Source organism: Pseudomonas sp. WS 5051, assembly GCF_012985715.1.
Classification (GTDB): Bacteria; Pseudomonadota; Gammaproteobacteria; order Pseudomonadales; family Pseudomonadaceae; genus Aquipseudomonas; species Aquipseudomonas bubulae.
Window position 1 is genome coordinate 1 of sequence record NZ_JAAQWV010000026.1, and the last position, 42537, is coordinate 42537.

Annotated in this window: 40 protein-coding genes and 2 pseudogenes; 15 read left to right on the top strand and 27 right to left on the bottom strand. The window is 56.5% G+C overall.

The genetic code is table 11. The features are described 5' to 3' along the window. From HBN79_RS23385 to HBN79_RS23410, 6 genes and pseudogenes are all read right to left on the bottom strand, one after another. Positions 1–328, bottom strand: a pseudogene (locus tag HBN79_RS23385) (alanine racemase); the annotation flags it as partial. A gap of 36 nt (positions 329–364) precedes the next feature. Continuing rightward, positions 365–1792, bottom strand: coding sequence for a cytosine permease (locus HBN79_RS23390; RefSeq protein ID WP_169917289.1), 1428 nt, complete (start codon positions 1790–1792; stop codon positions 365–367). A gap of 77 nt (positions 1793–1869) precedes the next feature. Continuing rightward, on the bottom strand, positions 1870–3012 hold the full coding sequence (locus HBN79_RS23395; RefSeq protein WP_169917290.1) for an acyl-CoA dehydrogenase family protein: 1143 nt from the start codon (positions 3010–3012) through the stop codon (positions 1870–1872). Further along, complete coding sequence (locus HBN79_RS23400; protein ID WP_095018698.1) at positions 3009–4169, bottom strand: CaiB/BaiF CoA-transferase family protein; 1161 nt, start codon at positions 4167–4169, stop codon at positions 3009–3011. Before HBN79_RS23400 ends, HBN79_RS23395 begins: the two co-directional genes overlap by 4 nt. A gap of 292 nt (positions 4170–4461) precedes the next feature. After that, the gene (hutC, locus tag HBN79_RS23405; RefSeq protein WP_095018697.1) at positions 4462–5214 is read right to left on the bottom strand and encodes a histidine utilization repressor; all 753 of its coding nucleotides are present in this window, start codon (positions 5212–5214) and stop codon (positions 4462–4464) included. An 80-nt stretch (positions 5215–5294) separates the two neighbouring features. Beyond that, a complete protein-coding gene (locus HBN79_RS23410) occupies positions 5295–5999 on the bottom strand; it encodes a YoaK family protein (protein ID WP_095003339.1) in 705 nt (234 codons plus the stop codon). Between the two features lie 260 nt (positions 6000–6259). Between HBN79_RS23410 and HBN79_RS23415 the strand changes: the two genes are divergently transcribed. After that, positions 6260–6934, top strand: coding sequence for a histidine phosphatase family protein (locus HBN79_RS23415; protein WP_095003338.1), 675 nt, complete (start codon positions 6260–6262; stop codon positions 6932–6934). A gap of 188 nt (positions 6935–7122) precedes the next feature. Beyond that, entirely contained in the window at positions 7123–7344 is a 222-nt protein-coding gene (locus HBN79_RS23420) for a YgdI/YgdR family lipoprotein (protein WP_095003337.1), read from the top strand. A 44-nt stretch (positions 7345–7388) separates the two neighbouring features. On the opposite strand, the gene HBN79_RS23425 is transcribed toward HBN79_RS23420, so the two are convergent. From HBN79_RS23425 to HBN79_RS23435, 3 genes are read right to left on the bottom strand one after another with little or no spacing between them, the layout of a single operon-like run. Beyond that, entirely contained in the window at positions 7389–8681 is a 1293-nt protein-coding gene (locus HBN79_RS23425) for an FAD-dependent oxidoreductase (RefSeq protein WP_169917292.1), read from the bottom strand. Further along, positions 8678–9334 (bottom strand): amino acid ABC transporter permease, encoded by a 657-nt coding sequence (locus HBN79_RS23430; RefSeq protein WP_095003335.1) that lies wholly within the window; start codon positions 9332–9334, stop codon positions 8678–8680. The genes HBN79_RS23425 and HBN79_RS23430 overlap by 4 nt, the downstream gene beginning before the upstream one ends. 59 nt (positions 9335–9393) lie before the next feature. Beyond that, positions 9394–10155: an ABC transporter substrate-binding protein gene (locus HBN79_RS23435; RefSeq protein ID WP_095018695.1), complete on the bottom strand. Its 762-nt coding sequence runs from the start codon at positions 10153–10155 to the stop codon at positions 9394–9396. A gap of 171 nt (positions 10156–10326) precedes the next feature. Here HBN79_RS23435 and HBN79_RS23440 point away from each other — a divergent pair, with 171 nt between their 5' ends. Next, positions 10327–11103, top strand: a complete 777-nt coding sequence (locus tag HBN79_RS23440; RefSeq protein WP_095003333.1) for an IclR family transcriptional regulator — start codon at positions 10327–10329, stop codon at positions 11101–11103. Positions 11104–11236: 133 nt separating this feature from the next. Here the strand turns inward: HBN79_RS23440 and HBN79_RS23445 are convergent, their stop codons facing one another. From HBN79_RS23445 to punC, 8 genes are all read right to left on the bottom strand, one after another. Next, positions 11237–12250, bottom strand: a complete 1014-nt coding sequence (locus HBN79_RS23445) for an AraC family transcriptional regulator (RefSeq protein ID WP_095020699.1) — start codon at positions 12248–12250, stop codon at positions 11237–11239. A gap of 127 nt (positions 12251–12377) precedes the next feature. Continuing rightward, positions 12378–13415 carry a Rieske 2Fe-2S domain-containing protein gene (locus HBN79_RS23450; RefSeq protein ID WP_095003331.1) on the bottom strand — a complete coding sequence of 346 codons (1038 nt, stop codon included), beginning with the start codon at positions 13413–13415 and terminating at the stop codon, positions 12378–12380. A 208-nt stretch (positions 13416–13623) separates the two neighbouring features. Next, positions 13624–14457: an SDR family oxidoreductase gene (locus HBN79_RS23455; protein ID WP_095003330.1), complete on the bottom strand. Its 834-nt coding sequence runs from the start codon at positions 14455–14457 to the stop codon at positions 13624–13626. 16 nt (positions 14458–14473) lie between these two features. Further along, positions 14474–15241 carry an SDR family oxidoreductase gene (locus HBN79_RS23460; RefSeq protein ID WP_095020701.1) on the bottom strand — a complete coding sequence of 256 codons (768 nt, stop codon included), beginning with the start codon at positions 15239–15241 and terminating at the stop codon, positions 14474–14476. Positions 15242–15330: 89 nt separating this feature from the next. Continuing rightward, a complete protein-coding gene (locus HBN79_RS23465; RefSeq protein ID WP_095003328.1) occupies positions 15331–16605 on the bottom strand; it encodes a helix-turn-helix transcriptional regulator in 1275 nt (424 codons plus the stop codon). A gap of 125 nt (positions 16606–16730) precedes the next feature. Further along, the gene (locus tag HBN79_RS23470) at positions 16731–19157 is read right to left on the bottom strand and encodes an MMPL family transporter (RefSeq protein ID WP_095003327.1); all 2427 of its coding nucleotides are present in this window, start codon (positions 19155–19157) and stop codon (positions 16731–16733) included. Next, the gene (locus HBN79_RS23475; RefSeq protein WP_169917293.1) at positions 19154–20131 is read right to left on the bottom strand and encodes a YCF48-related protein; all 978 of its coding nucleotides are present in this window, start codon (positions 20129–20131) and stop codon (positions 19154–19156) included. The genes HBN79_RS23470 and HBN79_RS23475 overlap by 4 nt, the downstream gene beginning before the upstream one ends. Before the next feature lie 261 nt (positions 20132–20392). Further along, positions 20393–21574, bottom strand: a complete 1182-nt coding sequence (gene punC / locus HBN79_RS23480; RefSeq protein ID WP_169917294.1) for a purine nucleoside transporter PunC — start codon at positions 21572–21574, stop codon at positions 20393–20395. Between the two features lie 119 nt (positions 21575–21693). Here punC and punR point away from each other — a divergent pair, with 119 nt between their 5' ends. Beyond that, positions 21694–22653, top strand: coding sequence for a DNA-binding transcriptional activator PunR (gene punR, locus HBN79_RS23485; protein ID WP_095003325.1), 960 nt, complete (start codon positions 21694–21696; stop codon positions 22651–22653). On the opposite strand, the gene HBN79_RS23490 is transcribed toward punR, so the two are convergent. Both HBN79_RS23490 and HBN79_RS23495 read right to left on the bottom strand, forming a co-directional pair. Further along, the gene (locus HBN79_RS23490; RefSeq protein ID WP_095003324.1) at positions 22589–23200 is read right to left on the bottom strand and encodes a LysE family translocator; all 612 of its coding nucleotides are present in this window, start codon (positions 23198–23200) and stop codon (positions 22589–22591) included. The two genes, punR and HBN79_RS23490, sit on opposite strands and share 65 nt — an antisense overlap. A 227-nt stretch (positions 23201–23427) precedes the next feature. Continuing rightward, positions 23428–23964: a DUF4174 domain-containing protein gene (locus HBN79_RS23495; RefSeq protein WP_095003323.1), complete on the bottom strand. Its 537-nt coding sequence runs from the start codon at positions 23962–23964 to the stop codon at positions 23428–23430. A gap of 226 nt (positions 23965–24190) precedes the next feature. On the opposite strand from HBN79_RS23495, the gene HBN79_RS23500 reads away from it, so the two are divergent. From HBN79_RS23500 to HBN79_RS23510, 3 genes are all read left to right on the top strand, one after another. Beyond that, positions 24191–24730, top strand: coding sequence for a DUF3455 domain-containing protein (locus HBN79_RS23500; protein ID WP_169917296.1), 540 nt, complete (start codon positions 24191–24193; stop codon positions 24728–24730). Positions 24731–24807: 77 nt separating this feature from the next. Further along, positions 24808–25374 (top strand): sigma-70 family RNA polymerase sigma factor, encoded by a 567-nt coding sequence (locus HBN79_RS23505; protein ID WP_095018709.1) that lies wholly within the window; start codon positions 24808–24810, stop codon positions 25372–25374. Then, on the top strand, positions 25371–26093 hold the full coding sequence (locus HBN79_RS23510; protein WP_169917298.1) for an anti-sigma factor: 723 nt from the start codon (positions 25371–25373) through the stop codon (positions 26091–26093). Before HBN79_RS23505 ends, HBN79_RS23510 begins: the two co-directional genes overlap by 4 nt. Here HBN79_RS23510 and HBN79_RS23515 read toward each other — a convergent pair. The 6 genes from HBN79_RS23515 to HBN79_RS23540 all read right to left on the bottom strand — a co-directional run bounded on the left by HBN79_RS23515 (position 26080) and on the right by HBN79_RS23540 (position 30649). Next, the gene (locus HBN79_RS23515; RefSeq protein WP_095023738.1) at positions 26080–26664 is read right to left on the bottom strand and encodes a DedA family protein; all 585 of its coding nucleotides are present in this window, start codon (positions 26662–26664) and stop codon (positions 26080–26082) included. The genes HBN79_RS23510 and HBN79_RS23515 overlap by 14 nt on opposite strands. Before the next feature lie 46 nt (positions 26665–26710). Next, a complete protein-coding gene (locus tag HBN79_RS23520) occupies positions 26711–27757 on the bottom strand; it encodes a DMT family transporter (RefSeq protein ID WP_095020707.1) in 1047 nt (348 codons plus the stop codon). 721 nt (positions 27758–28478) lie between these two features. Beyond that, a complete protein-coding gene (locus HBN79_RS23525; RefSeq protein ID WP_169917299.1) occupies positions 28479–28682 on the bottom strand; it encodes a helix-turn-helix domain-containing protein in 204 nt (67 codons plus the stop codon). A 253-nt stretch (positions 28683–28935) separates the two neighbouring features. After that, positions 28936–29136 (bottom strand): SDR family oxidoreductase, encoded by a 201-nt coding sequence (locus HBN79_RS23530; protein WP_169917301.1) that lies wholly within the window; start codon positions 29134–29136, stop codon positions 28936–28938. A gap of 40 nt (positions 29137–29176) precedes the next feature. After that, positions 29177–29926 carry an SDR family NAD(P)-dependent oxidoreductase gene (locus HBN79_RS23535; RefSeq protein ID WP_169917302.1) on the bottom strand — a complete coding sequence of 250 codons (750 nt, stop codon included), beginning with the start codon at positions 29924–29926 and terminating at the stop codon, positions 29177–29179. Between the two features lie 42 nt (positions 29927–29968). After that, a complete protein-coding gene (locus HBN79_RS23540) occupies positions 29969–30649 on the bottom strand; it encodes a quinone oxidoreductase (RefSeq protein ID WP_169917303.1) in 681 nt (226 codons plus the stop codon). A gap of 483 nt (positions 30650–31132) precedes the next feature. On the opposite strand from HBN79_RS23540, the gene HBN79_RS23545 reads away from it, so the two are divergent. After that, entirely contained in the window at positions 31133–31768 is a 636-nt protein-coding gene (locus HBN79_RS23545; protein ID WP_169917304.1) for a hypothetical protein, read from the top strand. Between the two features lie 130 nt (positions 31769–31898). Here the strand turns inward: HBN79_RS23545 and HBN79_RS23550 are convergent, their stop codons facing one another. Further along, the gene (locus tag HBN79_RS23550; RefSeq protein WP_169917305.1) at positions 31899–32375 is read right to left on the bottom strand and encodes a hypothetical protein; all 477 of its coding nucleotides are present in this window, start codon (positions 32373–32375) and stop codon (positions 31899–31901) included. Positions 32376–33235: 860 nt separating this feature from the next. Between HBN79_RS23550 and HBN79_RS23555 the strand changes: the two genes are divergently transcribed. The 4 genes and pseudogenes from HBN79_RS23555 to HBN79_RS23570 form a co-directional block, all read left to right on the top strand. Beyond that, a complete protein-coding gene (locus HBN79_RS23555) occupies positions 33236–33625 on the top strand; it encodes a DUF2946 domain-containing protein (RefSeq protein WP_169917306.1) in 390 nt (129 codons plus the stop codon). Between the two features lie 108 nt (positions 33626–33733). Further along, positions 33734–35815 carry a TonB-dependent receptor gene (locus HBN79_RS23560; RefSeq protein ID WP_169917307.1) on the top strand — a complete coding sequence of 694 codons (2082 nt, stop codon included), beginning with the start codon at positions 33734–33736 and terminating at the stop codon, positions 35813–35815. Positions 35816–36396: 581 nt separating this feature from the next. Then, positions 36397–37434, top strand: a complete 1038-nt coding sequence (locus tag HBN79_RS23565; protein ID WP_262372769.1) for a helix-turn-helix domain-containing protein — start codon at positions 36397–36399, stop codon at positions 37432–37434. 113 nt (positions 37435–37547) lie between these two features. Next, positions 37548–38443, top strand: a pseudogene (locus HBN79_RS23570) (FAD-binding oxidoreductase); the annotation flags it as partial. Between the two features lie 265 nt (positions 38444–38708). Here HBN79_RS23570 and HBN79_RS23575 read toward each other — a convergent pair. After that, positions 38709–39695, bottom strand: a complete 987-nt coding sequence (locus HBN79_RS23575) for a helix-turn-helix domain-containing protein (RefSeq protein ID WP_169917308.1) — start codon at positions 39693–39695, stop codon at positions 38709–38711. A gap of 115 nt (positions 39696–39810) precedes the next feature. On the opposite strand from HBN79_RS23575, the gene HBN79_RS23580 reads away from it, so the two are divergent. The 3 genes from HBN79_RS23580 (at position 39811) to HBN79_RS23590 (ending at position 42451) form a co-directional block, all read left to right on the top strand. Then, positions 39811–40701 carry an MBL fold metallo-hydrolase gene (locus tag HBN79_RS23580; RefSeq protein ID WP_169917309.1) on the top strand — a complete coding sequence of 297 codons (891 nt, stop codon included), beginning with the start codon at positions 39811–39813 and terminating at the stop codon, positions 40699–40701. Positions 40702–40802: 101 nt separating this feature from the next. Continuing rightward, positions 40803–41348: a cysteine hydrolase family protein gene (locus HBN79_RS23585; RefSeq protein ID WP_169917310.1), complete on the top strand. Its 546-nt coding sequence runs from the start codon at positions 40803–40805 to the stop codon at positions 41346–41348. 260 nt (positions 41349–41608) lie between these two features. After that, positions 41609–42451 (top strand): DMT family transporter, encoded by an 843-nt coding sequence (locus HBN79_RS23590; protein WP_346010152.1) that lies wholly within the window; start codon positions 41609–41611, stop codon positions 42449–42451. The last annotated feature ends 86 nt before the right edge of the window (positions 42452–42537 follow it).

Below are 42537 nucleotides of genomic sequence, written 5' to 3' on the forward strand. Positions count from 1 at the left end.
GCTGTTCCTTGTCGACAACGGCCTTGAGCAGCTTGGCCACGGCCAGCGAGGTCAGGTCTTCGGCGGACTCGACCAGAATGGCGCGATCAGCACCCAGCGCCAGCGCGGTACGCAGCTGTTCCTGAGCGGTGGTCGGGCCGATGGAGACGACGACGATTTCAGTCGCAACGCCTTTCTCTTTCAGGCGTACGGCTTCTTCCACGGCGATTTCGCAGAAGGGGTTCATCGACATCTTGACGTTGGCGAGGTCAACGCCGGAGTTGTCCGCTTTGACGCGCACTTTAACGTTGTAATCGACCACTCGTTTGATACAGGCCAGCACCTTCATTGTTGCTCCCTCTATGGCTACTTGATTGGAAACCTCTTAAACCGTCGCGGGCTCAACAGGCAAAATCAGTTGATCCGGCACCGACTGCCCCGAGTTGCGTGCCACGAAGTAGTACACCAGCGCTGGCAGCGTCAGGCCGATGATCCAGGAAATATCAGTCCCCCCCAGGTGTTCCACCAGAGGCCCGGTGTAAAAGCTGGTGGCGATAAACGGCAACTGCACCACCACCCCGAAGGCGTAGACCAGAATACCGCGCAGGTTCCAGCGCCCGTATCGGCCATTCGGGTTAGACAGCGCCGGTACGTCATAGCGCTCTTTACTGATGAGGTAAAAGTCCACCAGGTTGATCGCGCTCCACGGCGTAAAAAAAGCCAGTAAAAACAGAATAAACGCCGAAAAATCCTTGAGGAACGAATGCTGCCCAAGCAAGGCCAGAGCAGTGGCAAAACCTACCATCAGCAGGATGTAAAACAGGCGTAAGGTCTTGGAGATTTCATGGTTGCCGCGAAAGCCGCTGACGATGGTGGCCAGGGACATGAAACTGCCGTAGGCATTGAGCGTAGTGATGGTCACCTTGCCGAACACCACGCAAAAATACAGCAGCGCCGCCATCGCCCCGCTCGCCCCCATGCCGACGATGTAGGCCACCTCATGCCCGGCAAACTGGCTACCGGCCAGGGCAGCCACAAACACACCGAAAACCATCGATATTTGCGAGCCGACGACAGAGCCCAGCCCCACTGCCAGAAAAGTTTTCAGCGACGAGGTATTGGCTGGCAAGTAGCGTGAATAGTCCGCCACATAAGGCCCGAACGCGATCTGCCAGGAGGCTGACAACGATATCGCCAACAGAAAACTGCTCAGGGAAAAGTGTTTATTGCTCAGCAACAGGCCAATGTCATTCTGAGCAATCAGGGTGTAGAACAGGTAGAAAAACGCCAGCACGCCGACCACGCTCGCCACACGGCCGATCATGTGAATGGTGCGATAGCCCAGAATGGTCAGCAGCACGATCAGGGTAGCAAAAATCAGGATGCCCCACGAGTCACTCACCCCCACCAGTTGCCCCACCGCCTGCCCGGCCAGCACCGAGCCGCTGGCCGAGAAACCGACATACATCAGGCACACCAGCACAATCGGGATCACGGCGCCGTAGACGCCGAATTGCACCCGGCTGGAGATCATCTGCGGCAGACCCAGCTTGGGTCCCTGCGCCGCATGCAACGCCATGATGGTGCCGCCCAGCACTTGCCCGATCAGCAGGCCGATCAGCGACCAGAACACATCCCCTCCCAGCACCACGGCCAGGGCTCCGGTGACAATCGCAGTGACTTGCAGGTTGGCCCCGAACCACAAGGTGAACTGGCTGAACAGGCGCCCATGGCGCTCTGACTCAGGGATGTAATCGATAGAGCGCTGTTCGACCAGCGAGGCCCGCGGTGAATCTTGGTTGAGCGTGGACATAAGCAGTTCCTTCAGGCTGGCACCCGGGGTGCGCCGTGTTGTTTTGGGAAAGACTTTTCCAATCCTTGGCCGGCGGATTATCTGGCTGCGTCGAGCAGGGCACGGGAGATAATGATTTTTTGTACCTCGGAGGTGCCTTCAAAAATCCGCAAGATCCGTGCATCACGAACATAGCGCTCCAGCGGCAAATCCCGGCTGTAGCCATAGCCACCGTGCAGTTGCAGTGCAGCATCGGTGATAAACCCGGCGCATTCGGCAGCGACCAGTTTGGCGGTGGCCGAGTCGAGGCTGAAACGCTCGCCGCTGTCACGCCGGGCAGCAGCTTTCATGGTCAGCATGCGCGCGCTTTCGAGCTGCGCATACATATCAGCCAGGCGCCATTGCGTGCCCTGATAAGCGGCCAGCGGTTTGGGCCCGATCTGCCGTTCACGCACCCAGCTCAGGCTGGCTTGCAGGGCGGCATTGGCAATCCCCAGCGACATGGCTGCCACTTCCACCCGCCCACGGTCCAGCACCGCCATGGCCGTGTTGAACCCCTGGCCTTCTACGCCGAGCAGTGCCGACTCGGGCAGCCAGCAGTCCAGCGCCAGTTCATAGATGGTACTGCCACGCAGGCCCATGGTTTTTTCCGGACTGGAGAAGCTGATGCCCGCCGTGCCCCGGGGCACCATAAAGGCACTGATGCCCTTGTGACCTGCATCTGCGTCGGTCTTGACGTAGAGCACAATAAAATCGGCCTCCCTGGCATTGGTGATGTAGTGCTTGTTGCCGCGCACCCGCCAACCACCTTCTTCACGTACGGCGCGGCTGCGCATATCCGCCGGGTTGGAGCCCGCCGCAGGCTCGGTCAGGGCAAAGGCACCGAGTAATTCGCCGCTGGCTGCCCGTGGCAGCCACTCATGTTTCTGTTCCTCGGTGCCGCCCAGCAGGATCGAGTCCGTGGCCAGAAAATGCGCAGTCATGGCCGAAGCGGTAGAGGCACAGGCACCCGCTACTGCTTCCACCACGCGGCTCATCGCCAGGCTACCAATGCCCAGGCCGCCATATTGTTCTGGCAGGTTGACGCCCATGCAACCCAGATCGCTCAACGCCCGGATGCTGGCCAGGCAAAAAGTTTCGGTTTCATCGTAGTGCTGGGCCAGCGGCTGAATTACCTCACGCGCCACTTGCTCGGCACTTTCAACTACGGCCATTTCCTCTGCGCTCATTTCAAAGCTCATGCTTTCTCTCCTGCTTTGTTCAAGCCAAATGCGGCGTTGTCTGCGCCCAATCGCGGGGCAATGGTGATGGCGTGGGGTTTACGGCCATTGAAGAACACCGGTTGCGGCACCAGCGGCAATACGCTGCCCTCGGGCTGGAACTGCAACTGGCGTACACGGGCATGTTCACTGCCCGCAGCCTGGGCCAGATCCCACACCGGTGAAGACGGCACTCCGGCATCGAGCAGGCCGTCGCATAACTGTTCAACCTTGTGCTGTGTGGTCCAGGCCTCGATAACAGCGCGTAACGCCGGCTCATTCAGGGTGCGCTGGGTATCGTTGACAAAGCGCGCATCGGTGGCCAGCTCCGGCTGGCCCATGCATTGGCACAGGCGCTCGAACAAGCGATTGCTGGCCACTGCAATCACCACCTGACCGTCTGCCGCGCGATAGCTATCAAACGGCGTCGATACCGGATGCCGGTTACCCACCAGCCCCGGCGCCACACCGTTTGCATACAGGTTGGACAGACCGGTCATCTGCAGGCTGAACAACACGTCGAACATGGCCACATCGATGTACTGGGCCCCCGGGGCATGCCGCTCGCGGGCAAACAGCGCCGAGCTGATTGCCCAGGCTGCATACACCCCGGCACACAGATCGCCGATGGCCTCGCCGCTGCGGGTCGGCCCGGTAGCGGCGAAACCGGTAACGCTCATCAGCCCGGACATGGCCTGCGCGACGATGTCATAAGCCGGGCGACTGGACAGCGGGCCTTGCTGGCCGAAACCGGAGATGCTGGCGTAGATCAGCCGCGGGTTGTGCTGCTTGAGGCTGTCGAAATCGATGCCCAGGCGTTGAGTGACACCGGGGCGGAAGTTCTCGACCACGACATCGGCATCGGCCACCAGTTCGTAGAAACGCTGGCGGTCGGCCGGGTTTTTAAAATCGATTTCAACGCTGCGTTTGCCGCGATTGATCAGCCCGAAGTAGACACTTTCACCGTCCAGAAACGGGCCCAGATGGCGGGCGTCATCGCCTTCCTCGGGCACTTCGAACTTGATGACGTCGGCCCCCAGATCAGCCAGCATCGCGGTGCAATGCGGCCCGGCCAGCACGCGGCTGACATCCAGCACACGCACACCTTGCAGTTGTCGGGTAAACGGACTGTCGTTCATTTTCACATCCTCAAATGCTCAAGCGGCACAAAGGTGCACACTTATACCAACCTGTATGTACAAGTGAATGCAAGTGAAGGGCCAACACCTGAACGAGATCAACCAGGAACGTACAAAACCAAGATAAATAGCTATTTAAATCAGATAGTTAAAAATTAAGAACTTTTTAATACGGAATATGAGCGCACAGAAAAAATGCAAAAAACTGCCGCAACTTTGGGCATAAACAGGCGGGAAGGTAACAAAAACGCACCAAAAGTAACGCGAGTAACACGGGGCCACCCGCGAGTACTCAGTTACCGCACTGCCCTTGCAGGCGATAGCGCGAACCCGGATAGACCAGCCGGGCACACCCCACCAACCCCTGTGCAGCCCAGGTCCGGCGGCGAATCAGCAGGCATGGCTCGTTGCGCTTTACGTTCAACAGGCGGCATTGCGCGGAAGTAGCATGAATCGCCTCCACCTCATGTTCGCCGCCGGTCAGTGGCGCCAGGTTCATCAGGTAGGCATAGGCTGTGGTGCGGGTGAAGTCCTGTTGCAGGTACTCAGGGGCGATCTCGGCATTGATATAGCGCTCCTCGATCTGCACCGGCACCTCGTTTTCGTAGTGCACCATCAGAGAGTGGAATAAGCGTTTGACCCCGTCCAGGGCAAAGGGCAACACCGGCGTGGTCTTGGCCGGGACCTCTTCGAGCACAATCACTTCGCAGCGGTGCACATGGCCACGATCAGCGATTTCCTGGGCGATATTGCGAATCTCGAACAACGCCGCACTGCCCTTGGGCACGGCGACGAAGGTGCCCACCCCTTGCATGCGCACCAGCAGCCCTTCGATGGTCAGCTCACGCAATGCGCGATTGATGGTCATGCGACTCACCCCCAGCTGGGCAAGCAGTTCACTCTCAGACGGCAACTTGGCATTGGGCAGCCAGGCCCCTGAACGGATTTTTTGCGTTATGGCCTGTTTGACCCGGGCATATAGCGGTGCCGGGCTTTCGATGGAAAATGGCGCAAGGGATGAATTGTCATCGACTGACTTGGACACAACGACTCCTGTTCGTAGGGCTGGGCATGCAGCCGGGCTGCGCCAGTTTACGCGCAGCCCGGGTCAAGCAAAACGAGGGATTAACGCGGCATGTAATCCCGTTGCCAACGACGAGGTATGCGCAACGACAACACGCCCAAAACAGCCGCAAAACCGGCGCTGAACAGCAGGGCCTGGAGGCCGAACTGCGCCTCCAGCAAGGCACCCAGCACTGCACCCAGCAACATCCCGGTCCAGGGCACCAGTTGCACGCGCCAGCCACTGCGCCGCTCACCCAGCAGCCAGCGGCCCAGCCCGCGACCAAAACGCGACAATGCCCCGGTCACGTAGGTCAGGCCCACCGGCAGGCCATTGACCTGCTCCACCGCAGCATTGAGCATGCCCATTGCCACGATGGCTGCCAGCAACGCCGGCACCTGGCTGGCAAACGGCAGCAAAGCTGCTGCACACAACAACCCCGCAATCACCAGCATCAAGGGTAAGGCGCGCCGTCCGCCCCAGCGCCCCAGCAATACCCCCAGGGCGTTACCGACAATAAACGCCAGTACCGCAAGCAGCAGGCGCAACGCCATCTGCAGGTCACCGTCACCGACGGCCACCGCCAGACGCGTGGTATTGCCGCTCATAAATGAGACAAAATCACCGGTGGCCAAAAAGCCGATGGCGTCCGTCATGCCCGCCAGCACCGACAGGCTCGCCACCATGGCCAGCCCTACCCGGCCGCGCCAGGCACGTACTCGAAGATGCACGGGATTGCTCGGTTTTCGCAGTGGCGCTGGAAGCATGGCGCAAGCCTCTGTAGGAATACCAGACTAAAGAGTGAACGATTTTGTCATACAAAAAAGCCACCATAGCATTCACCCTGCAGGACAATTACCGATCTAGCGCAGGTAAAATCGAACCAATTGTGAAAAAGGCATCTAATAAACGCTTCTGCCAAGGATAAGAGGCTCAGGTTTGCAGTAATGACAAGGATCAACACAGGGGCTGCCATGCCCACTGTGCCAGGCCAGTCAGCCTTAACAGATGTATGCAGAAGAATCCCATGACCCAGTCTGTTTGGATTAAACCTCGACTCAAGCCCTATGCATTGGCGGCTATCCCGCTGTTACTGATTGCCGGCGCTGTTGCGCTGGCGGTACATGCGGATGACGTCTTTGCCCAGCCGGTAGACGGTGTGCAAACCCTGGTGTTTTTGCGCCATGCGGAAAAACCCGCCGATGGCCTCGGCCAGCTCACCTGCCAGGGACTGAACCGCGCGATTGACCTGGCCACCCTGTTGCCACAGCGCTATGGCAAGGCTGACTACGTGTTTGCAGCCAACCCTTCGCGCCAGGTTGAAGAAGGCGCCAATGATGATGCCTACAGCTACGTACGGCCGTTGATGACCATCAACCCGAGCGCCATCAAACTGGGCTTGCCGATCAATCTGGAGTATTCGGCCAACGATACCCGCCAACTGGCCAAAGAGCTGACCGACGACCAGTATCACAGCTCAACGATCTACACCGCCTGGTCCCATGGCTACTTGCCGGAACTGATCAATAGCGTCGCCAGTCAGGCGCTGGGCAAGAAGACCTCGTTGACCGAAGACTGGTCCGGTGGCGACTTTGACTCGTTGTATGTGTTGACCCTGACCTGGAAAGACGGCAAGGCCAGCCTGCTCAGTCGCGTCGACAAACAGGACCTCAATAATGGCTCCAGGGCGTGCCCGACCTGATCTGATCCACCCGCACCGGGATCACTGCGCGGTGGCGGCGCGGTTGAATTTTTCAGCACAAATGCCGATCATCCGGCGCACTCTCGGCAAAAAACGCTGTCAGATGCCACACTGACTTTTCAGCGCTGGCTGCTCGAACAACCTCGGCGCGACCCATCTCCAACTTGCGAACAGCTCAAGGTACATGCATGAAGATCAAGGTTACCGGTTTACCCCTGCTGATAGTGGCCTTGCTGGGCCTGGCAGGCTGCGCGACCCCGAGCGTTGTGACCCTGCAAAACGGCACGCAATACCTGACCAAGGACCTGCCCACTACCACCAACAAGGATGGCTTCTATGAGTTCGTCGATATAGCAGGCAAGCACATAAAGGTCAGGGCCGAGGATGTATCAACGATCAAGGCGGATTGAAGATCAGCGGCAAGCGCCAAGGCTGTTGACGCTTGCCCCTGCTTTTACCCGTTCAGGGCATCCAGCAACCGGTAGTAACTGATACCCGCCGCCACATACAGGCGCTGCAAGCTGTGGAAGGGAATTCTGCGCATCGGCGTGACAGGGAACGGGAAGTCATTGCTGGCCCCCGAAACTCGCGCCGCCAGATGCTTGCCCAAGGTTGTCGCCATCGCAATACCGCGGCCGTTGTAGCCCATCAGGATCGACAGGCCTGGCTGCGGCTCATGCAACTGTGGCAACACACTATGATTGAGCGCCACACGCCCGCTCCAGCGGTATTCGATCGCCACGCCTGCCAACTGCGGAAACACGCTGATCAATGAGCGCTCAAGGTGTGCCCAGTCTTCGGCACGCCGCGGTTCGGCAAACGGCCCACGCCCACCCAGCAGCACACGCCCCTGGGCATCTTGCTTGAAGTACAGCAGCAGGCGCCGCGCATCGGAGCACACTTCCCCGCCCGGCAAAATGGTTTTGCGCAGCTCCGGCGACAGTGGTCGGGTGGCAATCAGGAAACTGTTGGCCGCCAGCACGGTTTGCCGCAGCCCTGGCCACAAGCCATCGGTATAGCCATTGGTAGCCAGCACCACACGCTCGGCCGTCACGCTATGACCTTGTGCGGTGGTCAGTTGCCACTGCGTGCCGATGCGGCGCAAGTCCGTCACCTGGCTATCGCTGTGAATCATCACGCCACGCCCCAGTGCCGACCTGGCCAGGCCGCGAGCATAGTTAAGCGGATGCAAACTGCCAGCCCGCGGGTCAACCCAGCCACCCACGTAATTGTGCGTACCGATGCGCTGGCATACGGTGTTACTGTCCAGCAACTCGGCGGCTACACCGCGCTGTTGCCACTGGCGGGCACGACCCTCCAGAGTCTTCATCGTCGCGCTGGAAAAGGCCGGCTGAATCCAGCCCTTGCGCGTGGCATCACACGCAATGCCGTATTCGCGAATCAGCGAAAACACTTCATCTGCGGCACCGCCGCAGGCTTCGATAATTTTCTCGCCACGCTCAGCGCCAAAACGCTCAAGCAACTGATCGGGGTCGTATTTGAGGCCGGGGATGACCTGCCCGCCGTTGCGCCCCGAAGCGCCCCAACCCGGCTCACCCGCATCCAGCACACAGACACTGACACCCGACTCTGCCAGGCGCAGTGCAGTCACCAGCCCCGTGTACCCGGCACCGACAATCGCCACGTCCACCCGCTTGTTTTCCGCCAGTGCCTGGGTCAGAGCCGGGGGGCGCGCCGTAGCGGACCAGAGGGAAGGTGGCAAGATCAATTTCGAGGGTGCTTTCATGTACGCCTCCGCAGCGCAAAGCGGCCTTCCAGACGACGCAAGCCATAGGACAGCGGCAAGCTCATCGACAGATAGAGCAACGCAACCAGGGTGTAGACCGTCATGTTTTCAAAGGTCGAAGACGCAATCAGTTGCCCTTGGCGGGTCATTTCCGCCACGGTGATGGTCGACACCAGCGAGGAGTCCTTGAGCATCATCACCAGCGTGTTGCCATAGGGCGGCAAGGCAATGCGAAATGCCTGGGGCAGCACAATCCGGCGCATGATCAGCAGACCGCGCATGCCAAACGACTCGGCGGCTTCGATCTGGCCCAGGTCGATGGCCTGGATCCCCGCCCGAAAGTTCTCGGCCTGATAGGCTGAATAGGCAATGCCCAAACCGATCACGCCCGCCTGCATGGCGCTGAGCTGGATACCGAAGTCGGGCAACACAAAATAGATATAAAACAGCTGCACGATGATCGGCAGCCCGCGAATCACATTGACCACGCCGATGGCGAACAAGGCGATGGCGCGAATCTTGGAAACCATCATCAGCGCAAACAGCAAGCCAATCACTGAACTGAGCAGGAACGAACCTGCAGTGACCTGCACAGTGACTACTGCGCCTTTGAGCAGAATTGGAAGAAAGTCCAACGCGTCCTGGAGAAACATAAACTACCTGCGCACCGCTACAAGAAGTGACCCGCCGCAACACGGGGGCCACAGGATCATCAGTTCAGTTGCCACTTCTCGATGATGCGTTGCAGCGAGCCGTCGGCCTTGATGGCGGCAATGCCCTTGTTGACCTGCGCCAGCTTCTCGGCATCGCCCTGGCGCATCACCAGGCATACGTCGCCCATCACCACCGGCACATAGGTGCTCGACAGTTTTACGTCCGGGTTTTTACCCTGGGCCAACTGGTAGGCGATGATCGGGCGATCACCGAATGCCGCCTTGATACGGCCCAGCTTGAGGTCCCGCATCAGGTCAGGAATGGAGTCGTAGCTGCGCACTTCCTTGAAGCCGCCGTGTTTGTTCAGCGCATCGAGAAAGACCGTACCAACCTGGGCGCCGACCACTTCACCGGCCAGGTCATCCATGGTTTTGTATTCTTTAGGGTCGTCAGATTTGACGATCAGGCCTTCGCCGTAGCTGAAAATCGGATCGGAATACTGCACAACCTTTTCACGCTCTGGGGTTTTGAGCATGGCGGCGGAAATCAGGTCGATCTTGTTGGTGGTCAACGAAGGGATCAGAGCCGCAAAGGTGGTTTGCTGGATCTCGGTGTCGAACCCGCCAGCCTTGCCCACCGCCTCGGCCGCATCGACCATCATGCCCTGGATTTTCCCGCTCTTGATATCGAGGAAGGTGAACGGGATGCCCGTTGCTGTCGCCCCGACCTTATAGACAGGCTCTGCAACAGCGCTGGCTGATCCAATCAACCCGGCAGCCATTGCGCATACCAGCGTCAGCACTTGAAAAGGTTTGTGCATAGCGAATCTCCCTGTGGTCGCTTTTATTGTTGCGATACGGCACTCAACAACCCCTGCAGCCTCTGGTGCAAAATGCCGCCATCGACTATAACCAATTTACTTAAATCGTAAAGAGATTTATAAGTATCGCATATCGATACTTATAGGCCTGAAACAAGCCAAGGATGCGCCATGAGCGATAACAACAACCCTCTTTTCAACCAGTCACTGGAAAAGGGCCTGGCCGTACTTCGCGGTTTCGGCGCGGCGCGGCGCACCATGACCCTGGCAGATATAGCGTTGGTGGCAGGCATCAGCAAAAGCTCGGCCCAACGCATGGTGCATACCCTTGAAGAACTCGGGTATGTACGCAAACACCCGCAAAGCCGGCGCTTCCAGTTAACGCCCAAAGTTATGGAGATCGGCTACAACTATCTGGCCGCCGATATATTGGTAGATGTGGCAAACCCCTACTTGGCCGAGCTCAACCAGATCACCGGCGAGACGGTCAACCTGACCGAGCCCGACGGACTGGACATGGTTTACGTGTCACGTTTCGTCGCACCGAAATTTATCCCGATCCATATGCCTATCGGCAGCCGTATCCCGATGTACTGCACAGGTGGCGGGCGTGCTTACCTGAGTGGCCTGGCAGATGATGAAATCCGTGGTGTGCTGCAAGACAGCCAGCTGATCGAACTGACACGCCATACAATTACCGATGCCGACGCCATATTTGAACGGGTGCAGATCAGCCGCAAACAGGGTTATGCCACCAACAAGGAAGAAATGTTTCTGGGTGACATGACCATTGCCGCGCCGATTTTCAACAGTAACGGCCTGCCGGTTGCGGCGGTGCATGTGGTGGTGCCCAGCAGCCGCTGGAGCATGGAAGAAGCCGAAGAAAAACTGGCCTCTACAGTGATTCAGTGCGCCCGCGGGATCAGCAACTCGATCAGGACGCTGTAGCCCGTATATACGACGACTGTGGGAGCGAGCCTGCTCGCGAAGGTCGTTCGCGAGCAGGCTCGTTCCCACAAAAAGGCTTGATCGGCAACAGAGTCTCTTCAGGGGACAGAAGAGTCAGAGGCGCCAATGGTTTTCAAACCGCGCCCAAAATTAACCCGCGGTAATGCCCGGGGTTGGTCCCCGACCATTTGCGAAAGGCCTTGTAGAATGAGCTGGTATCGGCAAAGCCCAGGCGCTGGGCAATGTCGGCATAGCTGTGCTCAGGCTCGGCCAGCCAGCCGATTGCCAGCTCCTTGCGCACACTGTCCTTGAGCCCCTGAAAGGTTTGCCCTTCGTCCGCCAGGCGACGGCGAAACGTCGATGCCGACATGCACAGACCCTGCGCCATGCCCTGGGTCTCGGGCCACTGCACGGCCGGCAACTGGCGCAGATTCTGTTTTATCTGACTGGCCAGGCTTTGCGGGTCGCGGTACTTGACCAGAATATTGGCCGGTGCTTCAGCCAAAAACCGTTTCAACTCCGGATCGGTGCGCTTGATCGGTGCATCCAGGCAATCAGCGGCAAAAATCATCCGCGTGCGTGGCCGCTCAAAACGCAGGTTCTCGGAGAACATCACTTCGTAGTCTTCGCAGTAATCGGGCGCAGCACAACGCAGCTCAATGGCCAGAATCGGAATCCTGCGCCCGGCCAGCCAGCAGGCCACACCGTGCACGATCATCCAGTAGGCAAAGTAGGTAAAACCACGGCTGGCCTGTTGCTCAGGCTCGTGCAGGACAATCTCGGCCACGCTTTGCTGACGCACCAGGCGTGCAGGCAAACGCTCCAGCATCAACGACAGAAACCCCAGTACCACCTCCAGCCCCCGGGCCAGGGTTGGCTGCGCCATGGCCGAGCGGCACATGAACTCCAGGCTGCCGGCCCGCAACTTGCGCGGGTCCATGCCAAAAAATTCGTCGTCCAGGCGCCGCGCCAGCAACCGCCACATCCGCGCATAGACCATGGCCGGTACACGGGCATCCGGCTGGTCAAGCAACTCGCGCGCGATGCCGACCTTGTGCAGCACTTCATCCGTGGCACCGCCCGGCGCGCAGCTTTGCAGCAGCGCCTCACGCACCAGATGAATGGAGATGGTGTCCTTGTTCAGCATTGGCCCTGTTCCATGCCCGATGACGTATCGATGACGGCCATCTTAAGCAGCACGGATCAAAAAGCCAGCAGTAACTTGCCGCTGGACGGGCAGCGCCAGCGGCACTGCCCGTGGCTCAGGCAATCAATCAGCGGTTATCCACCGTGGTGATTTCACGACGCTCGGCCATGCTTGCCGGCACGCCCTCTTCGTCGGTGAAAAACTGCTGGTACCACTCGCGTAGCTGATAGACCGGACCATCGCCCTCGGCCAGCACCGGGTTGTTGATGCGCACCTTGTGCGTCCAGATATCAACGTCCTGATAGAACGAGTCGCGGTTACGCTGCACATAATCCACGGCCAGCGCTTCGTTCTGCTCATGGGTCCAGCCCGGCACTTTTTTCACCATGCAGCCAAAACGCAGTTCAAAGCTGTTGGGGCCGATCGGCACGTGGCAATTGAGCAGGATGGACTTTATTTCCAGCCCTTCAAACACCGCGCTCATGCGTGTCAGGTGCGTCGCGGGGCCGTAATAGGCCGACTCGGCCACCAGGTCACCGCCCAGCCGCTCGGAGTCGCCATGGAAGATTTGCTGAGCAATATGCCCCTCGAACACATTGTGGAAGTACTTGGTCGGCGTGCCATGTACCGGACCGAAATGCTGGGCGTCCACCAGGTTGTCGACCAGCTCGCGCGGGTTGGTGTCGATGATCAGCTTGTCCATATGCCAGCTGTGCAGCCACTCATCGCTGTCCAGCTCCGGTAGATGGGGGATCACCACATCTTCGGCGGGCGGCTTGCCTTCAGGGTTGTTCCACACAAACAGCAGATTGTTGACCTCGCAGGTCTGCCAGGCACGGGTTTTGGCCTTGGGCGGAATGCGCTTGCAGTAAGGGATCTCGACACACTTGCCGCTGGCTTCGTACTGCCAGTGGTGAAAGGGGCAGACCACACGGTCGTTCTCGATAGTGCCCTGGGACAGGTCGGCGCCCATATGCGGGCAATGGGCGTCGAGCACACTGATCTCGCCCTTTGACGTGGCAAATGCCAACAGTCGCGAGCCGAACACATTCAGGGTATGTAGCTTGCCATCACGGTACTCGTCTGCCTCGCCCAGGCAATGCCAGCCGCGACCATAGCGGGGCGACAAAGCATTCTCGACGTGGATGTGTGCGAGTTTAGTCATTTTTATTATTCCTCAGGTTAAGGGCCAGGGCGCTTTACCCGATGATCTTCACCGAGGTTCGGGGTGGGCTCATCGTTCAGATGGACTAGAGGGGCTGCCCTCACCCCAACCCTCTCCCGCAGGGAGAGGGAGCTGGTTTGCGGTGATCTTTGAGCCGCGTGCGGTCAGTCCCCTCTCCCCCTGGGAGAGGGTCAGGGTGAGGGAGCGCTTAGCGCCAATCCTCGACAATCCCGTGTTCACGGGCAAACGGCTGGCAGTGAATGGTCTTGCGCTGGTGATCAACCGCCCCTTCATGGGTAGCCAGCCACAGCATCACCGCTGCTGGTACCTCTGGCGGCGCAGAGCCTGCACGCAGGGCAATGACGCCTTTGTCACCAATGGTGGCGCGCAATGCGTCAGTGGTCACCACACCCGGGTTGAGGGTATAGGCACGAATCCCCTGCTCCCCCAGTTCCACCGACAATATGCCCGACAGCCTCGACACTGCCGCCTTGCCCGCACCATAGGCGTAACCCCAGCCGCCCTTGCCCGCTGCCACCGGCGGATCGGTTTCTCCAGCACCGGAGGTGACGTTGATCACCACACCGCCGCCCTGCTCGAGCATCTGGCTGACCACCGCCCGGGTCAGCAAGAACGGTGTCATCACATAGCCCTGAAAGACTCGCTCCAGGGTCTCGGGCTGCAACTGCATAAACGGTACATTCAGATCGCTGCCCTGGTAGATGGCATTGTTGACCAGTACATCCACCCGGCCATATTCGGTAAACACAGCCTGGCTGGCGGCCAGTACCGACTCACTGTCGAGCAGGTCCATGGGCACCACCAGCGCCTTGCGTCCCAGCTCACGGATTGCCGCTGCGGTGGCATTCAAACTGCCGGGCAGCGGCGTACCATCCGGGTTGCGCAAGCCGTGGGCATGGCTTTGACCTTCGTCCAAGCTGCGCGCACTGATGGCCAGATCAAAACCTGCACGGGCAAAGGCCAGCGCGGTTGCACGACCAATGCCGCGACTGGCGCCGGTAATAAATGCCACTTTGTTCATAAAAGCCCCTTAGCGGTCAGAAACGCTGTGTACGCACCATTGCGTCCATGCCGCCGTCGACAAACACTACGCTGCCGGTCATGAAACTGGCCTGCGCCGATTGCACAAAAGCCACAACCCGGGCCAGTTCTTCAGGAGTGCCCGAGCGCCCCAGTGGTGCGACAAACTCACGTACGGCCTTGCCAAACCGCGCATCGTCCTTGGCCGCCTGATGCAGCGGGGTTTCCACCGCGCCCGGTGCAACCACGTTCAAACGGATACCTTGCGGGGCCCATTGCACCGCCTTGCGCCGTGCGGCACAGGTCACCGCATACTTGGAACCGGCATAGGCCAGGTGCGTCTGACCCAGGGCATTGGCCAGTTCCAACGCCTTCGCCTCGTCACCGGCGAGCATCGCGGCAACCATTGGTTCCTGCTCGGCACCCGAATGGGTGGCCGCCACTGAACCGATCACCAGTGCAGCCGGGTTCTCCCCCTTGGCCAGCGCATCGGCCAGGCCATCAAGCAGTTCACTGACGCCAAAGTAGTTAACCGCCAGCACGATGCCACTGGAAGGTGCGGTCACCCCGATCCCGGCGCAGCACACCAGCCCGTCGAGGACCCCGCCGCATTGCTCAAGCACCTGCGCCACTGCCGCCTGGCGCCCGGCACGGGTCGAAAGGTCAGCGACCACTTCGGCATTGCCACGGTCAATTCCGATTATCCGGTGGCCCGCAGCTCGTAATTGCGCGCACACGGCGGCGCCGATCCCGGAAGCGGAACCGCTGACAGCAGTAACTGGCATAAGACTTTCCTTGATGATGCAGGCGCAGGCGGCCTGGCTGACGATAAACCGGCGGTGGCGCAAACACCCTCGCCGGCGGGCATAAATCCTTAAGCGCTTTTACGAACCGGACGCGCCAGTTGTGGCGCCGGCACCACCACGGACTCAGCCGCTCGCAAGGCGCACTTGGGCTTTCCCAACGCGACCACGCTGTTCAGCAAAATCCTCACCAGCTCGGTCTGGCGGCGCACACCGGTCTTGGAGAAGATCGAACGCAAATGCGCCCGCGCGGTGTTGCGCCGGATATTCAGGTTTTCCGCCGCTTCCTCCAGGGACAAGCCGTTGGCCAGTTCCATCGCCAGCGCCGTCTCGGCCTTGGTCAGGTTGAACAGTTGTTTGGTCACCACTTCACTGGCCAGCGATTTGCCTACCGAGTCGCGGATATAGATCACTGCCGCCGGCTTGCTCTTGCCTTCGGCCCACTCCAGCGACGGAATGGCCTCGACCACCAGCCCCAGGCTGACCTGACCCGAAGGTCGGGTCACGGACATCGCATCGGCTGTCGCCCCGCCCTCACGCACTTCCTGGCTGAAAGCGTGCTTGACCAGGCGTTGCAGCTCGCGGTTGTCGCTGGGGTAAGTGGCTTCCAGCCTGCCCCCCACCAACTTGAGTCCATCAGCGTTCTTGAGAATTTCTTCGGCCACCGGGTTGAGGCGCAGAACCTTGCCGGTTTCGTCGAGCACGATGGTCGCCACCGACAGGCGGCTGATGGCCTGGGCGTACAACTCGCTCATGGACTCGCTGCGATCGAGCAGGTTGTGCAGATGCAGGGCGCGGCGCAAATGCGGCAGAAAACTGCTGCACAGGGCACGCTCGGCACTGGAGAAAGCCGGGGAAGACTTTGGCCGGGTGATGCGAAACCGCAGCTTGCCGCCATCGGGCGTGGAAATGTCGGCGCCCATCACGTGATAGACATTCTGCGGACCGCAGTAGGCCTTGAAATAGGCCGACTGCACCCACTCGCTCTCGCTCATCAGGTCTTCGACGGTAAATACCTGGTCCAGCGCCTGCCCGACAAAGGGGGTATTGGTTTGCGGATAGGTTTGATAGGTCAGCTCGCCCTCGCCTTCGATATCTCCGGCAACGATCATCAAGCCCAGATCGGGCTGATCGGGCACTCGCAGGATCAGGGTGGCGTAGTTGGCCCGGAACATGCCACGCACGGTACACAAGGTACGACCCATTATTTTGGGGTCCAGGGCACCGTCATAAAAGCTGCCGACCATCTGATCGTAATCGGCCAGTTCAAGCCCCAGACCGGCCAGGGTCTGGTGATTCAAGGTCACTGTATCCACGGACTTATCCTCGCTTCGGGCCAGGTTCATGACCGGCCCTTTTTATTGTTCTTATGACTAGCGGCTAACCTTTGCACCACATCCGTAAAGCTGTGCAAAAGCGACTCAGTGTGTCTGTATGCCTGCCGTCATACAAGCCCGGCAAGCTGTCTGCTTCAGCGGTTTGAAGAGTCCTTCGCAGCAACGCTCGGCTTGAGCGGATAATGCCCGGCGGTCGCTTGCGCCGGGCGGGTTTTGACCTTGACCAACGGTCGTGCCAAATTGAACCAGGCCGCCAGCGCCGGTAGCAAAAAGATTGCGCCGAGCACGTTGACGAGAAACATGAAGGACAGCAGTACACCCATATCAGCCTGGAACTTCAGGGGAGCAAAGGCCCAGGTACACACGCCGATGGACATGGTCAGCGCCGTAAACACCGCCGCCGTACCCCGTTGGCACATGGCCTGGTAGAACGCCGTGCGCAGATCCTTGCCGTCAGCCATTTCATGGGCAATCCGCTCGTACAGATAGATCCCGTAATCGACTCCCACCCCCACGCCCAGTGCCATCACTGGCAAGGTCGCGACTTTCAGGCCGATGCCCAGGGTCGCCATCAGGGCGTTGCACAGGATCGCGACGATGGCCAGCGGCACCAGAATGCACAGCACCGCGCGCAATGAACCAAAGGTCAGCCAGCAGAACAGCGCCACCGAACCGAACAGCGCCGCGAGCATCACCACCTCGGCCTGCTTGACCGCTTCGTTGGACGCCGCCATCACCCCCACGTTGCCACCGGCCAGCAGAAACTCCACGTTTGGCCCTTGCAAGCCGCCGATGATGCGCTGGGTTTCGTCCACTACATGGCTCACGGTCGACCCTTCGTGATCGGTGAGGAACACCAGGATCTGCATGCGCTGGCAGCCTTCGGTCACCAGGCCGTCGTCCGGCATGTAAGCGCGAGAGCCCTGGCTCAGGCCGCGCTCGGAACCGGGGATCGCCGACCAGCGCGGGTTGCCTTCGTTATTGCCGGCAATCACGGCTTTACCCATGCCCGCCACGCTCTGCACCGACTGCACACCGGCCACGCTGCGGATCTGGAAGTCGAATGATTCAATGGCGCGCATCACTTGCGGTGCCAGGCAACCTTCTTCGATGCCCTTGACCTGCACGAACACCGACATCACATCCAGGCCAATCGAATAACTGTTGATGATCTTCTGGTTGTCCTGGTTGTAGCGCGAATCGGCGCGCAGCTCCGGCGCACCCACGCCGATATCGCCCACTGCCAGATCCCGGGCCTTCCAGGCACCGACACCGAGCAGCAGCAGGCTGACCACAAACACCGCCAGCGCCGGTTTTGGCTCGGCCAGCGCCGACAGCCGCCACCACAGCGCGTGCTTGCCCTGCACCTTGAGCCCTTGGGCCATCGCCCCCGGCTCAAGCTTGAGATACGACAGGATGATCGGCAGCATCAGCTTGTTGGTGATGATCATCAGCATCACCCCGATGCATGCGGTCACGCCCAGTTCATGCACGATGGGAATGTCGATCAGCATGATGACGCCGAAACCCAGGGCGTTCATCAGCAACGCCAGCGAACCCGGGATGAAGATCTTGCAAAAAGCGCCGTGCGCAGCCTGCACCGCAGAGCTGCCCGCCAGTACATCCTGTTTCCAGGCATTGGTCATTTGCACCGCATGGGAGACGCCGATCGAGAAGATCAGAAACGGCACCAGAATCGACATCGGATCGATCCCCAGCCCCAGCAACGGCAGCAACCCCAACAGCCAGACCACCGGCAGCAGCGCCACGGCCAGCGCAACCACCGTAAGGCGCCATGAGCGTGAATAGACCCACAGCATCAACGCGGTGATGACAAAGGCAATCACAAAAAAGCCGATGACCGTCGTCAGGCCTTCAACCACGTCCCCCACCAGCTTGGCGAAGCCGACGATGTTGATCTCGATATCATCATTGCTGTACTTGGCACGGATATCTTCCAGCCGCTGGGCCACCTCGGCATAGGACACCGATTTGCCGGTTTGCGGGTCCATGTCCTGCAGGTCGGCGCGCACCATCGACGAGGTCAGATCATTGGCCACCAGACGCCCGACCTGTCCGGAGCGGGCGACGTTGTTGCGGGCCTGGGACAAGTCTTCGGCCGTGCCGGTAAAGCGCGGTGGCATCACCACATCGCCGAAAAAACCGTCCTCGGTGATTTCGATATAGCGCACATTGGCGGTGAACAGCGACGTCACACTGGCACGGCTCACACCATTGATAAAAAACACGTCATCCGTGACTTTGCGCAGGGTTTCCAGGTACTGGCGGTTATAGATATCGCCTTCGCCTTTCCACTTCACACTGACCAGAAAACGGTTGGCCCCCGTGAAGTACTGGCTGAAGTTGAGAAAGTTGACCATAAAGGCATTGCGCACCGGGATCTGCTTGTTAAAGCCCGGGTCCAGTTGCGTGTGTGTGGCGCTGTAACCCAGGGCCAGGGTCAATAATACAAACAGCGCCAACAGGCTCTTGCGCCAGACGATCAGCAAGTCGGCAATACGCTCGACCGTGCGATTTACAACACTGTTTTCACTGCTCACCGGGCACCTCCAAGGGCAGCAACACCGCCATCAGTCCCCTGGAACACACCGCGCTCGCCGCCTACCAGCAGCCGTGAGCCCACCATTACCGCCGAAGTCAAAGTACCCAGCCCCGGCAAGCGCGTAGCGCTGACCAGTTCACCCTTGCCGTCCAGGCGTACCAGCGAGCTGCCAGCACCGACAATCAGCAGGCCACCGTCGTTGGGCAATAGGACATGGCCGTAGAGCGGCAATTGATTGCCGACTTTTACCGGTTCCCAGGTCTGGCCGAAGTCCTGGCTGACAAACACATGGCCGCGCATGCCATAGGTCACCCAACGATCGGGGCTCAGGCGTACCACACCAAACAGCGAGCCGTTATAGAACGGCTCGAGCTTGTGCCAGCTGTGCCCGCCATCGTCGCTGCGCAGCACCAGCCCTTGCTCGCCGACCACCATGCGGCGACCGTCTGTTCCGCCATCCATGCCATTGAGGTGAGCGCTATCCACCTCCAGCGGCTGGGCTTGCCAGGTGCGACCGTCATCCCCGGACTGGTAAAATTTGCCGAAACTGCCGAACGCCAGGACACGATTGCCGCCGGCACTCCAGATGCCCAGCAAAGGCTCGGCGATTTCGCCTTCGAAGCGCACTTCTGACCAGTTGGCGCCTTCATCTTCGGAGCGCACAATCCAGCCATCATGGCCGACCGCCAGCAGGCTTTTATCCGGCAGCGCCACCAGTGCGGTAAGGGTCAGATCACGCTGCGGCTTGACCGTCGCTGGCTGCCACGAGCCCCCCTGATCGTCGCTGAGCAAAATATTGCCGCGCTCGCCGACGGCCACCACCCGCTTATCCAGATACAACATACCGTTGATTTGCAGACGATCGGGCCGCAACTGGGCCGAAGCGACATCGGAGGCATGACGTGGAGAGAAGGTAAACGCGATGGTGACAGCGACGATCAGGCAAACCAGATAGCCAATTATTGAGCGCATGGTCGATGCCTCGCTGCACGATTCAGTTGCTGGGCAGAGTTCATGCAGCCAGTCCTCTTTTTATTATCGTGGATGCTCTGGCTGCCTCCTCGGCGAGGCGTCCAGAACCTTCCTTCGATAATCGGACTGGTGAGTCACAGGCACATCGTCCAAATGGCCTAGCTGGAATGGGGGGTGCAAGCGTATAGCCGGGTTTGACTGACGCGCCGGATAGATATCCGGCGCTTTCGTTGAGCTGAAATCACCGGGGCGACCTGCCCCTCAAGACGCCACTAATGCCTGCGCCTTCACCTTGCGTCGCTGAATAAAATACCCCAGCACCGCCAGCGGCGCCGTAGCCAGCATTACTTCAACCGTGATTTGCAGCGGCTGGCTGATAAAGGTCGACACCAGCAGGCTGCCCAAAAAGCACAACCCAAGCTGCAACGTATTTTGCAAACCTGCCGCCTTGCCTGAGTTCTCCGAAAATGGCATCAGTGCGCTCGCGACAACAATCGGATAACTCGCACCGTTAACCAGCGCCATCAAACAAAACGGGATCAGCAAGGTGGTCAGCGTCGGCACGGTCTGGGTCGCAACCCCATACAGCCCGACCATGCTTGCGCAGTAAGCCACCAGCAACCAGGGTAACAGCGCCCGCCCACTGATCCGCTGCAAGGCGCTGCGACAGCTGTAACCACCCACCATAAATGCCACAGTAGGCAGCGCGTAGCTCAAACCGATATCGCTTGGGCTATAACCCCTATCGCCCAAAATAAAGGGTGAGGCCGTCAACCAGGCGAAAAAGCTGGCCGAACATGCGGCGAAGATCATGACGTTGCCACTGAATTTAGCCGTGCACAGCAGGTGCCAATAGCTCACCCCGGTTTTAACTGCCTTTGGCGCCACACGGGGTTTTTCCTTGAGCAGCAACGTGGGTACGATCAGTAACACCGCCAGGCCCAGCAATACCGCAAAAATCGCTTGCCAGCCCAGGTGACTCAGTACCACGGCCCCCAGCAAAGGAGCCAGTGCCGGTGACAGTCCCATCAGCGGCATGATCCCGGCAAACACGCGGTTGGCCTGGTCAGGCGGGTATCGGTCGATGACCAGCGCCTGCCAGGTTACTGCCGCCGCGCAAATGCCGATGGCCTGAATAAACCGCAGGCTCAACAGCAGCACACTGTCCTGCACCCAGAACATGCCCGCGCACCCCAGGGCAAACAGCGACAACCCCGCCAACAACACCGGTTTGCGCCCCAGGCGGTCCGATAACGGCCCCCAGAGCAACTGGCCGATCGCGAACCCGGCCAGAAAGATGCTCAGGCTCGCGCCCACCGCACCGGCTGAAAGCCCCAGTTCACTGCGCAACGTGCCAAATGCCGGTAAGTACATATCCATTGCCAGGTAGCCCAGCATGCTCAGCCCGGCGAGATAACAGGTAAAACCAAAAGTGTTTTTCATGTGCACCCAAAAACTTGCCATCAAACAATTTGTTGACTGCCGCGCATTATCCAGCTGAGGATTTGCTTGTGAAGCGATAATAATTGCCAACTGGCATCGAATTTTTTGAAGGCAAACCCATGTGGTCTGAATACTCCCTGGATGTAATTGATGCAGTCGCCCGCCACGGCAGTTTCAGTGGCGCAGCCCAGGAACTGCACCGCGTTCCCTCCGCCGTCAGCTACACCGTGCGCCAACTGGAGCAATGGCTGGCGGTACCGCTGTTTGTACGTCGTCACCGGGATGTGGAACTCACGCCTGCCGGGCGGATGTTTGTCAAAGAAGCCCGCGACGTCATGAAAAAAATGCTCGGCACCCGCCGCCTTTGCCAGCAGGTTGCCAATGGCTGGAGCGGCCAGTTGCGGGTGGCCGTGGATTCAATCATCAAAAAACCGCGCTGCCAGCAGATGGTCATCGACTTCTACCGGCATTTCCCCGACGTGGAACTGATTGTTCAATACGAGGTGTACAACGGTGTGTGGGATGCCTTGGTAGACGGCCGTACCGATCTGGTTATCGGAGCCACCCGTGCAGTGCCAGTGGCGGGGAGCTTTGCCTTTCGCGACATGGGTTTTCTGCACTGGCTGTGCGTCGCCAGCCCGCGGCATCCGCTGGCGTCCATTGGCGGATTGCTGGGTGATGAGCACCTGCGCCCCTACCCTGCACTGTGCATGGATGACACTTCACGCAGCCTGCCCAAACGCGACACCTGGACCCTGGATAACCAGCGCCGCATGATGGTGCCCGACTGGGCTTCGGGGCTGGCCTGTTTGAGCGACGGTCTGTGTGTCGGCATGGTGCCCGCCCATCTGGCCCAGCCACTGATCGACCAGGGCCAACTGCTTGCGCTGAGCCTGCAGCGACCCTTTCCGGCCAGCCCTTCGTGCATTGCCTGGGCACAGAACAACCATTCCCCGGCCATGAGCTGGCTATTGGAGTACCTGGGTGACACCGCCACCCTGAGCCAGGAATGGCTCAATGAACCTCAAACAGAATCGGATACAGCGACACCACCAGCAGAATCGCCATCGTCAGGTTGAATGCCAGCAGCCACTTGGGCCGGGTCAGCACATTGCGCAACGCACTGCCGCAACCGGCCCACACGCAGACACTGGGCAAGTTGATGATGGCGAAGACCAGCGCGATGACAAACACGTTGGCGATATAACCCTGGGACGGCGTGTAGGTGGTGATTGCACCAATGGCCATCACCCAGGCCTTGGGATTGACCCATTGAAACGCCGCCGCGCCCCAGAAGCCCAGTGGCCTGCCCTGGGCCGCACCCGACTCGGACACCGGCCCCGAAGTGGCGACTTTCCACGCCAGATACAGTAAGTACGCCGCCCCCAGATAACGCAAAACGGTGTAGGCCATGGGCACGGCCTTGAATACACCCCCCAGCCCCAATCCAACCGCAAGCACCAGGAACATAAAGCCGAAGCTGATGCCCAGAGCATGGGGGATGGTGCGCCTGAAGCCGAAGTTGACCCCCGATGCCAGCAGCATGGTGTTGTTGGGGCCGGGGGTGATGGACGACACAAAGGCAAAGAGTGCGAAGGCAGAAATCAGTTCGAGGGAAAACGGCATCTTGTTATCCGGCAGTCTGGTGAGCGGTGTGTTCACACTATCGGATTACCGAGCCGGAATTGCGCTACAGATGGCCATTATTTTGACCACACACATTTGTCCGATCAAATGATTTGACTGCGCAATTTTCACATCACTTTCACATCGCTGCGCCTAGATTGGATCCACTCCTTTAGTGAATCCCATTTAGGCCCGCTTCCCCCAGCGGGCCTTTTTTTGGCTGGTGTTCAGTCATCCAGGGGCTGAGCCGCTTTTGCCGGTTTGGCGGGCTTTGTAGATTTGCCAGCGGCTGCGCCCTTGGCCGGCGTCTCCACCGCAACCGGGGCCTGGGTTTCCTTTTCGGCAGCGGGCAAGGCATCGATGGTTTTAAACAGCTCGGCCAGGTCAACATCCCCCACTGTCTCGACTTTCTTTTCCCCATCCTTGCCGATCAGGATCACTTTGGCCTTGTCGATAATCATCCCCGGCTTGAGCCCGCGAATCAGCGACATGGTGCTCTGGGGTTCAAGGTCCTTGCCATCGCGTTTGCCTGTAATGCCCACAATCGTATAGAGCACCATATTGCGCTGGTCAAAAGCCTGCTTGTTGGCCGGATCTTCAAGGGCTTTTTTGAGGTTGACCAGGGTTGGGTCGGCATCTGCACGGGCGACCACTACCAGCGGGCGAAACTTGCCGCGATCCTGTTCAAGCGGGCTTGGAACTTCAACGGCCTGCACCGTGCCTGCAACCAGCACAGAAGCAAGGATCAATAAACGGATAAACATCCAGATCTCCTTTTATTATCGGACCGGCTTCGCGAACGTGCTGCCAATGCCTTGAAACCCTTGGCGTTGAGCCTGTATTCCCAAGCTTAGGCCAAGGGATCCGTCACGCAACCGGGTTCCCGGACTTTGCCTTTCAAGTTTATTTTTTGCAACTGCATCCAAATCCTCCTGCTGCGGGTAGTACCCGTAACAGCAGCGTGCTGTTATCCCATCAGGAGATCGGAACATGAACGCAAAACCTTTGATCAGCCATGCCAGCCTGACACTTGCCGCCATGCTGCTGGTGGCAGCCCAGGGCGCCTGGGCACGGTCGAATTTACCCGAAAACATTAGAGTTCCCGACGGCCACAAGATGGCAATGACAACAGTTGGTGTAGGCGAAATCACATATGAGTGCAAAGAAAAAGCCAGCACTCCAGGCGAAATGGAGTGGTTTTTTGTAGGCCCAAAAGCTCAGCTCAATGACACAACTGGTAAACAAGTTGGTAGCTACTTTGGCCCGCCCGCGACCTGGCAAGCCCTGGACGGTTCCAAAGTCACCGGCACCCAGCTCGCAGTGGCCCCTGCCGGGGCTGGCAACCTGCCCTATCAACTGGTCAAGGCCAATCCTGCAGAGGGCAAAGGTGCCATGAACGGTGTGAGTTACATCCAGCGTGTGGCACTGAAGGGCGGTGCGGCACCTGCCAGCGCCTGCACAGCCGCCAACAAGGGCCAGCGACAAGTAGTGCCATACCAGGCCGATTACATTTTCTGGGCCAGCCGCTAATGCGTTACATCGTCTACGCTGCTTCGATGGAGACCGGGCAATGACCGGAGATGTCCCATCTGCAACGGCGGAACACAGTGACACTACCTGAGCCACTATTTGACTATGAGGCCTGCCTGCTGGCCTGCGCCCGCGGCGAGCAGCAGGCGCTGGTGGCCCTGTATGCCCAGGAAAGCGCGCGCTTGCTGGGGGTAGCCAAACGCATTGCCCGCGACAGCGCACTGGCTGAGGACATCGTGCATGACGCTTTTATCAAAATCTGGATGCGCGCCGCCAGCTTCGATCCCGGGCGCGGTTCTGCACGAGGCTGGATTTTCAGCCTGACCCGGCATCTGGCCCTGAACTGCAGGCGCGACACTCGCCTGGAAATTCAAGTCAGCGAAAGCAGCGAACTGGCCTTGCAACCTCTGGCCACTCTCGACGGGCGCCACCAGACGCAGGACCCACTGCAATGGCCGGATGGCTGCGAGCGCATATACGGCTGCCTTGAGCAACTCGACCCGGCCCGACGCTCCTGCATTGTGCATGCCTATGTTGACGGCTATACCCATGCAGAAATTGCAAACAAACTGGACACCCCTCTGGGCACCGTAAAAGCCTGGATCAAACGCAGCCTGAGCGCCTTGCGCGAGTGCATGGGATGACTTTTACACCTGACAATAGCGACCCGGACGATCTCGATGCCTTGGCGGGCGAATACGTGCTGGGCACGCTCAATGGGCAACAACGGCGTGCGCTTGAGCAACGCCTGCCCCATGAGCCTGATCTTCAGGCCGCAGTCGATCGCTGGGAAGCGCGACTGTTGCCCCTCAACGACCTTGCCCCGGCGCAACAGCCTTCAGAGCGGCTGTGGCCGAGAATCGAGCGCAGCCTGAACGCCCTGAATGTCCCAGCCTCGCCAACACAGGCCCGTACTGGTTGGTGGAACCTTCTGCCATTGTGGCGCGGCCTGACGGCCGCAGGCCTGGCCGCAACGCTGACACTGGGCGTGGCATTGTGGTCCGTGACCCCAGCCATCTCACCGCCCGCCTATGTGGTGGTTCTGGTGGCACCACAAAGTCAGGCACCCGGCTGGGTCATCCAGGCCAACGATCGTGAACACATCCAGCTGATCCCCCTTGGCGTCGCGCAAGTGCCCGGCGACAAGGCCCTGGAGTTCTGGACCAAGGCCGACGACTGGGCCGGGCCGGTGTCCCTGGGGCTGGTCAAGCCGGGACAAGTGCTGTCACTGCCACTGGAGCGCCTGCCGCCGCTGTCGCCCAATCAACTTTTCGAGCTGACCCTGGAAGGCCCCAACGGTTCGACAACAGGCAAGCCGACAGGGCCGATCCAGTTTATTGGCCGGGCTGTCAAAGTGATTTGACCGCTTTGGTTTTCGCCCTGTAGTGACGGGCAACGGCCACCACCACCATCAATGCGACCACGCCCAGGGCAATCGGCAAGCGATAGGGCTTAAGGTCGCCCAGTACGCCTTCGAGAAACTCCCCGGCCCAATAGCCGCCACTGGCAAACAGCGTTGCCCACACGGCCGCGCCCACGGCATTGATGCAGAGAAACTTCAATGGCGAGACCTTGCTGGCACCGATCACCATGGGCCCGATCAGGCGCATGCCATACAAAAACCGCACCGAAAAAATGGACACCGTCGGATACTGGCCAATCAACTGCGTCACGCGATCAATAGCGGCCTGCTGTTTGTGCAGGCGGGGCAACAGGCGAGCACCGAAATAACGCCCGAGCCAGAACAACAACTGATCACCCAGCATCCCCGCCAGGCTGGCATAACCAATCACCGGCAACAGCTTGAGGACATGCTGGTGTGCCGCCATCCCCCCGAGGATCAGAATGGTTTCACCTTCGAGCAAACAGCCGATAAAAATGGCCAGGTAACCATACGTTGCCAGCAGATAATTGAAGTCAATATGTTCAAACATGCGCGATCCATAGCTCCATTGAAATCAGGGTTTAAAACGCAATGGCTCAGTGCCGGTGGCGATGATGGATATCCGGGAAATGAGGATGGTTATGGCTGATGACCGAATGCTGATGTGCATGACTGTGAGCCTTGCCCGCAGGAATATCTGCGGCATGCTCATGCTGGTGATGTTCATCGTGGGTATGGCGATGGGAGTGCTCCAGCGGCTGATGTAAATGCTCATGCTCATGGCGCTCGGTCAGATGCAGCCAGACCCCGACAATCATGCAGCCAGCAGCCAGCCAGAACAGCAGCGATACCGACTCGCCCAGCAGCACAATGGAAATTGCCGCCCCCAGAAAAGGTGCCGTTGAAAAGTACGCCCCGGTGCGCGCCGCCCCCAGGCCGCGTAATGCCAGGACAAACAGCACCAAACTTACACCGTAGCCCAGGAAACCGATCAGCAGGGTCGGGCTCAGTACCCCAAACGACGGAACCTTTGCCCCCAAAGCCAATGCAATCGCACAGTTCACCAACCCCGCGAAAAGGCCCTTGGCGCCCGCGATATACAGCGCATCAGAAGCAGATACCTTGCGCGTCAGATTGTTATCGACCGCCCAACAGAAACAGGCAAACCCCACCGCCAATGGCCCAAGCCAGGAAAGCGACACCGCCGCAGATGCCCCGGATGGCCAGGACAACACAACGCCGCCGGCAATGATTGCCAGCATCCCCAGCACGATTCGCCGGTCTGCGTTCTCCTTGAACACCACCCAGGCCAGCAGTGCCGTGAGCACTGGTTCAAGATTCAACATCAACGAAGCCGTCGCCCCGCTGGTGAGGGTCAAAGCGAACATCAACGCCACGGGGCCCAGGATCCCGCCAAATACAATTGCGCCGAGCAGCCAGGGCCATTCACCGGCACCCAGACCCGAGGGCTTCCAGCCCCGATCGCGGACACAGCGCACCAACAGCAAACCCAGGCCACTGCCCAGATACAACAGCCCGGCCAGCATCACCGGCGATACTTCGGTACCCAGCAGCTTGGCCAATGGCGTACTGGCCCCGAACAGCGCTGCCGCTGCCAATGCGTAAATCACACTCGTATTCATAACGCCCGCTCATGTCCCAGCTGTGCAAGCAGCCTAGCCTACTCGGGAATACGCGCCGCAACAGCGCTGCAAATACCCTCAACACAGCGGGGACACCCCCGGCGTGGTGCATATATCTATGATTTTTCGACGGTTTTACCCAGGCACGGAGAAAAAAAATGTACCACAATGGACACTATCGACCTTGCCTCATGAGCGCAGGCTCTATATATTCGTCCACCTGTTGCGCAGGCTCTTGAGTACTTTCTTTGTTAAAGCACCTTCCTTCGTGACCCGCTTTATAGCGCTACCGCCCGAATGGCGAAATTGGTAGACGCATGGGACTTAAAATCCCCCGGGGGTCAACCCCCATCATCCCTTCGCGTTACAAAAAATCAAAAAAACCTCAATTAAATCAGCCTGTTGAAGCGATTTCCTCTCTGTAAAATACTTTCCAAGTCCATACAGCTCAGCGCTTGGGAGCTATTAGGGAGCCGCAGCGCTCAAAAGTCCAATCTCCAGCAAGCTACGCACCGCCCACATAAGCTCCCGCCAGCCACAGAAGCTCCTGATTGATCGCCAGTCTCTATTGGCAAGCGGCAAGCGAGCAGCTCCCAAGCGGCTTCCAAGTGGATCTTTGGTGATGAGGTAGGAGAGGTGATCGCGCAAAAGAAAAGGCGCACCGCCTCAACCAAAGACGGTGCACCTTATTTTCTACCGCGAGTAAAACACCAGGCTGGTGTTAGGCGGCGCTCATGCTTTTTTCGGAAAATCGCTGTACATCAGCTTTTTTGTAAAAGATCTTCCGGCTGATGTGCATAAATGGTGGCAGCATGTCTTTGTACTTGCCGGTGTACCGCCAAAAGCGAAGGGTCTCAGGAGACAGGCCGAGAATTGCGGCAGCTTCTTTAGCCGGGACGTAATCGCTATTTTGTGGCAAGCGCATAAAAATACCCTTTAAAGTCAATAGGTTTCACCTTTCGCACGTCCTGGGGCTGTCTGGTGTCAATACATGCTCATTGTTTTTTGCGGAGAGGTCAACGACCGATCGTCGTATTTATTTGGGCTTTCTATTGACAGATCGTAAATTTAAGGAGTGAGTACAAGAAAGCTATACTGTTAAGGTTCGGCTTAAGCTTGAGGCGGGGGGGGGATTTTTTAGGGGGTGACAACAAATGGCCTTTTAAAAGCTGGAATTGCTAGGGCGGTTGGCGGACATCACATACCAATCCCTGATGTGGATCACCGAGGTTTTCCTTGGCAATCTCGAGTTTGTCGGCTGCGATATCGAGCAAGACTACTTTTGCGCCCTCCTCCGCAAATCGACTGGCGATGGCCCAGCCAATGCCATTGAGCGATGCCGCACCCGTGACAACCGCTACCTTATCCTTGAGCAACATATCGGTATCTCCCATATAAGCCGTCAATGGCGGCATCAACCTAGTGGATGTGCAGCCCGCCATTGACGTCCAGAACTACGCCTGTCACGTAGCTCGAAAGGTCAGACGAGAGGAACAGGCAGGCGTCGGCAATATCCTTGGGGATGGCCAGACGGCCAAGAGGCGTCGCGTTCAATGCAGCCTGGCGCCCCTCATCAGTGAGCTTTCCAATGAGCAGCTCGGTATCGACCAAGCCGGGGGCGATCGCATTGACTCGGATACCGTCGATGGCCAGTTCCCGCGCCATGGCCTTTGCCAAAGTCTGCGCCCCACCCTTTGCTGCGGCGTAATGCGGCCCACCAAGCACCCCGCCACCGCGCTGAGCAGCTACCGACCCCATGTTGACGATCGCACCGCTGCGCCGGGCCCGAAGATGTGAAACAAGAGCTCGAGACATGTTGAATGCCCCGCGCAGGCTGACATCCATGACCAAGTCGTAGTCTTCAAGCGTGCTGCCCATCAGCTTGAACGGCTGACTTACGCCGGCGTTATTGATCAGGATGTCTACATGGCCGAAGACATCGATAACCGCATCTACGGCTTGCTGGCAGGCGTCCGCGGAACGGACGTCGCACTGCAATCCGATACAACCGTTCCCGAGCTCAGCAGCCGCCGCGTCGGTCGCGCTCTGATCAAGGTCTATAAGTGCAACACGCGCACCGTTTTCGACGAAACACTTGGCAGTTGCCCAGCCGATGCCTCTCAGCGAGGCGCCACCGGTAACGATGGCGGTCTTGCCTTTAAGTAACATGGTGTTCTCCCTTGTTCTTGTTTTGTGGAGAAAGCGTCGCGGTCACACAGTGAGAATCACCGACCCGCTGGTTTTACGAGCCGCCAGGTCTTGGTGCGCAGTAGCCGCTTCTTTCAACGGATAAGCGTTGTCGATGCGAATGCGTAAAGCACCTTTCTTCACCAGGTCGAACAGCTCTCCTGCGCCGTGCTGGAAGTCAGCCGCCTCTGCCACGTAATGCGAGATGGTGGGTCGGGTGATGAACAATGAACCCTTGTTGCGCAGGTAGGCCAGATCTATGGGCGGTACATCACCGGACGCCCAGCCGAAGGAGGCCACCAGACCGAAGCGTTGCACACAATCTAGAGACTTTTCGAAGGTGTCCTTGCCGATGGACTCGTAGACGACGCTGACGCCCTTGCCATCAGTCAATCGTTTGGTTTCTTCGAGGAAATCGAGCTTTTCGATGTTGATGGGATGGGCGTAGCCGTACTCTTTGAGGATGTGGGCCTTCTCGTCACCCACGCAGGTGCCGATCACATTGGCCCCAAGATGAGAGAGCCACTGGGTCAAAATCAGACCTACCCCACCCGCTGCTGCGTGTACCAGCACCCAATCACCGGCCTTGATGTCTTTCAAACGTGTGGCGAGATACCAGGCTGTGAGTCCACGAAACAGTGCGCCGGCGGCGGTTGCAGAGTCGAGGTTTTGGTCGGGTAGTTTGAACACGCGCTCGGCCAGCACATTGCGTCGTTCAGCGTAGCTTACTCCCTGAGTATCTGCATGACATTGATTTCGATCTGTCCATTTCCAACTTCATGATCCGCCCGTCCAATGGGGACGTTGTAATGAGCGATCCTGTTCATGGACTATCCGAGGTCTCGGCAAAATTGCATCGCTACCTCAGAGATGAACCTACCAATTTCGAGAAACGGTAGCCAGGTTGAGTGCGTTATCGCCCTGCCTAGCTAGCAGGGCCCTATGGTGTAAAGGAGGCGCAGGAGTGTTGCTGCCCAAAATTTCACACGCTAAGTAGTCAGTGGCGAGCGTTGATAAACTCGCGCTCGCAGGCCACCAACGCCGACACCATCATTTTGTCCAAGCTCGTCGCCCAGTATTATTGGAATAATAATGCCCTAACCAACAACTCGTACATACCATGCTGGTGTAGACGTCAGGTACCCTACCCCTGATTATTGGTGATACAAAAATTCAACGGATGAATTCATGAACAGGATGATCTGTGTCGCACTATGCTTTTCGATTATTGCTTCATCATTAACGGCGTGTTCCACACCTTCAAAGAAGACGGGAATCATCGGGCCACAGGTCTACGGCTATACCTTGCATAAGCCGCTCTCCGGCGATGAACTCAACGCGCTCACCAAAACTGGTTTCGAGACACTCCAGGGGGCCAGGGTGTTTCAACGCGATGATGGGTACGGCGGTGAAATTAACGTTTATCTGGATAGCCAAAATCGTCCCAGCGTGATCAACAAGGATAGCCACGTATTCACCAGCGAGGACGAATGTGAATCCGACCTCAAGGCGCAGATGAAGAACCTGCAACAAGACATCGACAGCTATAACAGTACAATCGACCAGTCGGTAAGAGAAGGTGACAAAGCGAGAGGACGCTATGTAAACGTGAGTCAACAACCATGCCGCGTTCGCCATGGTGACCAGGCCGAGCATTATCGTTATGTACTGAGTGTTTCCAAGCGTGAAAAGCCTGCTTCCTCGACATCAGAGTTGGGAAAGAAGATCGACGAGGCTTATACGGGAGCCTGGATGACAGTCTTCGTGGTTGTGCTGGCGCCGTTCGCACTTATTGGCGCCGCAGTTAGTAAGGCGATCGATTGAAATCAGCCTAACATTACAGGCAGCTGTGCGTCGAAAGCGGTCACTCGCGAACGTCCGCTTTTGGCCAACTTGAGCCAATCGGCACAGACAGGACAGCCCGTAAAAATGTTGTGCCTAAGCTGGCTCAACCTTAAAGCAGTTCTGGTTTTAATGAAGTAGTAGAGGCTTGCACACGTACCAAACGCCATAACCATACAACAACAAACAGAGCGAATACATTGATCCCGAGAGTTAGCGGCTTGCCAGTCATAACGGATATCTCCGCTTGACTCCCGATCCAGACTTGGAGATCGAACCTGTGTTCTGTTGGCTTCAACAATACTCCCGCAAAAGCTCCGTTGGAGAAGATGTAGCTGGCTAAAGAAGACTGGATGACCGGGATCTGGATTGACCAAAAGGGCATGCTGCTGCGTAGCGCTTCTGGTGAGCCTTTTAAAATTTTTATGCCACACCAAGTTCCCCACAAATAAAGAGTGAGGAAAACGACCGAAACTAACCCGGGGAGCCAAGAAATACTAACGTCCAGGAATGTGATACCTAGAGCAATTCCTGTCACGCCGCCGCCAATTGTAAGGATGCCTAATGTCCAGCGTTGCCAAGAATGCATTTCGAGCCTCTAGCTAAATTCAGGTGACGATCTAGCAAGCTCGAAAGGCGTAAAAGCACCGGGCTCAGGTTCGAGGCGTCATCAAGGGTATATAGTCAAACTGATCGCTAGGATAGCAATATTAGTTGTCGGTTCAATTATTAAGATAAGGTTAATCAGTTAGTATTTAGGACAATCAGATTCGAAAACGGACTGATGAGCATTCGCTCGGACGCTCAAGCACTGGATGGACGCAATACACTTTCTAATGAAGCGTGCTGTAGACACGGCTAGGAACACCTCTTCTATGCCTCCACTTAATTGGGGCAGTCCTTGCAATGATTGTAATTTAGATCGTTAGAGCTAACCGGCCCAAACGTTGATAATTTACGCCAAAAAATTCTTGCCCAGCCTGCGACAGGCTGTCGCAGTATGATGGCCTCGTATAGCAAAAACATTAATGATCATCGGTGTATTCACCTGTCTGACTATGTGATCAGGGAGGAGTACTTGGAACCTTTATTCAAAAATCGTCCGTACAAGCGGTGTTGCAAGCCTACTTGGAGTGGCTTCAGACGGGACGACCAATGAAATGACACCGCTGCAAACGAGCTCTGGAGTACGAAAGATGATAGTCGGCTCCTCAAGATGTTCGATGTACTACGTAACTTTTCAAGCTTAGCCAGGCATCACCCGATGATTGATACTCCCTTCGGACTTGAAGAATCTAAGATGCTCTGAGAGCGATGACTGAAGACTTAGATCAAGCCCCCTTTGGCCCTCTTCCACCTTTACCTGCGGCGAAATAGCGCACTCTCGAAAAATTTACATCATTCGTTAACGCGGGCTAAATAGCGCCCCCCTTTGCGGCCATTTCCTTTATGGGTTCGTTGAAACGCACCAGCCACTGGATTGCCTGCCTGGCCGTCTTGCTAAACATGTTCGCCATGCCGCTAAGTCATGCGATACAGACGCCGGACGTGCGCCTGATGCTTTGGGGGGGGTTCTGTTCAAGTGGACAATCAAATCTCCTGCCTAAAGATCTCAGCAAGGTGATTGATGCCTTGCAGATAGCCCAATCGAAATCTGTCATGCAACACGGCGACTGCTGCTGTGGTCATGCCGGATTAGCAGCATTACCCTCCAATTACTATCGGCATTTCCTACCGCAGTACACATCAAATACCACCCTTGATAATCCTGATTTCCCAACACGACATCCAAGAATTCGCTGGCCCAGCCTAAGCCCACGAGCCTCTCCCCTTACCTGATCACAACACCGCTGACAATGTCCGGTGCGCCCTCTTTAAATCCTTTTAACGTCCAGCTATGGACTTTAAACGCCCTTAAAGTTTCTTGATCATCAGGAAGTTCGTGCTATGCCTGCTCCATTTACTTTGCCTCACGCAAAGTGTTTGTCTGTGTCCCGCTCACTATGGCCATTGCTGTCGCTTGGCCTGTTTGCAATAAGCCCTTTGTCCTATGCATTGGCTGAAGCCAGCAAAACCGAAAACTCAACCCTAACCTTGGGCGCGGTTAACGTGCAGGGCTCGACTGGCGGCCCGTTGAACGCAAGCAACGTTCTCAGCTCGGTTGATATCCTAGGGGGAGATATCCTCGAAAAGATGCCAGTCAACTACAGTTGGGAGCTGTTTAGCCGCGCACCAGGAGTCATGCTGACTGAGTTCAATCAAGGCACCACATCCGGCAAGATTTCCTTTCGCGGCTTCAACGGCGAAGGTGAAGTCAACGCAGTGAAGCTGCTGATCGACGGCATTCCGAGCAACAGCAATGACGGCAACATGCCGTTCTTGGACATGATTTTCCCCATGGAGCTGGACAGCATTGAGGTGGTGCGTGGCACCAGTGATGCTCGTTACGGCCTCTATAACATCGCTGGCAACGTGAATATGTTGACCCGTACAGGCGGCGATTACAGTAAGGCACGCATCCGTTACGACAGTTTTAATACTCGAGAAACCCAACTTGCAAAGGGCATCGAAAATAGTAATTGGACGCAAAACTACTTCTTCGCTTACCAAAAGGCCGATGGGTATCGGGATCATGCCGAAGCCGACCGATATTCGATGTCCGGCAAGTGGTTCTACACGCCCGATGATGACAGTTACCGTATCGGTCTGATTGCCCGTCATTACGAGGCTGAAGCTCAGGAGGCAGGTTATCTGGCTAAAGACGATGCACATCATCATCCAGAAATGACCAATAGCTTTAACGCTACGGACAAGGGCACGCGGCGCATGAATCAAGTCAGTCTGCATTTCGATACAGACCTGACTGATACGCTGGCCTGGTCAGCGAAGACCTACATGAACACCTTCGATGACCGACGCTGGACACAATATTGGAGCACCAGTTCTCAACAAGAGCGTGATACCTACGAAACCCAGTACGGAGCCCTCACCTCGCTGACATGGCGGCCAGAAGTTAGCTGGCTCTATGACTTCGCCGTAGAAAGTGGTGCAGACATACAACAGCAGCAAAATAAGAGTGAGCGGTATCGCACCAAAGACCGTGCACGTCTGGCTACTACTCGCGATCAAAAATTCAACTTCGACACCTATGGCGCTTATGTCCAGGCTGAGATCAAACCTTTCGAGTCACTGAGAATCGTGCCGGCCTACCGGGTTGACAAGATTGAGGGCGACTTCACCAATGAACTGACCCGCACGGACTACGACATAAACAACTACGGGCTGATCAAACAACCGAAGATCAGTATTGTCTACTCCCCATGGGACGTCGCCAGCATCTACGCAAACTGGGGGCGTACCTTTCAAGTGGGCACAGGGGCTGCTGCTTACAAGATCCCGCCTAGGGATGCAAACCTCGCACCCTCGATCAACGAAGGCTGGGAGACAGGTATCAAGTTCACGCCGGCTGACTGGGTTGATGGCCGGGTCGCCTATTGGCAGCAAGAGGCATCAGGTGAGGTCAGTCGCAGACTGAATGACCCGAGTGGCGAATCCGATAACGTGGGTGAGACCCGGCGGTGGGGTTATGACTTGCAGATGAACCTGCATCCGGACGAGCGCACTGAAATATGGATGGCCTACTCTTGGCAGTATTCTAAGATACTCCAGCCGAGTGCCTCTTTGCCTAACAGCAAAGGTCAGGAAATCGATCACATCCCCCATCATCTTTACAACGCCGGGATCAGCTATGAGGCAACACCTGCCTTACAACTCACCGCATGGATGAATGGCCAAACCAACTATTATCTGGAGCGAGAAAACACGACGGGGACTTATGGTGGTTACGTGCTAATGAACCTCGGTGCAATCTACAAGGTGACGCCGTCTGTGAGCGTCGATCTACAGTTAAAAAACCTTACAAACCGATATTATGAATACGTTTGGTACGATCCAGACGGTGCTCAGGCATCACTGCACTCTCCAGGTGATGGCCGCGCGCTTTACGCCGGAGTGACAGTGGATTTTTGATATGGAATATTGCTGAGGCCAATTTGGCCTCAGCAGATTCAGCACCGGATAGTTATAGTGTGGTTTTAGAGATACCTGCAATGTTGAATCCCGTACCGGCCATGACTTCGAATACATAAGCGCACTTAGTCCGAAAACACACTTATTCTTATTCATTATCGCACTCAAATACGATTTTACGGGATCTAGAAACCAACACTCCTACCAGATCTTGCAGTTGGCATGAGGAAAAATGAGCATGCATTGCTTGTCGGTCGTTCCAAAAACACTCAATTATCCAGCTGTTCGACTCGGCAACCCTTCTTAGCTCACACCTAGCGACACCTGAAAAATTTCGCTCCACCTGATTAAGGATATTAGAAATCCTGAATTCAAAATCATCGTCCATATCAACTTCGAATCCCATTGTGCTTTTCATAAGACCCGACATTTCATTAACTCCACGTTAATACTATTAGTAAAAATGCTCATTGCGCGCTTTCAGCAACACCTGTATCCACCAATGTCACACCGAGCGTTCCTGGAGCATTCAACATTAAAACTACAATAAGTTTACATTGACAAAAAAACAGGACAAAACGTTGACAATTTCTGCCAAACTCATCGTCATCCAGGAGGTGCTCTCCTGGGAGGAGTCATTTGAAATGCCAGCCAAGTCCATACAATTCATTACCTACCCTGAAGTTAGCCTGCTCGATTTAGCCGGGCCCTTAGATGTTTTTATGGCGGCTAACCATTTTGCGCACCCCGATCATCCGCCCTACTCTTTCTCTATTCTCGCGCTAAGCCCAACGACTGAAATACTCTCAAATCTTTCATTAAACGCTGAAGTTTTAGCCGCACACACCTCTCCCGCACATACTCTTATCGTCCCTGGTGGGCCGGGAATACATGCATTTTGTGAGCATCCTAAGTTCTTTACTCATTTTGTGAGTCACGCTGAAAAATCCAAGCGTCTCGTTTCCGTGTGCACTGGGATATTTGCACTAGCGACCGCTGGAAAGCTGAAGGGTCGAAGCGTTACCACCCATTGGTCTGCCTATGACAAGCTAGAGCATGACTTTCCCTCCGTCAGTGTAAAGCGCGGGCCTATATTCATTAACGATGGAGACCTATGGACTTCCGCTGGAGTTACCTCCGGAATCGACCTGGCTCTTGCAATGGTTGAAGTCGACTTGGGGCATTCGGCTGCACTTGAAGTTGCACGTCATTTGGTTGTTTTTTTGAAACGTCCCGGCGATCAAAATCAGTTCAGTTCATCCTTGACCCTACAATCCAAAAGCAGTCAATTTTCAGACCTTCACGCTTGGTTGAACAACAATCTCAGTGGCGACTTATCGGTCTCTACGTTAGCCAGTTTTATGAACATGAGTGACAGAACCTTTGCGAGAAAATACAGTGAAAGCACAGGCAGTACGCCGAGCAAAATGGTTGAACAGCTCCGTTTAGAAGCAGTTCGACACTTACTTGCCACGTCAAGCACCCCACTCAAAACAGTGGCTAGCAAGTGTGGCTTTCGTAATGAATCAACTTTAATCCGTAGCTTTATAAAAAACTATTCAGTCACACCCGGTGAGTATCGAGCACGTTTCAAGTCAAGTCCGACGACAAAGAACTAAACAATACATCATGATTCAATTTTTACACCCAACGACAATAAGCTCTCAATTTTCCCTGTAGCATCACGCATTAGGTTAGTTAGCTTCGGCAGGTCGCGCTCATCTCATGCGACGGCGGCACAGGTACCAATGGTCAGTCGTTGACTGATGGCATCGTCGTAGACCTGTGACGGCACATGAACACCATTCTTGAGATCAATGCCGAAGAGCGGTGGGTGCGCGTCCAAAGTGGCGTGATGAAAGATCAATTAAATACGGTGCTCAAACCTTATGGGCTGTTCTTCGCGCCTGAATCATCCACCTCCAACCGAGCAGCGATTGGCAGATGATCAACACTGATGCCAGTGGCCAAGGCAGCGGCACTTACGGCAAAACCCATGACCACGTGCTAGAGATTCCCACAGTGTTGCTGGGTGGTGAGTTACTCCACAGCTCGCCATCGGAAAAAGGCTCTTTGGAGCAAGAAACAGCGCGTCGCGATCGGATCGGTAAGGTATACCGCTGCGCAGTCGGTATTGCAGACAACCAAGCCTATCTTATTGCGCAAATCTTCCCAAACTTAACCGCTGCCTCACCGGCTATGACCTTGCACATCTCCGCGAGCAAGAGGATAGCTTCAACATTAACAGCGTATTGTGTGGTTCTAAGGGCTCGCTGAGCTTCAGTCGAGGCCAAGCTAAACGTCTTGCCTATCACGAAGTATTCGATCCTCGTAAACGTGCGCTATGCAGGTTTTATGGATGCTTTGCGCGACGCAAAAGCGCTGATGCAGCTCAAGCCTTTATAGATTGAGACAGTTGACTCCAAAGTCCTGATGCTTGCGATGAAGGACATCGACTGGCACTGCGTTGCTGAATACTTCCCCGAAATTCCAGAAACACCCACATCGGGCTTCAACCTCATTGGGTTCAGCGGGGACGATGAAGCCACTGTCCCGCAGAGTGTTCATGACTTTGTCTTGCACCTGCAACAAGACACCTCCATATTACGCTTGGGCCATACACTTTCCATACCTATGGATATGAGACTACGAATGCTGAGATGTCTAAAGTGATTTACAAACAACCCTGGGGCCCACTAGTAACAAAAATGAATGTTTCAGGCCGGCTATTAGCTTATGGCTATTCTTGCCGAAGCCAGGTAAGCAAAAAGAGAGTGTAACTGTTCTACATCCGCTGCAGGCGCTACTCGCGGTAGTCAGGAATGCTCCGGCCTGACCAGTAGCACATCGTTGAGCGTCAAACCTTGGTGCGAATAAGCGGTTAGGTCTAATGCTAGCTGCCGCTTGCCTTGCCGCCCGGTATCGTTTCGCGAGAGAACATTCGTCGATACTCTGAAGGTGACGTTCCAAGCTGAGCGCCAAATTGTTGCCTCAAGGACAAGGGGGTTCCAAAACCGGCCTCGCCGGCAACGCATTCAATAGGTAAATCAGTCGTTTCAAGCAGTTCTTGCGCCCTGACGACTCGCTGAGCATTCAACCATTTAGAGACGGTACTGCCAGTGGCCTCCCGAAACCGCCGGGTAAAAGTACGCCTGCTCATTTTCGCCCTGTCTGCCATGACGTCGAGCGATAGATCACTGGCCAGGTTCACTCGAGCCCACGCCAACACATCGGACAAATGAGTCTCGCTAGAGAGTTTCGGCACAGGATGCTCCACGTATTGAGCCTGACCTCCCTGCCTGTGCGGTGGGGTAACCAACATCTTCGCGGTGCGATTCGCCACATCAGCTCCGAGCCGCTGACGCACCAAATGCAGGCAACAATCGATTGCCGCCACCGTTCCAGCCGAGGTCATGATGTTGCCGTCACTGACATAGAGCACATCGGGCCTGAAGCCAACCTCAGGAAAGCGTCGCGAAAACTCGTCTCTGCCTGCCCAGTGAGTGGTCGCCTCTTTACCATCAAGCAGTCCGGCTTCTCCAAGTACGAATGCTCCCAAACATAACCCTACGATGAGCTTGCCTTGTGCATTCGCCTGCTGAAGGGCTCTCAAAAGCGGTGTCGAGGCCGCGACCAATTGTTCGCCCCACGATGGAATGACAATTAAATCAGATGCCTCCATGAGTTCCAGGCCATGAGCAACCGCTAAGTCGATGCCTTGGTCGCAGCTAACCATTCCAGGCGTCTCTGTGCAGTAGCTGACCTCGTATTGAGGTTCGCCAGGTTCGGATTGAGCCGTCCCCAATACCATTCCCGGCACCGAAAGATGGAACAGACTCACGCCGTTAAAAGCTAGAACAGCTACACGTATGGGTTTCATCTGGCAGCCTCGAACATTTGGCCCGATTATATCGAAATATGTCATTTAGGCCGCTATCAGGCTTTAGCGCTTTGGGCAAGAATGGTGTATTCGATGCATTTACTGGATTAACACTATGAATTTTACACCTCTTTCTCTCGCCCTCAGCATTGCTTGCGCTGTGGCCACCACACAGGCATTTGCGGGCTCAAACGCCCCTCAGACGGCTGATGCAACCCATAAAGTGGATCTGCAGCAAGTTCGCAATGCAACGGTGAAGATCACCTACGGTGGCACTACGTTCTTGATCGATCCCATGCTGGCTAAAAAAGGTGCCTACCCCGGGTTTGAAAATACCTACCGAAGCAACCTCCGCAATCCACTGGTTGATCTACCCGAAACCCCAGACAACGTTATCTCCGGTGTGGACGCTGTCATCGTCACGCACACACACCTTGACCACTGGGATGATGCGGCACAAAAAGCGCTGCCTAAAGACATCCCACTGTTCACTCAGCACGAAGACGATGCACAGCTGATTCGTTCCCAGGGGTTCAAGAATGTACGTGTGCTGACTGACGAAGCTGAGTTCGGCGGCGTCAAAATAACCAAGACCGGTGGGCAGCATGGCACTGACGAAATGTATGCCGTACCAGCCCTCGCAAAACCGCTAGGCGAAGCCATGGGTGTAGTGTTTCAAGCGCCAGGCTACAAAACTCTCTATCTCGCCGGTGACACCATCTGGCGTAAAGAGGTCGACCAAGCCATCGAGAAATACCACCCTGAAGTAATCGTGCTCAACGCAGGGAAAGCAAAAATGACGGGATTCGAGGGGGCGATCATCATGGGCGAGGAAGATGTCCTGCGTGCTACACAGACCGCGAAAGACGCAAAAATTGTCGCGGTGCACATGGACGCTGTGAACCATATGTCCCTGACCCGTGAAGAGTTACGCAATTACGTCAATAAGCAAGGTATCGAGGGTCGTGTCGATATACCGGAAGACGGCGCTTCGCTGGAGTACTGATACAAACCCTGCTGGACATGGGCAAAAGGCATCTTGCTTACCCAAATGCCGTCTCAGCCTTCACAACAACATTACATTGAAAAGTTGATTGGAGATCGTTCATGAAACAAGGTCTAGTAGTAATTGATCTGCAAAACGAATACTTGCCCACTGGCAAATTACCTTTGAGTGGCATCGAGGCAGCTGTTGCGAATGCTCGTCGGGTCATCGACCATGCGCGAAATAAAGGTATTCCTGTTTTTCACATACGGCACGAATCCGATGATGCGAATGTCCCGATTTTCGTCAAAGGATCCAGCGGCGCGCAGATTCAGCCAGAGGTAGCTCCTGAGGGTGACGAGCCCGTGATTGTTAAAAAACACATCAACGCCTTCAGAGACACTGACCTCAAGAAGCAACTGGATGCGTTCGATGTTCAGGATATCGTGGTGATAGGTGCTATGAGCCACATGTGCATCGACGCAGTAGTGCGTGCTGCAGCGGATATGGGTTATCCGGTTACTGTGGTGCATGATGCCTGCGCCACCTTAGATCTCTCATTTCACGGGGTGAACGTGCCTGCCGCTCAAGTGCATGCGGCGATGATGGCCGCATTTGAGTTTGGCTACGCCACCGTTAAATCTGTGGACGAATACCTCTCGGCATAAACGTGTAACGGTTAGTTTTTAGGAGCCCGAACGGGCTCCTTCTGGTTTCTGGTTATTCGTGGGTTAAACCTTCGCGGATGTCACCACTGCGCCTCACCTGATTTGGGTGAATGAGGCAGGCCTGGAATGTCCAACCGTGAGTAGTTCTCAGTTGTCTTCCTGCGGCCTTGAGATTCAGTAACGTTTTTTATCGCTTAGGTTCATCTGTGGTGAAAATACAATCAACCGCTAATCGAGACTGTGCCAGGCGATCACGCTGGGTGTTCCAAGTAATCTTGTGCCTGATGGCATTCGCGGCAAATTCAATTTTTTGCCGGCGGGCGCTGATGGAGGGTCAAATCGATCCCGAGTCATTCACCGTGATTCGTTTGTTCAGTGGCGGGTTATTTTTGCTGCTGTTGATCAGATTTCGCAATCCTCAAGCCGCTATCCGTGGAAGCTGGAAGGGAGGCCTTTCACTCTTTCTATACGCCTATCTCTTCTCTATCGCTTACGTTCAGTTAGGCGCAGGAATGGGAGCACTGATTTTATTCGGGGCGGTGCAGATCACAATGTTTATGTTTTCTTGGGCGCAAGGTGAGCGCTTTCAAAAGAAAGTGGTGATAGGCATGTTAGTGACAACAGGTGGTTTACTTACCTTATTGCTACCCAGCGCTAATTCGCCGCCCTTGAGTAGCGCAGTGCTGATGACAATTTCAGGGGTAGCGTGGGGAGTCTATTCGCTGCTCGGAAAAGCAGCTGTGAATCCGCTGACGGAAACCGCAGGCAACTTTGCGAGGTGTCTCCCTTTCTTACTTTTACTGGCTCCAGTAAAGTTTTTTGGAAGCGGCCTTCATATGAGCCCTACTGGGGCGATGTACGCGCTTGCATCAGGCGTGTTGGCATCAGGCTGCGGTTATGCGCTCTGGTACAGCACTGTCAGGCATATCAGTTCCCAGCAAGCCGCCACCCTTCAGTTGAGCGTTCCAATCATTGCTTCGCTCGCAGGCGTACTGATTCTGAACGAGCCTATATCACTGCACCTACTATTAATCTCAGGCATCGTATTGGGCGGTGTCGCGCTAGGCTCTGTACGTAAACCCAAGAAATACGATTTTCTGTAAAATACACCGCCATTAAAGCCAGGAGGCCAAGATGGCAAAGCGGTATGAACTCCCCGACGCAGCCTGGGATCTGGTTGCAGATATCT

Bases quoted from the DNA above. Each gene is read 5' to 3' on its own strand.
- HBN79_RS23460 (WP_095020701.1), bottom strand. From the start codon at position 15,241: ATGCCAGTTACTGCTGTCAGCGGTTCCGCTTCCGGGATCGGCGCCGCC.
- HBN79_RS23550 (WP_169917305.1), bottom strand. From the start codon at position 32,375: ATGCATTCTTGGCAACGCTGGACATTAGGCATCCTTACAATTGGCGGC.
- HBN79_RS23445 (WP_095020699.1), bottom strand. From the start codon at position 12,250: ATGCTGAACAAGGACACCATCTCCATTCATCTGGTGCGTGAGGCGCTG.
- HBN79_RS23575 (WP_169917308.1), bottom strand. From the start codon at position 39,695: ATGAAACCCATACGTGTAGCTGTTCTAGCTTTTAACGGCGTGAGTCTG.
- HBN79_RS23455 (WP_095003330.1), bottom strand. From the start codon at position 14,457: ATGAACAAAGTGGCATTTATTACCGGCGCCAGTCGCGGCATTGGTCGT.
- HBN79_RS23400 (WP_095018698.1), bottom strand. From the start codon at position 4,169: ATGAACGACAGTCCGTTTACCCGACAACTGCAAGGTGTGCGTGTGCTG.
- HBN79_RS23585 (WP_169917310.1), top strand. From the start codon at position 40,803: ATGAAACAAGGTCTAGTAGTAATTGATCTGCAAAACGAATACTTGCCC.
- HBN79_RS23435 (WP_095018695.1), bottom strand. From the start codon at position 10,155: ATGCACAAACCTTTTCAAGTGCTGACGCTGGTATGCGCAATGGCTGCC.
- HBN79_RS23450 (WP_095003331.1), bottom strand. From the start codon at position 13,415: ATGACTAAACTCGCACACATCCACGTCGAGAATGCTTTGTCGCCCCGC.
- HBN79_RS23390 (WP_169917289.1), bottom strand. From the start codon at position 1,792: ATGTCCACGCTCAACCAAGATTCACCGCGGGCCTCGCTGGTCGAACAG.
- HBN79_RS23490 (WP_095003324.1), bottom strand. From the start codon at position 23,200: ATGCCGTTTTCCCTCGAACTGATTTCTGCCTTCGCACTCTTTGCCTTT.
- HBN79_RS23415 (WP_095003338.1), top strand. From the start codon at position 6,260: ATGACCCAGTCTGTTTGGATTAAACCTCGACTCAAGCCCTATGCATTG.
- HBN79_RS23520 (WP_095020707.1), bottom strand. From the start codon at position 27,757: ATGAATACGAGTGTGATTTACGCATTGGCAGCGGCAGCGCTGTTCGGG.
- HBN79_RS23525 (WP_169917299.1), bottom strand. From the start codon at position 28,682: ATGCGCTTGCCACAAAATAGCGATTACGTCCCGGCTAAAGAAGCTGCC.
- HBN79_RS23395 (WP_169917290.1), bottom strand. From the start codon at position 3,012: ATGAGCTTTGAAATGAGCGCAGAGGAAATGGCCGTAGTTGAAAGTGCC.
- HBN79_RS23440 (WP_095003333.1), top strand. From the start codon at position 10,327: ATGAGCGATAACAACAACCCTCTTTTCAACCAGTCACTGGAAAAGGGC.
- HBN79_RS23535 (WP_169917302.1), bottom strand. From the start codon at position 29,926: ATGTTACTTAAAGGCAAGACCGCCATCGTTACCGGTGGCGCCTCGCTG.
- HBN79_RS23545 (WP_169917304.1), top strand. From the start codon at position 31,133: ATGAACAGGATGATCTGTGTCGCACTATGCTTTTCGATTATTGCTTCA.
- punC (WP_169917294.1), bottom strand. From the start codon at position 21,574: ATGAAAAACACTTTTGGTTTTACCTGTTATCTCGCCGGGCTGAGCATG.
- HBN79_RS23475 (WP_169917293.1), bottom strand. From the start codon at position 20,131: ATGCGCTCAATAATTGGCTATCTGGTTTGCCTGATCGTCGCTGTCACC.
- HBN79_RS23420 (WP_095003337.1), top strand. From the start codon at position 7,123: ATGAAGATCAAGGTTACCGGTTTACCCCTGCTGATAGTGGCCTTGCTG.
- HBN79_RS23510 (WP_169917298.1), top strand. From the start codon at position 25,371: ATGACTTTTACACCTGACAATAGCGACCCGGACGATCTCGATGCCTTG.
- HBN79_RS23500 (WP_169917296.1), top strand. From the start codon at position 24,191: ATGAACGCAAAACCTTTGATCAGCCATGCCAGCCTGACACTTGCCGCC.
- HBN79_RS23430 (WP_095003335.1), bottom strand. From the start codon at position 9,334: ATGTTTCTCCAGGACGCGTTGGACTTTCTTCCAATTCTGCTCAAAGGC.
- HBN79_RS23495 (WP_095003323.1), bottom strand. From the start codon at position 23,964: ATGTTTATCCGTTTATTGATCCTTGCTTCTGTGCTGGTTGCAGGCACG.
- HBN79_RS23515 (WP_095023738.1), bottom strand. From the start codon at position 26,664: ATGTTTGAACATATTGACTTCAATTATCTGCTGGCAACGTATGGTTAC.
- HBN79_RS23555 (WP_169917306.1), top strand. From the start codon at position 33,236: ATGGGTTCGTTGAAACGCACCAGCCACTGGATTGCCTGCCTGGCCGTC.
- HBN79_RS23580 (WP_169917309.1), top strand. From the start codon at position 39,811: ATGAATTTTACACCTCTTTCTCTCGCCCTCAGCATTGCTTGCGCTGTG.
- HBN79_RS23530 (WP_169917301.1), bottom strand. From the start codon at position 29,136: ATGTTGCTCAAGGATAAGGTAGCGGTTGTCACGGGTGCGGCATCGCTC.
- punR (WP_095003325.1), top strand. From the start codon at position 21,694: ATGTGGTCTGAATACTCCCTGGATGTAATTGATGCAGTCGCCCGCCAC.
- HBN79_RS23410 (WP_095003339.1), bottom strand. From the start codon at position 5,999: ATGCTTCCAGCGCCACTGCGAAAACCGAGCAATCCCGTGCATCTTCGA.
- HBN79_RS23425 (WP_169917292.1), bottom strand. From the start codon at position 8,681: ATGAAAGCACCCTCGAAATTGATCTTGCCACCTTCCCTCTGGTCCGCT.
- HBN79_RS23465 (WP_095003328.1), bottom strand. From the start codon at position 16,605: ATGAACCTGGCCCGAAGCGAGGATAAGTCCGTGGATACAGTGACCTTG.
- HBN79_RS23560 (WP_169917307.1), top strand. From the start codon at position 33,734: ATGCCTGCTCCATTTACTTTGCCTCACGCAAAGTGTTTGTCTGTGTCC.